The 56,000-nt window shown below is 72.1% G+C and carries 51 protein-coding genes, 1 pseudogene and 1 riboswitch (2 of these 53 cut by a window edge); of the genes and pseudogenes, 23 read left to right on the forward strand and 29 right to left on the reverse strand.

Translation table 11 applies throughout. The annotated features are described in order from the left end of the window. Positions 1-460 carry the 3' portion of an ABC transporter permease gene (locus AC5L30_RS07525; protein ID WP_494866189.1) on the forward strand. The gene continues 371 nt to the left of window position 1, outside the view, so 460 of the gene's 831 nt are visible here — the last part of the coding sequence; the start codon falls outside the window, past its left edge; the stop codon is at positions 458-460. 73 nt (positions 461-533) lie between these two features. Here AC5L30_RS07525 and AC5L30_RS07530 read toward each other — a convergent pair whose 3' ends face one another. From AC5L30_RS07530 to AC5L30_RS07540, 3 genes are read right to left on the reverse strand one after another with little or no spacing between them, the layout of a single operon-like run. After that, a complete protein-coding gene (locus tag AC5L30_RS07530) occupies positions 534-1,523 on the reverse strand; it encodes an ABC transporter permease (RefSeq protein ID WP_494866190.1) in 990 nt (329 codons plus the stop codon). Then, entirely contained in the window at positions 1,520-2,410 is an 891-nt protein-coding gene (locus AC5L30_RS07535; protein ID WP_494866548.1) for an ABC transporter ATP-binding protein, read from the reverse strand. Before AC5L30_RS07535 ends, AC5L30_RS07530 begins: the two co-directional genes overlap by 4 nt. A gap of 20 nt (positions 2,411-2,430) precedes the next feature. Then, entirely contained in the window at positions 2,431-2,838 is a 408-nt protein-coding gene (locus tag AC5L30_RS07540; RefSeq protein ID WP_112678633.1) for a GntR family transcriptional regulator, read from the reverse strand. A gap of 259 nt (positions 2,839-3,097) precedes the next feature. Here AC5L30_RS07540 and AC5L30_RS07545 point away from each other — a divergent pair, with 259 nt between their 5' ends. Continuing rightward, positions 3,098-4,366, forward strand: a complete 1,269-nt coding sequence (locus AC5L30_RS07545) for an Nramp family divalent metal transporter (RefSeq protein ID WP_494866191.1) — start codon at positions 3,098-3,100, stop codon at positions 4,364-4,366. Between the two features lie 55 nt (positions 4,367-4,421). Here the strand turns inward: AC5L30_RS07545 and AC5L30_RS07550 are convergent, their stop codons facing one another. The 5 genes from AC5L30_RS07550 to AC5L30_RS07570 all read right to left on the reverse strand — a co-directional run bounded on the left by AC5L30_RS07550 (position 4,422) and on the right by AC5L30_RS07570 (position 9,760). Next, entirely contained in the window at positions 4,422-5,174 is a 753-nt protein-coding gene (locus tag AC5L30_RS07550; RefSeq protein ID WP_494866192.1) for a hypothetical protein, read from the reverse strand. After that, positions 5,171-5,671 (reverse strand): SigE family RNA polymerase sigma factor, encoded by a 501-nt coding sequence (locus AC5L30_RS07555; RefSeq protein ID WP_494866193.1) that lies wholly within the window; start codon positions 5,669-5,671, stop codon positions 5,171-5,173. The genes AC5L30_RS07550 and AC5L30_RS07555 overlap by 4 nt, the downstream gene beginning before the upstream one ends. Positions 5,672-5,908: 237 nt before the next feature. Continuing rightward, positions 5,909-6,181, reverse strand: coding sequence for a hypothetical protein (locus AC5L30_RS07560; protein WP_494866194.1), 273 nt, complete (start codon positions 6,179-6,181; stop codon positions 5,909-5,911). A 180-nt stretch (positions 6,182-6,361) separates the two neighbouring features. Beyond that, entirely contained in the window at positions 6,362-8,662 is a 2,301-nt protein-coding gene (locus AC5L30_RS07565; protein ID WP_494866195.1) for a M64 family metallopeptidase, read from the reverse strand. A 138-nt stretch (positions 8,663-8,800) separates the two neighbouring features. Beyond that, positions 8,801-9,760, reverse strand: a complete 960-nt coding sequence (locus AC5L30_RS07570; RefSeq protein WP_494866196.1) for a hypothetical protein — start codon at positions 9,758-9,760, stop codon at positions 8,801-8,803. A 151-nt stretch (positions 9,761-9,911) separates the two neighbouring features. Between AC5L30_RS07570 and AC5L30_RS07575 the strand changes: the two genes are divergently transcribed. From AC5L30_RS07575 to AC5L30_RS07590, 4 genes are all read left to right on the forward strand, one after another. Beyond that, a complete protein-coding gene (locus AC5L30_RS07575) occupies positions 9,912-11,027 on the forward strand; it encodes a hypothetical protein (protein ID WP_494866197.1) in 1,116 nt (371 codons plus the stop codon). A 29-nt stretch (positions 11,028-11,056) separates the two neighbouring features. Continuing rightward, positions 11,057-12,106 (forward strand): NAD(P)H-dependent flavin oxidoreductase, encoded by a 1,050-nt coding sequence (locus AC5L30_RS07580; protein WP_494866198.1) that lies wholly within the window; start codon positions 11,057-11,059, stop codon positions 12,104-12,106. A 67-nt stretch (positions 12,107-12,173) separates the two neighbouring features. Further along, on the forward strand, positions 12,174-13,265 hold the full coding sequence (locus AC5L30_RS07585; protein WP_494866199.1) for an SRPBCC domain-containing protein: 1,092 nt from the start codon (positions 12,174-12,176) through the stop codon (positions 13,263-13,265). 13 nt (positions 13,266-13,278) lie between these two features. Continuing rightward, positions 13,279-13,914 carry a CG0192-related protein gene (locus AC5L30_RS07590; RefSeq protein WP_494866200.1) on the forward strand — a complete coding sequence of 212 codons (636 nt, stop codon included), beginning with the start codon at positions 13,279-13,281 and terminating at the stop codon, positions 13,912-13,914. Between the two features lie 48 nt (positions 13,915-13,962). Here the strand turns inward: AC5L30_RS07590 and AC5L30_RS07595 are convergent, their stop codons facing one another. Continuing rightward, positions 13,963-15,999 (reverse strand): glycosyl hydrolase family 28-related protein, encoded by a 2,037-nt coding sequence (locus AC5L30_RS07595; protein WP_494866201.1) that lies wholly within the window; start codon positions 15,997-15,999, stop codon positions 13,963-13,965. A gap of 219 nt (positions 16,000-16,218) precedes the next feature. On the opposite strand from AC5L30_RS07595, the gene AC5L30_RS07600 reads away from it, so the two are divergent. After that, positions 16,219-17,313 carry an NYN domain-containing protein gene (locus AC5L30_RS07600; protein WP_494866202.1) on the forward strand — a complete coding sequence of 365 codons (1,095 nt, stop codon included), beginning with the start codon at positions 16,219-16,221 and terminating at the stop codon, positions 17,311-17,313. A 275-nt stretch (positions 17,314-17,588) separates the two neighbouring features. Next, positions 17,589-17,810, forward strand: coding sequence for a hypothetical protein (locus tag AC5L30_RS07605; protein WP_030335934.1), 222 nt, complete (start codon positions 17,589-17,591; stop codon positions 17,808-17,810). A 313-nt stretch (positions 17,811-18,123) separates the two neighbouring features. Here AC5L30_RS07605 and AC5L30_RS07610 read toward each other — a convergent pair whose 3' ends face one another. The 4 genes from AC5L30_RS07610 to AC5L30_RS07625 all read right to left on the reverse strand — a co-directional run bounded on the left by AC5L30_RS07610 (position 18,124) and on the right by AC5L30_RS07625 (position 22,022). Continuing rightward, entirely contained in the window at positions 18,124-18,672 is a 549-nt protein-coding gene (locus AC5L30_RS07610) for a DUF1062 domain-containing protein (RefSeq protein ID WP_494866203.1), read from the reverse strand. Positions 18,673-18,911: 239 nt separating this feature from the next. Further along, entirely contained in the window at positions 18,912-19,973 is a 1,062-nt protein-coding gene (locus AC5L30_RS07615) for a Gfo/Idh/MocA family oxidoreductase (protein WP_494866204.1), read from the reverse strand. A gap of 103 nt (positions 19,974-20,076) precedes the next feature. Beyond that, complete coding sequence (locus tag AC5L30_RS07620; RefSeq protein ID WP_494866205.1) at positions 20,077-20,742, reverse strand: response regulator transcription factor; 666 nt, start codon at positions 20,740-20,742, stop codon at positions 20,077-20,079. Continuing rightward, complete coding sequence (locus AC5L30_RS07625) at positions 20,730-22,022, reverse strand: sensor histidine kinase (protein WP_494866206.1); 1,293 nt, start codon at positions 22,020-22,022, stop codon at positions 20,730-20,732. The genes AC5L30_RS07620 and AC5L30_RS07625 overlap by 13 nt, the downstream gene beginning before the upstream one ends. Before the next feature lie 192 nt (positions 22,023-22,214). Between AC5L30_RS07625 and AC5L30_RS07630 the strand changes: the two genes are divergently transcribed. Beyond that, on the forward strand, positions 22,215-22,982 hold the full coding sequence (locus tag AC5L30_RS07630) for a TetR/AcrR family transcriptional regulator (protein ID WP_494866207.1): 768 nt from the start codon (positions 22,215-22,217) through the stop codon (positions 22,980-22,982). A 29-nt stretch (positions 22,983-23,011) separates the two neighbouring features. Here AC5L30_RS07630 and AC5L30_RS07635 read toward each other — a convergent pair. Beyond that, a pseudogene (locus AC5L30_RS07635) lies at positions 23,012-23,599 on the reverse strand (MmyB family transcriptional regulator); the annotation flags it as partial. Between the two features lie 53 nt (positions 23,600-23,652). Between AC5L30_RS07635 and AC5L30_RS07640 the strand changes: the two are divergent. The 3 genes from AC5L30_RS07640 (at position 23,653) to AC5L30_RS07650 (ending at position 28,072) form a co-directional block, all read left to right on the forward strand. After that, positions 23,653-24,570 carry an SDR family NAD(P)-dependent oxidoreductase gene (locus AC5L30_RS07640; RefSeq protein ID WP_494866208.1) on the forward strand — a complete coding sequence of 306 codons (918 nt, stop codon included), beginning with the start codon at positions 23,653-23,655 and terminating at the stop codon, positions 24,568-24,570. A gap of 122 nt (positions 24,571-24,692) precedes the next feature. Beyond that, the gene (locus AC5L30_RS07645; protein ID WP_494866209.1) at positions 24,693-25,895 is read left to right on the forward strand and encodes a low temperature requirement protein A; all 1,203 of its coding nucleotides are present in this window, start codon (positions 24,693-24,695) and stop codon (positions 25,893-25,895) included. Between the two features lie 8 nt (positions 25,896-25,903). Beyond that, positions 25,904-28,072 (forward strand): hypothetical protein, encoded by a 2,169-nt coding sequence (locus tag AC5L30_RS07650; RefSeq protein WP_494866210.1) that lies wholly within the window; start codon positions 25,904-25,906, stop codon positions 28,070-28,072. A gap of 44 nt (positions 28,073-28,116) precedes the next feature. Here AC5L30_RS07650 and AC5L30_RS07655 read toward each other — a convergent pair whose 3' ends face one another. From AC5L30_RS07655 to AC5L30_RS07665, 3 genes are all read right to left on the reverse strand, one after another. Then, on the reverse strand, positions 28,117-28,515 hold the full coding sequence (locus AC5L30_RS07655) for a hypothetical protein (protein ID WP_494866211.1): 399 nt from the start codon (positions 28,513-28,515) through the stop codon (positions 28,117-28,119). Beyond that, on the reverse strand, positions 28,512-28,961 hold the full coding sequence (locus AC5L30_RS07660; RefSeq protein ID WP_494866212.1) for a hypothetical protein: 450 nt from the start codon (positions 28,959-28,961) through the stop codon (positions 28,512-28,514). Before AC5L30_RS07660 ends, AC5L30_RS07655 begins: the two co-directional genes overlap by 4 nt. A 369-nt stretch (positions 28,962-29,330) precedes the next feature. Next, positions 29,331-30,209, reverse strand: coding sequence for an alpha/beta fold hydrolase (locus AC5L30_RS07665; RefSeq protein ID WP_494866213.1), 879 nt, complete (start codon positions 30,207-30,209; stop codon positions 29,331-29,333). Positions 30,210-30,347: 138 nt separating this feature from the next. Here AC5L30_RS07665 and AC5L30_RS07670 point away from each other — a divergent pair, with 138 nt between their 5' ends. Beyond that, positions 30,348-33,698, forward strand: coding sequence for an ATP-binding protein (locus AC5L30_RS07670; RefSeq protein ID WP_494866214.1), 3,351 nt, complete (start codon positions 30,348-30,350; stop codon positions 33,696-33,698). Positions 33,699-33,809: 111 nt separating this feature from the next. Then, positions 33,810-35,387, forward strand: a complete 1,578-nt coding sequence (locus tag AC5L30_RS07675) for a Na+/H+ antiporter (RefSeq protein WP_494866215.1) — start codon at positions 33,810-33,812, stop codon at positions 35,385-35,387. Positions 35,388-35,415: 28 nt separating this feature from the next. Here the strand turns inward: AC5L30_RS07675 and AC5L30_RS07680 are convergent, their stop codons facing one another. The 4 genes from AC5L30_RS07680 to AC5L30_RS07695 all read right to left on the reverse strand — a co-directional run bounded on the left by AC5L30_RS07680 (position 35,416) and on the right by AC5L30_RS07695 (position 38,746). Beyond that, positions 35,416-36,162, reverse strand: a complete 747-nt coding sequence (locus AC5L30_RS07680) for an amino acid ABC transporter ATP-binding protein (RefSeq protein ID WP_494866216.1) — start codon at positions 36,160-36,162, stop codon at positions 35,416-35,418. Beyond that, complete coding sequence (locus AC5L30_RS07685) at positions 36,159-36,932, reverse strand: amino acid ABC transporter permease (protein WP_494866217.1); 774 nt, start codon at positions 36,930-36,932, stop codon at positions 36,159-36,161. Before AC5L30_RS07685 ends, AC5L30_RS07680 begins: the two co-directional genes overlap by 4 nt. 39 nt (positions 36,933-36,971) lie before the next feature. Next, entirely contained in the window at positions 36,972-37,880 is a 909-nt protein-coding gene (locus AC5L30_RS07690; protein WP_494866218.1) for an ABC transporter substrate-binding protein, read from the reverse strand. A 273-nt stretch (positions 37,881-38,153) separates the two neighbouring features. Then, positions 38,154-38,265, reverse strand: a riboswitch (SAM riboswitch). A 10-nt stretch (positions 38,266-38,275) separates the two neighbouring features. Next, on the reverse strand, positions 38,276-38,746 hold the full coding sequence (locus AC5L30_RS07695) for a hypothetical protein (RefSeq protein WP_494866219.1): 471 nt from the start codon (positions 38,744-38,746) through the stop codon (positions 38,276-38,278). 151 nt (positions 38,747-38,897) lie between these two features. On the opposite strand from AC5L30_RS07695, the gene corA reads away from it, so the two are divergent. After that, positions 38,898-40,028: a magnesium/cobalt transporter CorA gene (gene corA, locus AC5L30_RS07700; RefSeq protein WP_494866220.1), complete on the forward strand. Its 1,131-nt coding sequence runs from the start codon at positions 38,898-38,900 to the stop codon at positions 40,026-40,028. Positions 40,029-40,044: 16 nt separating this feature from the next. Here the strand turns inward: corA and AC5L30_RS07705 are convergent, their stop codons facing one another. Together AC5L30_RS07705 and AC5L30_RS07710 are read right to left on the reverse strand one after the other, a co-directional pair. Then, on the reverse strand, positions 40,045-40,230 hold the full coding sequence (locus tag AC5L30_RS07705; protein ID WP_091401337.1) for a hypothetical protein: 186 nt from the start codon (positions 40,228-40,230) through the stop codon (positions 40,045-40,047). Between the two features lie 191 nt (positions 40,231-40,421). After that, a complete protein-coding gene (locus tag AC5L30_RS07710) occupies positions 40,422-40,937 on the reverse strand; it encodes a 2'-5' RNA ligase family protein (protein ID WP_494866221.1) in 516 nt (171 codons plus the stop codon). A 79-nt stretch (positions 40,938-41,016) separates the two neighbouring features. Here AC5L30_RS07710 and AC5L30_RS07715 point away from each other — a divergent pair, with 79 nt between their 5' ends. The 3 genes from AC5L30_RS07715 (at position 41,017) to AC5L30_RS07725 (ending at position 44,069) form a co-directional block, all read left to right on the forward strand. Continuing rightward, the gene (locus tag AC5L30_RS07715) at positions 41,017-41,526 is read left to right on the forward strand and encodes a mycothiol transferase (protein WP_494866222.1); all 510 of its coding nucleotides are present in this window, start codon (positions 41,017-41,019) and stop codon (positions 41,524-41,526) included. Positions 41,527-41,607: 81 nt separating this feature from the next. After that, positions 41,608-42,015 (forward strand): SCP2 sterol-binding domain-containing protein, encoded by a 408-nt coding sequence (locus AC5L30_RS07720; protein ID WP_494866223.1) that lies wholly within the window; start codon positions 41,608-41,610, stop codon positions 42,013-42,015. Next, positions 42,012-44,069 (forward strand): amylo-alpha-1,6-glucosidase, encoded by a 2,058-nt coding sequence (locus AC5L30_RS07725; RefSeq protein ID WP_494866224.1) that lies wholly within the window; start codon positions 42,012-42,014, stop codon positions 44,067-44,069. The genes AC5L30_RS07720 and AC5L30_RS07725 overlap by 4 nt, the downstream gene beginning before the upstream one ends. Before the next feature lie 43 nt (positions 44,070-44,112). Here the strand turns inward: AC5L30_RS07725 and AC5L30_RS07730 are convergent, their stop codons facing one another. Then, on the reverse strand, positions 44,113-44,616 hold the full coding sequence (locus AC5L30_RS07730) for a DinB family protein (protein ID WP_494866225.1): 504 nt from the start codon (positions 44,614-44,616) through the stop codon (positions 44,113-44,115). A 133-nt stretch (positions 44,617-44,749) separates the two neighbouring features. On the opposite strand from AC5L30_RS07730, the gene AC5L30_RS07735 reads away from it, so the two are divergent. Then, a complete protein-coding gene (locus AC5L30_RS07735; RefSeq protein ID WP_494866226.1) occupies positions 44,750-45,655 on the forward strand; it encodes a DUF72 domain-containing protein in 906 nt (301 codons plus the stop codon). A 36-nt stretch (positions 45,656-45,691) separates the two neighbouring features. Here the strand turns inward: AC5L30_RS07735 and AC5L30_RS07740 are convergent, their stop codons facing one another. Together AC5L30_RS07740 and AC5L30_RS07745 are read right to left on the reverse strand one after the other, a co-directional pair. Beyond that, positions 45,692-46,063, reverse strand: coding sequence for a hypothetical protein (locus tag AC5L30_RS07740; protein ID WP_494866227.1), 372 nt, complete (start codon positions 46,061-46,063; stop codon positions 45,692-45,694). Between the two features lie 190 nt (positions 46,064-46,253). Beyond that, a complete protein-coding gene (locus AC5L30_RS07745) occupies positions 46,254-46,880 on the reverse strand; it encodes a hypothetical protein (RefSeq protein WP_494866228.1) in 627 nt (208 codons plus the stop codon). A 197-nt stretch (positions 46,881-47,077) separates the two neighbouring features. Between AC5L30_RS07745 and AC5L30_RS07750 the strand changes: the two genes are divergently transcribed. Continuing rightward, positions 47,078-47,248, forward strand: coding sequence for a hypothetical protein (locus AC5L30_RS07750; protein ID WP_494866229.1), 171 nt, complete (start codon positions 47,078-47,080; stop codon positions 47,246-47,248). Positions 47,249-47,281: 33 nt separating this feature from the next. Here AC5L30_RS07750 and AC5L30_RS07755 read toward each other — a convergent pair whose 3' ends face one another. From AC5L30_RS07755 to AC5L30_RS07765, 3 genes are all read right to left on the reverse strand, one after another. After that, a complete protein-coding gene (locus AC5L30_RS07755) occupies positions 47,282-48,145 on the reverse strand; it encodes an alpha/beta hydrolase family protein (RefSeq protein WP_494866230.1) in 864 nt (287 codons plus the stop codon). Between the two features lie 142 nt (positions 48,146-48,287). Beyond that, positions 48,288-49,544, reverse strand: a complete 1,257-nt coding sequence (locus AC5L30_RS07760) for an SGNH/GDSL hydrolase family protein (protein WP_494866231.1) — start codon at positions 49,542-49,544, stop codon at positions 48,288-48,290. A 199-nt stretch (positions 49,545-49,743) separates the two neighbouring features. Beyond that, complete coding sequence (locus AC5L30_RS07765; protein ID WP_494866232.1) at positions 49,744-50,439, reverse strand: hypothetical protein; 696 nt, start codon at positions 50,437-50,439, stop codon at positions 49,744-49,746. 278 nt (positions 50,440-50,717) lie between these two features. Between AC5L30_RS07765 and AC5L30_RS07770 the strand changes: the two genes are divergently transcribed. From AC5L30_RS07770 to AC5L30_RS07780, 3 genes are all read left to right on the forward strand, one after another. Next, positions 50,718-52,775: a DNA gyrase/topoisomerase IV subunit B gene (locus AC5L30_RS07770; protein ID WP_494866233.1), complete on the forward strand. Its 2,058-nt coding sequence runs from the start codon at positions 50,718-50,720 to the stop codon at positions 52,773-52,775. A 38-nt stretch (positions 52,776-52,813) separates the two neighbouring features. Then, positions 52,814-55,297, forward strand: coding sequence for a DNA gyrase/topoisomerase IV subunit A (locus AC5L30_RS07775; protein WP_494866234.1), 2,484 nt, complete (start codon positions 52,814-52,816; stop codon positions 55,295-55,297). 308 nt (positions 55,298-55,605) lie between these two features. Beyond that, a protein-coding gene (locus tag AC5L30_RS07780) for a TrmH family RNA methyltransferase (protein ID WP_112699877.1) crosses the window boundary here: on the forward strand, positions 55,606-56,000 show its 5' portion. Its footprint extends 124 nt past the window's final position; only the first 395 of its 519 coding nucleotides appear in the window; its start codon is at positions 55,606-55,608; the stop codon falls past the right edge of the window.

Raw genomic sequence — 56,000 nt, forward strand, 5'->3', positions numbered from 1 at the left:
GGCCGACATGCTGTTCGCGCTGGTCACTCTCGGGGTCCTGCTGCTGACCGGCCTCGCGATCGGTTGGCGGGCGCACGGTGGGGTCGGTGCCACGCTGGCGGCGGTGGGGTTGATCCTGCTGCTGCGCTTCGCCCTGATCTGGGTCGGGATCTTCCTCGGGCTGATCGCCCGTGGGCAGACGGCGGTGGTGGCCGTGCAGACTCTGGAGTTTCCGCTCGGTTTTCTCTCCAACGCGTTCGTCGCACCGTCCACCATGCCCGCCTGGCTCGGTGCGGTGGCCGCATGGAACCCCCTGTCGGCGACCGTTGGTGCCACCCGCGAACTGTTCGGCAACCCCGGTTGGGGTGGCGACTCCTGGGCAGCGCAGCACTACCCGTGGCTGGCGGTGGTCTGGCCGCTCGTACTGGTCGCGGTCTTCCTGCCGCTCTCGGTCGCCCGCTACCGGCGACTGGCCGGCTGAGCCTGAGCAGGCGAGAGTCCGCGCTGACGGGTGCTCGCCGAGGCCCGCGCCTCGACGAGCACCCGTCGCGCGCCTAGGCGATCCGGCGAACCCGTCGCACCGCTAGGTAGACCAGGAGCACGGCGAGGGCGACGAAGATGCCCGTCTCGATGCTCTGGAACAGCCAGAACCGGTCCGCTGGCTGGTACAGCTGCCAGTTGTACGCGCCCGGCTCAAGGCCCAATTCGGACCCGCAGACCTGACCGTCCGGCCCTTTGCCGCCCGGCGGGCACTGGATCCGGGTGTCCTCCGCGATCATCGTCCCGTCCGGGTTCCGGACACCCTGGGTGAGGATCCAGTCCCCGCGGCTGATCACCGGTGGCCCGTCCCCCTCGATCGGGAAGGTCTTGGTGCGGGCGGGCTGGTAGTGCGGTCGGGCCAGGATCTCCACCGCCGCTCGTACGCCGATGAACCCGGCGAGCGTGATGCCCATGGCGGGCAGCATCCGCTTCCACACCGTGCCGGCGAAGATGCCGAGCGCCACGGCGAAGAGGGTGTAGCCGATCGGAGCGATGCCCTGCACATCGAAGACGATCATGCCCAGCCGGCCTTCGTGAGCGGCCTGGGTCAGCGGCTCCACCCACCAGGACATGCCCAATCCGTAGCCGCTCGCGAGGAGCAGCACGGACGCGCCGACCAGCCCGAACTTCACCAGGGCCCACCGGTTCCGGCCGACACCCTGGGTCCAGACGAACCGGTGCGTGCCCTGCTCCACCTCGCGGGCTACCAGCGGGGCGCCCCAGAACAGGCCGACCAGCACCGGCAGGGTGATCAGCAGAACGGCCAGCAGGTTGAGGTTGCTGTACTGGCTGCTGAAGCGGTGGAAGCTCGCGTCACAGGTCTCAAGGGTCGTCTGCGCCACGTCGGCGCGGGCAAGCTGACTCACGCAGTCCGTCAGCCCGAGGTCGCTGAAGGTGCTCCGCATCGACAGGCCGATCGGCACCAGCAGGGCGGCCAGCGCCGCGAACGCCAGCAGGGTGAAGAGCGCCTGCTTGCGGTGTTGCCGCCAGGTCAGCCAGATCATGCTGCCACCCCCCACTCGCTGTGCTTGGTCTGCGTGGTGCCGTCGGCCAGGTAGGCCAGCACGACGTCCTCCAGGCTCACCTCGCGGACCGTCCAGGCCGCATCGGTGACCGGCCCGTCGGTGCGGACGAGCAACGTGGACTGCCGGTCGGTGTGGCTGGCCCGGACCACGGCGGCGACGCCCCCGATAGCGCCGCCGTCGTGGCGCGGCCCGACCAGTTGCCGGTGCTCGGCGACCAGGTCGTCGACCGCGCCGGTGAGCTGCACCTGGGAGGCGTTCAGCACGATCAGGTAGTCGCAGACCCGTTCCAGGTCGGCCAGCAGGTGCGAGGAGAGCAGGACCGTGGTGCCTGACTCCGCGACGCTGCCCATCAGCGACTGGAGGAACTCCCGGCGGGCCAGGGGGTCGAGGCTGGCGACCGGTTCGTCGAGCAGCAGCAGCCGCGGCTGCTTGGCCAGTGCCAGGGCAAGCGCGACCTGGGCCCGTTGACCGCCGGAGAGCTTGCCGACCGGCTTGTCCGGCGGTATGCCGAGCTGCGCCAGCCGGGTACGGGCCAACGCCGCGTCCCACCGCTTGTTCAGTTTGCCGCCGGCGAGCACCAGCTCGGACGCCGTGAAGTCCCGGTACAGCGGGGTGTCCTGGGCGACGAAGCCGATGTCGGCCAGGCCCTCCGTGTCGCCGTACGGGGATCGGCCGAACACCCGGACCGCGCCCGCGTCGGGCTTGAGCAGCCCGACGGCCAGGTGCAGCAGCGTGCTCTTGCCCGCGCCGTTCGGCCCGACCAGCGCGGCGATCCGTCCGGCCGGCAGGTGCAGCGAGCAGTCCCGCAACGCCCAGGTGCTGCCGTACCGCTTGCCGAGCCGGTCTGCTTCCAAGACCATGTCCATCCCGTGTCCTCTCGTTCCGCTCACGCGGGCTCCTTCTGTGGGGCGTCGTCGGCGAGGGTGGCGCGCAGCGTCGTCTCCACCAGGGCGATGACGTCCTCGGCCGTGAGGCCGGCGGCTTGCGCCCGGTGTAGCCAGGCGACCAGGTCGTCGCGCAGCTCGGCCTGATTGGGCAGGGAAGCGCTGGCCAGGGTGCGCTGGACGAACGTGCCCACCCCGGGTCGGCCGCCGACCAGACCCTCGATCTCCAGCTCCCGGTACGCCTTCAGCACCGTGTTCGGGTTGATCGCCAGGGATTGCGCGACGTCCCGAACCTTCGGCAACTGGTCGCCCGGTGTCAGCAGGCCAACCCGCAGCGCCTGTTTCACCTGCTGCACAAGCTGCATGTAGGTGTTCACCTTCGACCGGCTGTCCAGTACGAACTCGATCACTCCCGATGATCCTTCCTGTTGTCCTACGACAGTAGGACTAATAGACAGCTTCATCGGTGACCCACCGGCTGTCAAGTGCGGCGCGGCACGTTCTGTCCGAACGCGGCCCGTCCGGTCCGGCGCGCCGCGTTGCCGCGGGCCCGCCGCTGTCGGTGCGGCGGGCCGACCCTGGTGGCACCGGCAGGCCAGCGGTTGGCACCGACGGGTCAGCCCGAGGGGAAGGGACCGGCAGCGATCCGCGTGAACGGGGAGGTGTTCGATGGTCACCAACGAACTGACGACGTCGAGGGCGACTCCACTACAGGTCGCTCGCGCCCGGGGCCGGGTACGCGGGCGGTTGATCCTGCTCGGCCCGGCGTTCGTCGCCGCCGTGGCCTACGTCGACCCCGGCAACTTCGCCACCAACTCCGCCGCCGGTGCCCGCTACGGCTATCTGCTGGTCTGGGTCGTGGTGGTGGCCAACCTGATGGCGATGTTGGTGCAGACGCTGACCGCGAAGCTGGGTCTGGCCACCGGGCGCAGCCTGCCCGAGCTGTGCCGGGAACGCCTACCCCGCCCGGTGAACCGGGTGATGTGGGTGCAGGCCGAGTTGGTCGCCATGGCCACCGACCTGGCCGAGGTGATCGGTGGCGCGGTCGCCCTGTACCTGCTCTTCGGCATCCCCCTGCTGCCCGGCGGGATCATCATCGGCACAGCCGCGTTCGCCGTGCTCGCGCTGCGCTCGCGCGGGTACCGCGCCTTCGAGATCGCCATCGCCGTCCTGCTCGGGGTGATCGTGCTGGCCTTCGCCGCCAACCTGCTCGCCTCCGGCTCCGATCCCGGCTCGGCCATGGCCGGCATGGTGCCGCGCCTCCAGGGCACGGACAGTGTGCTGCTGGCCGCCGGCATCCTCGGCGCGACCGTCATGCCGCACGTCATCTACGTGCACTCCGCGCTCACCCGCGACCGCATTCCCGCAGCCGACGACACCGAGCGCCGAATCCTGTTCCGCGGCCAGCGCACCGACGTGCTGCTCGCCCTGAGCGCGGCCGGCGCGGTCAACCTCGCCATGCTGCTGATCGCCGCGGCCAGCTTCCGGGGCGGCGGCCCGGGCGGCGCGGACAGTCTGGAGGGGGTGCACGCCGGGCTCGGCCAGACCATCGGGACCGCCGCCGCGTTCGGGTTCGCCGTCGCGTTGCTGGTCTCGGGGCTCGCCTCCACGAGCGTCGGCACCTACGCCGGAGAGGTGATCATGCAGGGCTTCCTGCGGCGGCGGGTGCCGCTGCTGCTGCGTCGGCTGGTCACCCTGCTGCCCGCGCTGGCCGTGCTCGCCATCGGCCTCGACCCGACCCAGGCGCTCGTGTTGTCCCAGGTCATCCTCAGCTTCGGCATCCCGTTCGCGCTGATCCCGGTGGTCGCCTTCACCCGCCGACGCGACCTGATGGGCAACCTGGTCAACCACCCGCTCACCACCGCCGCCGCGTCCCTGGTGGCCGTGCTGGTGGTCGCGCTCAACACGTTCCTCCTCTGGCAGGTCGTCGCCGGCTGAGCCGGCTGGTCGGCGTCGCCGGCTGAGCCGGCCGGTCGGGGCCTCCACATGTTGGTTACTGAGGTAGGACGCCTGCGGCCACTGCCTTCAAGTCCGCAACTGGCACATTCCCGTTTCCTCCGACGACGATCACCACACCGTTTGGCGTTGTGATCACCACATTGTGGGCTGTGACCTCAGCACCCACGAATTTGGTGAGCTGGGCTCGGCCAGCCGGAACGTCGTAAGTATCGATCACCTCGGCACCCTTGATGGCCCATCCGGTCAGCCATTCGGTGACCTGGTCTCGATCAGCCTCAGCTGTCGTCCGTTCCGGACGTAGCACCGAGATGTCTAGCCAATTGCCACCATTGGGCAGCACATATGTACGCAGTGTCGTTGCGGCGGTCGGATGTTCCGACGCGGGCACGGAGCCGTCGTTGTGCAACTGGTCCTCGGACACTGCGTAAGTATCAGATCCGTTGCCTGGAACACCGACCCGGAGTCCGTCGGGCACGAAAGTGACACGGTAGCCATCGAGCGGTTCGTGGATCGGGTCCGCAGCTACGGTCGGCGAGGCGGCCGCGATCGAATCAGTGGTCGAGCTGGGAGGAGAGGCGAGATGGGCCGGTCCTGTCAGCGTGACTACGAATGCAGCGGCAACGGCTGTCGCGGCCACTGCGCCGCCTGCCGCTGCGGCACGTAGAACCCGGCGCCTGCGTATGCCTCGATGCACCCCGGTAATGAACGCGTCGGTGACTGGAAGGGAGAAGTCCCCCTTGTTCAGGATGGCTAGTTCGTCGGTGGGGTTCTCGGCCACCAGGATCACCCTTCTGCTTTCATGGTCGCACGGAGGCTGGACATGCCTCGGGAGAGTTGAGACCGCACGGTCGCTGGGGTGCACCCCAGCAGGCGGCCGATCTCGTCGTCCGTCAGATCAGCCACGTATCGCAGAGCGATCGCCGCCCGCTGCTTCGGCGGCAGGGTCGCGAGGATCTGCCGGACCGCAGCAATCGAGTCCACCGCGGCCAGTGCGATGTCCTCGCGTGGCGTTTCCGGGATCTTGTCAGTCAGCATCGGCCTGCGACGTCGTCGCTCGTTGAGGAAAAGATTGACCATGGTGCGCTGGGCATAACCGACGGGATTCCCGTCCGAGCGCAGCCTTGACCAGGCGAGTCCGACGCGAATGAGGGTTTCCTGGGCGAGGTCTTCCGCAGCGGTTCGGTCCAGCGTCAGGATGTGGCCTAGACGCAGGAGCCCGGGAGCGCTCTGTTGTACAAACGCCTCGAACCCGGAGCCGTCCGGTGGGAATGCTGACACCTTCACACTATGACTACACGGCAGGTCCCCAGAGATGTTGCATAGGCTCCTGAGTTCTCTCAGAACGAGGTGGCTGCCTGCGCCCGGACATCCTCACGGGCCTTATACCTGTGAGTCATTTTCATGACTCACAGGTATAAGGCGTTGGAGACCATGTCGGGCCGGGCCCGCGTGGGTGGCCGGCCGCGTGGTGGCGGTTGCCGCCTTTGCGGTGAGCCAGCCAGGCCAGCGGGGCGGGTGTGGTCAGGTGCGGCGCCCCTCGTCGCGGGCCGGGATCTCCTGACGCTGTTCGAGCGCGTCCGCCGGGTTGGCGTCGGCCGGCAGCGACGTCACCTCCTCGAGGGTGCCCGCCGGGAAGGCGCCCTGCTCGGCCAGGTCGGCCTCGGCCGCCTCCGGGTCCACGTCACCCGACACCCGGTCCGGCGGCCCGACGTCGAACGCGTCCTGTCGTTGCTCAAGGGCATCCGCCTCCGGCGGAGGAAATGTGCTGCCCTGTTCGTCCCGGTACGTGCTCATCGGAGCCTCCCACCCGGCGGGTGTCGACATGCCGCCGGGCCGCTGCCTACCCGCCACCGCCGTACTCAGGCCGCCAGGCTGGTCAAAGTCTGGGCGGTCTCCGGGAACGTGCCGCCTCCACAGCAGCCCCTTCCCGGTATCTGCGCGGATCTTGAGCGGTCTGGCGGCACGCCGTCGGCGTCATGCCCGGCGGCAGTGGCCCGCGGCCGGATTGTGCACCCGGGTGGGTGCCCCCAGGTCGACCGGGGCCGGGCCGCCCGAGCAGGCCAGCGCGCCCACCTGGCCGCCGGCGAGGATGGGCGCCGATGCGGTACCGGTCAGCGCCAGCGGCCCAGCCACCCGCGTCCCCACGACCGTGACGTGGTCGGTGGTGCCGGTCAGCACCACCGCGCCGCGTACCTCGGTGTTCAGCAACTCGACGGCGGTGGCGCCGGACGCCGCCAGGATTCCGGCGATCGAGGAGCCCTGGGCGACCAGGGCGGCGCCGGGCGTGACGGTGACCGGGCCGGTCACGGTGGCCGAGCGCAGGCAGGTGACACCGGCGGTGACGGTCAGCGGGCCGGCGTGTCGGCCGGTGACCACGGTGGTGCAGGCCGGTGGTGGCGGGATCAGGGTGGCCACGAACGCGCGAGCCGACCCGATGTTGCCGACCGCGTCGATGCCCCGGTACTCGATGGTGTGCCGGCCGTACCCGGGAGACCGCTCAGCGAACGGGGACACGGACAGGCCGCCGGTGCCGAGGTTGCCGTAGACCAGGCCGTCCACGTCGGTGCCGGTGGCGGTGAACAGGAACGGCGATCGGGCGTCGGTGGGCCAGCCGTAGTAGTTGTGCCACCCGTCGCCGTCGAGCCGGAACTCCGAGGTGACCTGGCCGCTGCCGTCGTCGGTGCCGGTCAGCCCCATGGTGAACGGGCCGTTGTACACGTACTCGGTGGGTCGGCCGGGCCGGGTGACGGTGAGCAGCGGCTCGGAGAGGGCGTACGCCACGTTGGGCCGTGTGGCGTCGACCGTCCAGGAACGCGTCACCGCCTTGTCGGTGCCCGGGTCGCTGACCCGGGCGGTCAGCCGGTGGGTGCCTCGCGACAGGCGCAGGGCACCCAGGTCCACGTCCCGGTCGGTGCCGGTGTCGGCCACCGGCCGGCCGTCGAGCGTCCAGCGCACCCGCGGCGCCCGATCGGTGGGCTGGTTGGTCCGCACGTACACCACGTCGTGCGCGCCGACCGGCCGGTCGGTCGCGGTGGCCGCGGTGATCGCGAGCGGCGACTCCACCACAGAGGTACGCACCGCGGTGTCCACGGTCCACGTGCGGGTCTGGGTCAGCGCGGGGGAGCGGCGGACCGCCGGGTCGCGGACGAACTCCGTCGGGTCGGTCACCGTGGCGGTCACCGTGTGCCGGCCGGGGGAGAGCCGCAGTTTCCGCAGGTCCAGATGGCGGGTGTTGCCGGTGCGCGGCACCGCCCGGCCGTCCACCGACCACGTGACGGTCAACGCGTGGCTCACCGGGTGCAGGGTGTCCACCCAGAGCAGTCGGTCCGCGCCAACCGTCTGCTCGGTGGCCGTGCCGCCCTGCACGATGCCGACCCGGGCGGCGATCCGTTCGGTCATCCGCTCCCGGCCGACCTGGTCGAAGTAGAAGCCCAGCGACTTCATCATCGAGTGTCGGCTCGGTCGCCACACCCCACGCTGGAGGTACAGGCCGCCCTCGTAGCGGCCGATCGTCCCGCCCGACTCGCTCGGCTCACCCAGCCAGCGCCACCACTTGGCCCGGGTGTCGCGCATCTGCCGTTCGGTCAGCACGGTGTGGTGCACCGAGTCCGGTTCCGGCCCGCTGTAGGTGTCGCCCGGCACCCCGCGGCCGTAGTAGTCGTACTCGTCCTGCAGGCCACCGAGCGAGTGCCCCAGCTCGTGCGGGCTGATCAACGCGGAGAGCGCGTTGCCGCCGGAGGCGGTGGCGTTGCTGCCGCCAGCCCCACCGTAGGTGCCGCTGTTGGCCAGCGCGATCAACTGCCGGTTGCCGGCGTTGCTGCCGACGGCCAGGTCGGCGTACGCGTTCGCGGCGGTGCCGTCGACGGTGAGCAGGCGTTGCACGCTCGCCGGGTTGCAACCACCCCAGAACCCCATGCCCAGCGCCGTGTCGCGTTGCGGCGCGGACAGGCCGGGATCGCAGTCCACCCCGGACTCGGCCGAGACGATCTCGACGGCGTAGACGTTGAAGTAGCTGCGGTAGGACTTGAACGGCTCGATCGTCCACAGGGTGTTGAGGTGCCGGTCCACGTGTGCTCGGAAGGTGGGCAGGTCGGCCTCGGTGTAACCGTCGCCCAGCAGCACCAGGTTGAACCGCGTCGCCGGATCACCGGTGACCTGGATCGGCACCACGGTGGCGCTGGCCACCGGGGCGGCCGGTGTGGCGGCGGCCGGTGAGGCGACCGTCAGCCCCGCCGTGACCAGCGCCGCGACGCACAACCCCGCTCTGATCCGCACCCTGCGCCCCTTCCCTGTGCCGGTCGGCTTGGCGGTGCCGGGCGTCGGGCCCGGCGGGGGCGCCCTCGTCCGGGTCTGCCGTGACCGTGGACATCTCGGACCGTACCGGTCTCCGCACCGACAGGTAACCCTCGACGGTCAGTCGGTCGTCTCCTCGGCTGTGGTGCCCCGGCGCGTTCCGGCGGCCAGCCCGAGCGCCAGCAGCACGCACACCGCGCCGACCAGGAAGAACAACGAGGCGGTCGGCTGGCCCAGCCACTCCCAGTACGGGTGCCAGGCGGGGTGCGGCTCGCCAAGGTGGTGCCACAGCAGGGACGGGACGCTGAACAGCACGGGCAGCCACCACAGCACCGTGGCCACACCGATCAGGCCGTGCACCGCGCCGCGGCGACGGCGTCCCGCGATGCGTCGGCTGACCCAGCCGAAGACCACCCAACCGGCCACCGCGCCCAGCACCGTGCCGAGCACCCCGGCGGGGACCACCAGGGGCGGCGGCGCGCGGTGCAGCTCGACCGAGAGGTAGCTGGCGTCGACGGCGGTCTGCGAGGAGATCGAGGCGTTCAGGACGGTGTCGCCCCGTCGGGCGGTCAGCGCGGTGTCGGTGATCGCCTGCGGGGTGGCGCACATCTTGTCCGCACAACTGACGCCGTCGGACACCTGTGGGTCGTACACCTGCCAGCCGGCACCGGTCAGGCGCTCCCGGGCCACCGTGACGATCTGCTCGGCGGGCACCGGCGGCGCGCCGAGGGCGACGGCGCCGGTGGCGCTCTCCTGATACTCGCCGCCGTCACCGAACAACAGGGTCTTGACGGTCCCCAGGCGCAGCGCGTGCCCGTAGACGACGAAGAGCGCCGGCGGGGTGTCGATCTCGTCGAGGTCGTGGCCGGGGAAGACCTCAGTCAGGATGGCGCCGGCCTCGGCCCGGTCGGGCTGCGGTCGAGACGTCTCCCAGGCGGCCCGGCTGGCCAACGCGCCGGTGAAGAGACCGCAGATGACCGCGGCGAGCGGCACCCAGGCGACGGCGGCGCCACCGGCCGGGCGGCCGAGGCGGCGCAGCAGACGCCGTCCGAACCGGTTGGCCGGCGCGGTGTCGCTCACGGACATGGCCACCCTCCAGCTTCAGAATCAGGCGGAGCGACAGTACATCGACCAGGGGTCCGGGCGCGTCCCCCGGATGACCGCCGCCGGTGGCCGGGATCGGCCAGGATGGGCGGGTGGCCGGTCACGGCCGCGACGAGGAGGGTGGGCGATGCGGGTACGCGGACGGTTGACCTGGGGGCGGCGTGCTCGGGCGGGGGCGGTGCTGACCGCGCTGCTGGCCGGCGTGCTGCCACCGGCCGTGGTGCTGGCGCCGGGTGCCGCCACGGCGGGCGCGACGGCGGGGACGCCCGTCTGCCAGGTGCGCGACGACCGGCTCCGCGAGATCTCCGGGATGGTCGCCACCGACGACGGGTACGTGGTGATCAACGACGGGGCCGACGACGAGGCCCGCCGCCGGATCTTCTTCCTCGACCAGCGCTGCGCGGTGGCGCGTACCGTCTCCTTCCCGTCCCGGCCCCGGGACACCGAGGACCTGGCCATCGGCCGGGACGGCACCGTCTGGGTCGCCGACATCGGCGACAACGACCGCTCCCGGCCGACGATCGGCGTGTGGCGGCTCGCGCCGGGGGCGGAGCAGCCGGTGCTGCACCGGATGAGCTACCCGGACCGTCCGCACGACGCCGAGGCGCTGCTGCTCGACGCGTCCGGCCGGCCGCTGGTCGTCACCAAGGGCGGCAGCGGCACCGTCTTCCTGTACGCGCCGACCACCGCGTTGCGGTCGGACGCGACGACGCCGCTGACCGCGCTCGGCCAGGTGACAGTGCCGTCGACCACGACCAGCAACCCGTTCTCGTTCCTGGGGCGCGGGGTGATCACCGGCGCGGCGAGCGCCCCGGACGGAGGACGGGTGGTGCTGCGCAGCTACGCCGACGCCTTCGAGTACGACGTGCCCGACGGCGACGTGGTCCGCGCGTTGACCACCGGCGCCCCGCGGATCACCCCGTTGCCGGACGAGCCCCAGGGCGAGTCGATCACCTACAGCCGCGACGGCCGGTCGTTGCTCACCGTCTCCGAGTCCGCCGGTCAACCAGCCGGCACCCGCCCGACGATCCTGCGCTACCCGGCCACCGCCACCACGGCCACCGCCGCGCCTTCCACGGAGTCCGCTGACCCGGTGTCGCCCACGGCGGTCCGACCGGCCGCCGGGGAGGTCGGTGGCGGCGTGGGTGGACGAACCTGGCCGCTGGCGGTCGGCGCGGGAACACTGCTGGCCCTGCTCGGGCTGGCCGGCGTGCTGCGGTGGAGGCACACCGTGCGTCGGTGAGCGGACCGGGCCTGCGGCAGGATGGGGGGATGTCCGTCCTGTCCACGTTGCGCCACCCGATCATCGCCGCCCCGATGGCTGGCGGCCCGTCCACGCCCACGCTGGTGGCCGCCGTGTCCGCCGCGGGTGGGCTGGGCTTCCTCGCCGCCGGAATGATCGACACCGGCCGGCTGGTCGCCGACGTCGCCGAGGTCCGCGCGGGCACCGATCGGCCGTTCGGCGTCAACCTCTTCCTGCCCGACCTCGGCGGCGTCGACGAGGCCGCCATCCAGGCGTACGCCCAACGGCTCGCCCCGCAGGCCGCGCAGCGCGGGGTGAGCCTGGGCGAGCCGGTGAACGGCGACGACGCGTACCCGGAGAAGCTGGCCGCGCTGCTCGCGGACCCGGTCCCGGTCGTGTCCTTCGTGTTCGGGCTGCCCGACCGGGCGGCGGTGACCGCCCTGCGCGAGCGGGGCACCGAGGTGTGGGCAACCGTCACCCGCCCGGAGGCCGCGACCGCCGCCGCCGAGCTGGGTGTGGACGCGGTGGTGGTGCAGGGCACCGAGGCCGGTGGGCATCGCGGCGGCCTGCCGGACGACGACGACTACGGGCTGCTGCCGCTGCTCCGGCTGACCGCCGCCCGTTGTGACCGGCCGTTGGTGGCCGCGGGTGGCCTCGTCGACGGTCCCGGGGTGGCCGCCGTGCTGGCCGCCGGCGCCGCCGCCGCGCAACTCGGCACCGCCTTCCTGCGCTGCCCGGAGGCGGGCAGCTCGCCGATGCACCGGGCGGCGGTGGCCAGCGCCACGCCGACCGCGTTGACCCGGTCGTACACCGGCAAGCGGGCCCGTGGGGTGGCCAACGACTTCCTGCGCCAGCACGACGCGGTGGCACCGCGCGGCTACCCCCAGGTGCTGCACCTGACGCGTCCACTGCTTGCCGCCGCCCGACGGGACGGGGACGCATCGGTGGCCAACCTGTGGGCCGGGCAGGCGCACCCGCTGGCCAAGGACCTGCCGGCGGCGCAGGTGGTCGCCGAGGTCAGTGCCGGCGCCCGGGCCGCGCTGGCCACAGTGGCCGAGCGGTCCAGCCGCTGGGGCTGACCAGGGCGCCGGCAACCGGCTCGGGCGGGCGGAACAGGGCCGACGGGCAACCCGTTAGAGTCTCGCCGTGATTGAGATCGGTGCGCAGGTCGAGCTGTCCCACCCGGCTGAGCGAGTCTGGCGCGCGCTGACCGATCGGGAGTTGCTCGGCCGCTGGTTCGCCGAGGCCGAGACGGTCGAGGGCGTACCGGACCGGATGTTGCTGCACACGGCCGGCCTGCCCGGCTTCGAGGCCAACGTCGAGGTCGAGGTGACGGAGCGGCAGGAACCGGACCTCCTCGTGCTGGCCTGCGACGAGGCCGGCCGGCTCAGCGAGCTGACCTGCACGGTCACGGCCACGAAGCAGGGTTGCCGGTTGGAGCTGCGGGAGGTCAGCACGCACGGCGCGTGGTCCGCCGAGCAGCACGAGCCGCGCGAGCAACAGCTCCGGCAGGCGCTGACCGTACGGCTGCCGGCCATCCTCGACTGGCTCGCCTTCCAGCAGGTCGACCTGCGCCGCGCCGACGGTGGGATGACCGCGGAACTGCCGCTGATCGGCGTCCGCGGCCGGGCCGGCCGCAACCCCCGTCGGCGTCGCACGCTGGTAGCCGTGGCCGCCGGGGCTGTGCTGGTGGCGGGGACGGCGGCATGGGTGACGTTGCCGCCCGACTCGAAGCCGGCCGCCGCGCCCGCACCGACAACCACCGTGTCGCCGACCGAGACGGCCGGCACGACCACCGTCGCGCCCACGGCAACCCCCTCGGCGCGCCCCTCGCGGGCCACCGCGTCGGCGACCACCCGCCCGAGCCGGACCCCGTCGGCGAAGCCCTCGCGGACGCCCACGTCGGCTGCGCCACCCCCGCCGCCGGCGCCCATGGTGGCCCGCTACGAGACCGACTCCAGCCGACTGTTCGGCTACACCGGCGAGATCGTGGTCGGCAACCCCAGCGGCGCGCCGGTGGCGGACTGGGCCGTGGTGGTCACCCTCGCCGAAGGCACCACCGTCGACGACGTCGACGGCGCGAACTGGCGACAGGACGGACGGGCGATCACCTTCACCGGATCCGCCGTGGCGGCCGGGGAATCCCAGACGATCAGCTTCGACGTCCGCGACAGCCGGCCGAAGGCCCGGGAACCGGAGAGCTGCACGATCGGCGGGCAACCCTGCGCGGGCCTCTGACTAGGCTGCCGTCATGGCACTGCTGCACAAGGCGACCCTGCGCCCCACGAAGCTGGACCTGCTGGCGAGCTGGCTGCCCGACCGACAGTGGTTCGGCGGGCCGGCCGGCGTCGAGCTGGTGAGCCGAGGCGGCTACCGCTTCGACGACCCGGCCGGCGAGGTCGGCATCGAGACGATGCTGGTCGGCGCCGCCGACGGGCCGGTCCACCATGTTCCGCTCACCTACCGTGCCGCGCCCCTGGAGGGGGCGGACGGCTGGCTGGTCGGCACCACCGAGCACTCGGTGCTCGGCTGGCGCTGGGTGTACGACGGCTGCGTCGACCCGGTGTACGCCGCCGCGCTCGCCCACGCGATCCTCACCGGCAGCGGCCAGGCGGAGCAGTACTTCGAGGTTGACGGCCGGCGGGAGGTGCGTGAGCCGACGGTGACGGTCGTCGTCGACGGCGCCGCCGACGCCCAGATGCCGGTGGTCGGCGCGGTGCGACGGGTGGTCGACGAGGACCGCACGCTCATCGACACCGACACCGTCGAGCTGGTCGTCGTGCGCCGGCCGGGGGTCGGGGCCGATCGGTTGGCCGGGGGCACGCTGAGCGGCCGGTGGGACGGTCAGTCGACGACCGTGCCGCTGGCGTACGCCAGGACGCGCTGATCTGGGTGTGCGGTGGGCGGCCCGACTCTCTCGGGCCGCCCACCGCTCTCACCACTGCGCCGGAGGCGGGGGCGGCGACACGGGTGGCCGGTCGTCGCAGGTGATGGTGTTGGGCAGCAGCCACGGCGCGAGCCACCCGCCGTCGTTACCGCCGAGGTCGGTCAGGGTGAACTCCGAACCGGCCGGGGTGAAGTGGAACGATCCGCAGTTGTTGACGCCGACCGCGCCCACGTTGCGGGCGTCCACGTTGGCGAACGAGGCGGACCCGGCCGCGCGGGCGCTGACCACCGAGGTGCCGGTGCCGTCCACCCGGACGTCCCGGAACCGCACGTCGGAGATCGAGTAGAGATCCTTCACCGGCCACTCACTGACCAGCATGATCGCGTTGTACGTGTTGTCCAGGTACGCGTCGCCGGTCACCTCGATGGGCGCCTCGATGCTGCGATCCAGCGCGAAGACCCAGATCGCGCCCAAGCCGATGTTCCAGTTCAGCTCGTACGTGCCGGCGCGGGCGGTGGTGTTGTTGGTGAACCGCAGGTGCCCGGTGAACGGCTCCGCGCCGAAGCGGGCCCCGGCGTGCAGGCCGCTGCCCTCGCGTACCGGGTCGGCGACCAGGTTGTGCGAGACGGTGGTGTCGGTGCCGCCGTAGATGGCGATGCCGTTGGCCAGGGTCGGTGACTGCACGGTGTTGTGGTCGAACGTGTTCCGCGCGTTGGCCGTCTTCTCCGACCACATCGCCAGGCCGTCGTCTCCGGTGTTGCGGACGAAGTTGTGCGACACGAGGGAGTCGGTCACGCCGGTGTGGAAGTTGAGCGCGTCGGCGATCTGGTCGACGATGGTGTTGTTGGTGACGCGGACGTTGCGCATCGGGCCGTCGAACCACAGGCCCGCCTTGGTGTGGTGCAGGTAGAGCCCGTCGATGGTGGAGTCGCTCATCGCCCCGCCGATCGCGTTGACCTGGTCGGTGTCGATGCGCTCCCGCACGTCGCCCTCGATGGCGAAGCCGGAGAGGTGCACGTTACGGCTGCCGCCGTCGGCGGCGTCCCGACCGTAGAACCCGACTCCGGTGTGCACCGAGCCGTCCGGCGCGGGGGTCGGCAGGGCGACCTCGCGGCCCTTGATGATGGTGTACCAGTTGCCGGCGCCCTCGATGGTCACGTCGTCGACGATGATGTGCCGGTTGACCTGGTAGGTGCCCGGTGGGATGTACACCTTGAGGTGGGCGCGCCGGGCGAAGGCGATGGCCCGGTCCAGCGCGTCGGCGGAGTCCCGCCGGCCGGTGGGGTCGGCGCCGAAGGCGAGCACGTTCGCCGCGAGCAGCCGGACGTGCGGCGGCGCGACCAACTCGGAGTCGAGCAGGTCGATGACGGTCCAGGCGGCGGCGCTACCGGGCGGCGCGGTGAGCCGGACCTTGTCGCCGGCCCGGTAGGTACGCCCGAGCAGCAGCCGCTGCTCGTCGTAGAAGTGGGTGGGCCGGAACGGCTTGTTGATGCTCGGGTACGGCGTGGTGGCCGACGGCACGCACTGGCACTCGGTGATCCACCAGTCCGGGTGCAGCAGCCCGGCCTGCGGGTCGTTGGTGAACGGGTACTGGTTGTAGAGCCACGAGTACTGCGAGGTCAGCGTCATGGTGCGCAGGTGCTTGCCGTTGACCGCGACCCGCAGCGGCGCGGTGATCCCACCACCCTGCGGCGCGTCCGGGATGCTGTACCGCACGGTGATCCCGTTCGCCGCGCTGGGCAGGACGAACTCCACGTACTCCCCGGGGGTGAGCCGGACCGCCCGGCGGCCGGAGGCCTCCGCGGGCAGTGTGTAGGCGGACCGATCCGGCCCGATGATCTCGCCGTTGGTGCGCGCGTTCTCCGCTTCCTGCTCGAGGAAGTCGACGTCCGCGCCCCGTCCGGCGACCAGCGCCGGATCGAGGGCGGCCCGGGTGACCACCGGCTGCGCGCCGGCGGACGCGGGTGGACTGGCGGCGGCCACGGTGGGCCCGGCGACCAGCACGGCGAGACCGGCCGCGAGCGCGACGGCGGTGCCGCCGGGCCGGCCGGGGCGTCCCCGCGCCGGCATGAGGCTGCGAAACATCGGTGACCCTCCTGGGTGGGTGGTGGTGGAGGTCCGCCCGGCGCTCCCCCGACGCCCGACATTGATCGTCATGATGCAGCACCAGACATGGCACTGCAAGACGCCTATCGAACAACGAAATTAGACGACTATCAGGCCGCAAGAAATGGACGGTCGTCGAGTTGAGGTGTCGCGCGTCGCCCGCCCCGACCAGCTCACGCCGGGCGTAGGCTGATCCGCGTGGATCAAGAAGACCGGATTGCCCTCTTCCTCGACTACGAGAACCTCGCGTTGGGCGCCCGCGACCATCGCGGTGGCGCGGCCTTCGACTTCCGGCCCATCGCCGACGCGCTGGCCGAACGGGGTCGGGTGGTGGTCCGCCGGGCGTACGCCGACTGGTCCTACTTCGACGAGGACCGCCGGATGCTCACCCGCTCCCACGTGGAGCTGATCGAGATCCCGCAGCGGATGGGCGCGTCCCGGAAGAACGCCGCGGACATCAAGATGGCCGTCGACGCGATCGAGTTGGCGTTCGAACGCGACTACATCTCCACCTTCGTCATCTGTAGCGGCGACAGCGACTTCACCCCGCTGGTGCACAAGCTGCGCGAGCTGAACAAGCGGGTCATCGGGGTCGGGGTCGAGGGGTCCACCTCGGGGCTGCTACCCCCGGCGTGCGACGAGTTCCTCTACTACGACCGGCTGGAGGGCGTGGACATCCCGCCGGCCCGGGGCCGACGCGCGCGTCCCGCCACCCGGCCGGCCGGCGCCGAGCAGCGCCCACCCGAGCCGGAGCGGGAGCACGAGCCGGAGGTGGATCGCCGGCCGGCGGGGGAGGAGCCCGGCCGGGACGTGGACGCTCTCGCCGTGCTCGTGGCCCAGTCGGTCGCCGGCTTGCAGGGCAGCGCCAACGGCGAGGTCACCGCCTCCCGACTCAAGCGCACCCTGCTGCGCAAGGACCCGACGTTCAGCGAGTCCGACTACGGCTTCCGCACCTTCGGCGAACTGCTGCGTCACCTCGCCGAGCGCAACGTGATCGAGTTGGGCGAGGGCCCGGCGAAGGGTGACCCCGAGGTCTCGTTGCCCGAGCACGGCGACCGCGAGGTGGCGTTCGGCCTGCTCCGGGGTGTCGTGGCGGATCTGGGCAGCGGCGGCAACCCGGTGGCGTTGTCCGGGTTGAAGAACCAGGTGCGTCGGGCGCGTCCGGACTTCAGCGAGAAGAAGCTCGGCTACCGCAGCTTCCTGCAGTTCTGCAAGGCCGCCGCCACCGCCGGCGTACTGGACCTGCGCTGGAGCCCCGAGGCCGACGACTACCTCCTGACCACCCAAACCTGACCGCCGCCCGCCCTCTCGTGTTGATCAAGAGGTTCGCGTCAGCGGGACCGCGATTCGTGACGCGAACCTCTTGATCAACGGAGGTCGGCGGCGGGAGTTGCGGGGTGGGGGCAGAGTGGGGGTTCCTGATTTGCAAGTCAGGAGCGGGAGAACCGCCCGTTATGGTTTCGAACCGCCAACGGTTGGGCCGAAATGCGCCGGGAATGTCGCCCTTGCCCCGGTCCGGGCATACCTGCGCCGTACCCTCGGCGCGGGAATTGCTATACGGTCGGCGAATGAAGGTGGAGGAACACTGGTGGAACGGAGACACGACCCCGCGCGGGCGCCGGGACGTGTACATCCGTACTGACGGGCAGGGTTGGGAGGTCCGCGCCCAGATCGGTGGGGCGTCGGGTCGTGAGCGGGTGCAGCAGTGCCCAAGCCGGGCCTCGGCGGCCATCCTCGCCGACGCCTGGCGCGGCACCCACCCATCCTGGCGCGAGCTGAAGCAGCGCTGATCCGGCACCGGGCCGGGTCGGCAACGCTCCCGGGCTCCAGCCCGGCGCGCCCGCCGACCGGCCCGGCGCTCGGTACGTTGGTCCGCCGAAAGCGCTCAGCGGTTCAGCCGCCGACGACGTCCAGCTCACCGGTCACCGCTTCTGACGCATGACGGAAGCAACGTCTGCCAGAAGCGCCAATGCCGGACAGTAGGCAAGGCCCACTCGACTTCCATGACATTGCGGTGTTGGAGGCGGTCCGACCCCGCGCTTTCACGAAACCGCTGCCAACAGGGCCTGCCCGGCGTCCTGCCGGACAGGCCCCGATGGCGGGTCAGCGCTTCAGCGTGAAGGTGAAGTCCCCGGAGAGCTTGCCGCTCAACCGGACCGCCGAAACGACCTTCCCCTCCGTGATCAGTCGGTCGACCTCGCCCCGCGACAGACCGCAACCGTCAGCGATCAGTCGCGTCGGCCGGACCGGGATCCGTGCCGCGTTGCGGACCGCGACGTCGATCACGTCGAGGTCCAGGTGAACCGATCCGCCGGTGTCGAGACGCCAGGCGTTGTCCCAGTCCAGGACGAATCGGTTTCGGTGCTGGACGACCGGGTCCTGAAGCAGTTCGGCGGTCAGGCCGGGGTCGTTGGCATGGAGCCGGTCCAGCAGTTCGGGTGGGATGGAGCGCACGGTCATTCGTTCCAGGACGGTGAGCTTCGCCGTCTCCCCGCACCCGGTGCAGAGCGTGAGAAGCCAGACGTCGAGGAGTTTGTGGTTGGCGTTGACGCGGAACTTGCCGCTCGCCCGAAGGCGGTGGGACGCGCACGCGGGGCAACGGCGGCGAACGATGGGCAGGCAGGTGGGCACGACGGCCCAATGATTGAGCACAGAGGTACACCGGTTTCAGTGAGAAGTCCGCAGCAAAAAGGAGCGCGGCGCAGCTGCGCGACGCGCGACAGATCAGCTCTCGGGAGGTCTCACAGGGTGTACAACGGCACGTCCTTGCCTAGACGACCTGGTTGCGCAGCACGGTAACGGCGCACGGCGGCGCCGCTCCACTGGTTTTCGCGTACGCGTCAGGAGCCCGGGTGGTGGGAGGTGCCGACCGGTCGGGTGTCAGGCCCCGCTCAGGCGGTCGGGACCGGCAGCACCACGCCCTCGGCCGCCGACCGGTGCGCCAGCTCGATCAACTCGACCGTGCGGACCGAGTCCCGTGGGTCCACCGGCATCGGTGCGCCGTCGCGCAGCGCAGCCGCCACCTGTGCGTAGAAGCTCTGGTACGCGCCGGGCTCGGTCGGCACCGGCCGCAGGTCACCGTCGACGCCGAGCAGGCCGTAGCGGTCCGGCGGGACCTCGCCCCAGCCCGGCTGGCCCGGTCGGCCGCCGTCGTGCAGCGCCGCCTCCTGCACGTCCAGCCCGTAGCTGGTGTAGCCGGCCCGGTCGCCCAGCACCCGCAGGCGCGGCCCGAGTTGAGCGGTCACCGCGCCCATCCACAGGTGTGAGTGGACCCCGTTGGCGTGGGTCAACGCCACGAAGGCGTCGTCGTCGACGGCCGCGCCGGCGCGGCGACGGTCCACCTCCGCGTAGACGCGGTCGACCCGGCCGAACAGCTGCACCGCCTGGTCGACGAGGTGGGCGCCGAGGTCGAAGAGAGCACCGCCGGCCTCCTCCGGACCGGCAAGCTCCCGCCAGCCCGGCTTGATCGTCGGACGGAACCGCTCGAACCGGGACTCGAAGCGCAGCACCTGCCCCAACTCGCCCTGCTCGACCAGGCGGCGGACGGTCAGGAAGTCGCCGTCCCAGCGGCGGTTCTGGAAGACCGTCAGCGGCACCCCACGCTCGGTCGCCTCGTCGATCAGCGTGCGGCCTTCCGCGGCGGTCGGGGAGAGGGGCTTGTCGACGACGACCGGGAGGCCGGCGGCGAGCGCCGCGCGCGCCATCGGCACGTGCTGCCGGTTCGGCGTCGCGACCACGACCAGGTCCAGGGCGTCCGGGGTACGCCACAGCTCGTCGGCGTCGTCGACCAGGCGGGCGTCCGGGAAGTGCTGTCGGGCCGTCTCGCGCCGCTGCGGATCGCGGGTCACGATGGCGTCGAGCCGCAGCCCGGGGGTCGCGGCGATCAGCGGCGCGTGAAACACCCGGCCCGCCAACCCGTACCCCAGCAGACCAACCCGCAGCGCCTTCGCCATGCCGTGCCCCTTGTCTCCCTGGTCCGCGCCCTGACCTGGCGTCGGTACCGCTGAGAAGAATCTACGCCGGGGGCGGTCGGGCCCGATCTCGGCCCGGCGCTGGTCAGCTCACCGGGTCGGCGCGCAGGTAGGTGAGGACCGCGAGCACCCGGCGGTTGGTGTCGTCGCTGGGTGGCAGGTCGAGCTTCAGCAGGATGTTGCCGACGTGCTTGCCGACCGCCGCCTCGCTGACGTGCAGCCGGCCGGCGATCGAGGCGTTGGACCGCCCCTCGGCGAGCAGCGCCAACACCTCGCGTTCCCGGGCCGACAGCGCGGCGAGCGGGTCGCGGGGGCGATGCAGAAGTTGCCGGACCACGTCCGGGTCGATGGCGGTGCCGCCGTCGGCGACCCGGCGCAGCGTGTCGACGAACTCGGTGACCTCGGCGACCCGGTCCTTGAGCAGATAGCCGACCCGTTGGCCGTCGCCGCTGTCCAGCAGTGCCGCCGCGTACCCGGTCTGCACGTACTGGCTGAGCACCACGACCGGGAGGTGGGGTCGCTCGGCGCGCAGCGCGACGGCCGCGCGCAGCCCGTCGTCGCGGCGACCCGGCGGCATCCGGATGTCGGTCAGCACCAGGTCCGGTTGGTGGTCGCGGGCCGCCGCCAGCAGTTCGGGCGCGGAGCCGACGGCCGCGCAGACCGTGAAGTCGAAGCGGGTCAGCAGCGCGACCAGACCCTCGCGCAGCAGCACCTCGTCCTCGGCGAGCACCACCCGGGTCACCGACGACATGGCAGCTCCACCCGGACCAGGGTAGGCCCGCCGGGCGGACTGGACAGCAGCAGCCGGCCGTCCACGGCGGCGACCCGGTCGGCGAGCCCGGTCAAACCGGTGCCCCGGGCCGGGTCGGCGCCGCCGTGGCCGTCGTCGGTCACCTCGACGACGAGGTCACCGCCGGCCCGGGTGAGGCGTACGTCGGCGCGCGTCGCCCGGGCGTGCCGGGCGACGTTGCCCAGCGCCTCGGAGACCACGAAGTAGGCGGTGGTCTCCACGATCTCCGGCAGCTCGTCGTGCAGGTCGGTGTGCACGGTGACCGGGATGGTGGTGGCATCGGCCAGCTCGCGTACGGCCCCGGCCAGGCCGAGGTCGGTGAGGCTCTGTGGGCGGATGCCGTGCACCAGCTGTCGCAGCATCACCATCAGGCCCCGGGCCTGGTCGTGCGCCACGGCGAGGGGTCGGGAGGCGGGGGAGTCCTCGGGTACGTCCAGCCGGGCCAGCCCCAGTTGCAGGGTGAGGCTGGTCAGCCGGGGCTGGGCGCCGTCGTGCAGGTCGCGCTCGATGCGGCGGCGTTCGGCCTCGTACGCGCCGACCAGCCGGGTGCGGGAGCGGGTGACCTCGCGCAGCGCCGCCGCGTCCACCGGATGGGCCAGCAGCCACCGGGCCACGGCCGCCTGGACGGCGGCGAGCAGACCGGTGACGTACCAGAGCACCGGGATCAGCAGCACCCCCACGATCGCGTACGGAACGGCTTCGCCGGTGCTGTCGATCGGCTGCCAGATCACCACCGGCTGGTTGGCGTCGCCGGCGAGCCAGGGGCTGGAGATCATCCCGAGGTCGAGCAGCACCAGCACCAGGAGCACCCAGTACGCGACCGGCGCGAACCCGCCCAGCCAGAACAGGTACGCCACCTCCCGCCAGGTCGCGGCGCTGCGGTAGCGGGCGACCAGGCCCGGCCACGGCGACGAGGCCAGCGGGCGACCGTCGACGAGCCCGACCCGCCACCGCTCGACGACGGCCACCGGGAAGCTCACGATCGGGGCCAACGCCAGCAGGATGAGGCTGCCGGTCGCCAGGAACAGCATCAGCGCGATGCCCGGCGGTCGGCCGTGCTGGCGGAGCCCGTTGACGGCGGCCAGCAGGGGTGCGCCGATGACGAGCAGCCCGACGCCGAGCACGCCGGCGAGCGGCACGGTGGTCACCAGGTAGGCCAGCGCCCGCCAGGGCCACGCGGAGAGCAGCCAGCGGCGGCGGCGCAGCGCCTCGGCCAGGTGCGAAGGGTGTTCCGTGGTCATGCAGCAGACGCTAATCGGGAGCGACCCGGTGCCCCAGCCGTCCAGATCCACTCTTCGGGGTATGCCCAGCACTACCAGCCGACCGGGTGCGGGGTCCGGAAACCCACCCCGCCGCGGCCACCCTGGCCGGGGCAGACGGGCGCGGGCGCGCGGACGTACGGCGTACGGAGGCGTTGTTAGGATGGCCGCACCATGGCGAGTGAGCGCAAGGCGACCGCGGACCCGGCCCGCAGCCTGGCCCTTCTCTGGCGCACCCGGGAGCCGACCAGCCGCAGCGCCGGTCCGGCGCTGAGCGTCGACCGGATCGTCCGGGCCGCGATCGACATCGCCGACGCCGAGGGGCTCGACGCGCTGACCATGCGCCGGGTCGGTGAGGCGCTGGGTGTCGGCACCATGTCGGTCTACACCTACGTGCCGGGCAAGGCCGAACTCGTCGCCGTCATGGTCGACACCGCGTACGGCGAGATGCCGCGCCCCGCCGTCGAGGGCGACTGGCGTACCCGGCTGGAGCGGATCGCCCGCGACAATCTGGCGCTCTACCAGCGGCATCCCTGGATGCTGCGGGCCGAGACGACCCGACCGGTGCTGGGCCCGAACCTGATCGCCAAGTACGACTACGAGCTCAGCCCGATCGTCGACATCGGGCTCACCGACGTCGAGGTCGACGCGGTGCTCACCCTCGTGCTGGGTCACGTGAAGAGCGCCGCGCGGGCCGCCTCCGAGATTGTCGACCTGGAGCGCGAGACGGGCATGACCGACGGGCAGTGGTGGCAGTCGCACGCGCCCTGGCTGGAGACGTTCATGACGGCCGGCGCCTACCCGACCGCCTCCCGGGTCGGCACCGCGGCCGGCCAGCAGCACGGCGCCGCGTACGGCCCGGAGTACGCGTTCGAGTTCGGTCTGCAACGCGTCCTCGACGGAATCTCGGTGGTGGTCGCCGAGCGGGCGGCCAACCGGTAGCGTGCGCGCAGGCCCGCCACCGCGTTGGCGGCGACCGCCGTCAGAGCCGGGTAGAGCGCCGGCACGCTCGGATCCAGGAAGACCGCGCGCAGCAGGTTCACCCCGGCGGTGAAGATCGGCGCCAGCGCGGTCGCGATGGGGTTGGCGAAGAGCACGTCCAGGTGTCGACCGTGCACGAAGGCGGGCGTCTCGGCCCACGAGCCGACCAACTGCCGGATGCCCACCGGCACCCGCTCCGATGGTCGCGCCGCACGGCGGGCCGGCACCGGCCGGGCCAGGCCGTGCAGGTGTGCCGCGGCGTCCGCGTCCAGCATCAGCGTGCGGGCCAGAGCCTCGACCACCTGCGTCGACGGATGCCGGTCACGCCCCTGCTCCAACCGCAGGTAGTAGTCGGCGCTGATACCGGCGAGCAGGGCCGCCTCCTCACGCCGCAGGCCGGGCACCCGCCGGCGGCCGTGCGCGGGCAACCCGACGTCACCCGGCCCGATCAGCTCGCGCCGGGCACGCAGGTATTCGCCGAGCGGGCCGGCCGTGCTCACCCGCCCATCGTAGGAGCCGCCACCGGCCGCCCAGCCTGGTCCTACCACTACCAGGAAAAACAGGGAACCGGCTAGCACCTGCCACCGGGGTGACAGTGTCGGGGTAAGCGTGATCGAGAAACGGGACAGCAATGATCGAGCGCATCACCACCCCCTTCGGTTTCGCCTCGACCGCCGACGAGGTCATCGCCGGGGTCGACCTGACCGGCAAGCGGGCAATCATCACCGGTGGCGCCGCCGGTATCGGCGTCGAGACGGCCCGTTCGCTCGCCGCCGCCGGCGCCGAGGTCGTGCTCGGGGTCCGCCGGGTCGCGGCGGGTGAGCAGGCCGCCGCCGACATCGCGGCCAGCATCGGCGCGGAACGGGTCACCGTCCGCGCGCTGGACCTGGCCGACCAGACCTCGGTACGCCAGTTCGTCGCCGACTGGGACCAGCCGCTGCACATCCTGGTCAACAACGCGGGAATCATGGCGCTGCCCGAGCTGGAGCGCACCGTCGAGGGCTGGGAGATGCAGTTCGCCACCAACTTCATGGGGCACTTCGCGTTGACCGTCGGCCTGCACGACGCCCTCGCCGCGGCCGGCGGTGCCCGGGTGGTGTCGGTCAGCTCCAGCGGCAACCTCTTCTCCCCGGTGATCTTCGACGACCTGCACTTCGCCTTCCGGCCGTACGACCCGCTGCTGGCCTACGGGCAGTCCAAGAGCGCCGAGGCGCTGCTCGCCGTGGAGGCCACCCGCCGCTGGGCGGGCGAGGGCATCCACGCCAACGCGCTCAACCCGGGCGCCATCGCCACCGGCCTACAGAAGCACACCGGCGGCCTGCGTACGCCCAAGGAACGGCAGAAGACCCCGCAGCAGGGCGCGGCGACCTCGGTGCTGCTCGCGGCGTCACCGTTGCTGGACGGCGTCGGTGGTCGCTACTTCGAGGACTGCGCCGAGGCCCCGATCGTCACCGAGCGGCCGGCAGACTACAGCGGCGTGGCCGCGTACGCGGTCGACCCGGGCAACGCCGAGCGGCTCTGGACCGTGGCGTCCGACCTGATCTCCTAGCGCGGGCGTCACCACCGGCCGCTGACGACGACGGCCCGGCTCGGCGGAACCGACCCGGGCCCGGCAGTCCGGGTGGTACGACTGGGGCGGCGGTGGCAGCTGCGGGCCGGGGAAGGATGGCGATGGCGGGCAGGCTTCCGGGACGGCTGCTGCTCCGGCGGGAGAACCCGGGCAAGGCGTCGTTCCTGGAGCTCTTCTTCGACTTGGCGTTCATCTTCGCGCTGACCCGGTTGTCCCGGGCGCTGCTCGACGACCCCAGCCTCAACGGCGGCTTCGAGGTGCTGCTGATGTTGGCGGCGCTCTGGTGGGTGTGGTTCGTGACCGCCTGGTCGGCGGACTGGTTCGACCCCCGGGCCCCGCTGATCGTCACCCTGCTGCTCTGGACGATGTTCGGCGGCCTGCTGATGGCCGCGGCCGTACCCACCGCGTTCGACGACAACGCCATGGTGTTCGCCGTCGCCTACGTGGCCATCCACCTGGGTCGGGCGACCATCCTGATCCCCGCCCTGCGGGGGCACCCGCTACAGGTGCGCAGCCTGCGGGTGGCGGTCTGGTTCGCGATCTCCGGCGTGCTTTGGGTGGTCGGGGCGGCCGTTGCCCCGGCCCGGGAGGCGCTCTGGGCGGTGGCACTCGTGCTGGAGTACTCCCTGGCCCGGCTGCGCTGGCCGTTCCCGCGGCTCGGACGCAGTACCTGGCCGGAACTCCAGGTGAACGGAAGACACCTCTCCGAGCGGTACCAACAGATCTTCATCATCGCCCTGGGCGAGCTGATCCTGATCGCCGGCGTCACCTACAGCGGGTCCGGCCTGGACCGGGACAGCACGGTGGCCTTCGCCCTGGCGTTCGTGACCGCAGTGGCCCTCGCCCGGCTCTATCTGGTGCCCGCCGGCGGGCGGCTGGGCGCCAGAATCGAGGCGGAGGGCCCGCCCGGTAGCAAGTTGACGCTGCTGGCGGGCTACCTGCACCTCGTCATGATCGCCGGTGTGCTGGCCACCTCGGTGGCCATGGAGATGACGATCGACCATCCGGAAGAACACGACACGGGGCAGATGACCGTGGGCGTCATCGGCCCCGCGCTGTTCCTGACCGCCCGGATCCTGCTCGCGGCGGTGGTCGACGGCAGCTGGCCCTGGGCGCGCCTGGTCGGTGTGCCGGCCATCATCGTGTGCGGGCTGGCCACCGTGCGGTCTCCGCAACTGGTCAACAGCGCCGTCGTCGCCGGGGTGCTGCTGCTGATCGTCCTGTTCGACGCGATGCCGGGACTGCGGCGGTTCATCCGCCAGTCCGGGGAGAGCGACGTACCCGACCAGCGGCGAGACGGATAGCTCCGCCGATGCCTGAGGGAAGACCTCAACACAGCGACCAACCGCGACGACGCGACGTGGTGGAGTTGCGGGTGCACGGCGTGTCCGGGCGGGACCCGACGGTCATCCTCGACCAGCCACAGGTCCGGCAGGTCGCCGGCGACGGCAGCGGGGGTTTCCACCGCGCCGCCCGGTCGGACGGCGTCGGCCCGGACGGGCTGACGCTGGAGGCGTACCGCTGGGGTGACCTACCCTCGGGCACCGTCGGCCGGACCCTCGCCATGGTTTTCCTGCTGCCGTTCATGCTCAGCAACGTGGCCGTGTGGATGCGCCCCACCGGCCGCCGCCGCGCCGCCGCGGTCAGCGTGCTGTGTCGGCTCATCGCGCTCAACCTCACCGTGCTGTACGTGGTGTCCATCGCTGGGGTCGCCCTCGACCTGCTCGCCTGGCGATGTCTCGGCGCGGCCCGCTGCCGCGCGCCCTTCGACACGATGGGCGGGCTCGACGGCCGGCACGTCGGGCAGCGGCTGGCCGCGCTGGCGCTCCTGCCGATCGTCGCCATAGCGGTCCTGCGCCTACTCGGGGCCCGTCGGTCCGGCCCGGCCGACAATCCACTGTGGGCCATGGAGCCGCTGGTGCACCGGCTGCGCGCGATCCACCTCGCCGCCGCGCTCGCCGCACTCAATGTCGTGCTGCTCACGGCCCGTCGCGCCGGCGGCGCGACGTTCTCCACGACGCTGCTGCTGGCGCTCAACGCGGCGGTGTTGCTGGCCTGCGTCGGTCTGCTCGCCGCCCCGGGGATGATCGACCGGGCGGCGACCGTGCGAAGGGCCACCTGGACCGCCCGAACGGCGGGGGTGCTGGCGGCCGGCCTGAGCGTGGCGACCCTCGTCATCGTGGCGGGCGACCGGCGTGACTGGTCGCCGACGACCGGGCTTCCCGGCTACGGCGGGATCGCGGGTGCGGCGCTGTTCGGCCAGATGGTGCTGCTGGTGCTGCTCAGCGCGGTGGTGCTGTGGCAGCGCCCTCGGGTGGGTGGCCGGTCCGCGCTGCCGGGTGGCCTGGGCGCGGCGGTCCTCGCCGCCCTCGCGGTCGGCCTGGCCGGCGCGCTCTCCGCCGGCCTCGTCTACCAGGCGGGGGAGTTGCTCGGTGGCTACCGCGCTGACGGTGGCCCGCCGTCGCCGTATCGCTGGACGCTGCTGGCCTTCTTCCTGCACGTGGTCGCGGCGGTACTGCTGTGCGGCGCGATGACCCTCGTGTCCCTGCGGCGCCGACGGAGTGCGGCGGCGGCGATCACCAGCCGCGACTTCCCGGTCGTGCCGCCGGAGGCGGTCGGTCGGTTGCGGCTGACGACGAAGACCGTTGCCCGGGCCCGGTTCACCGAGTGGTGGGGTCTGCTGGCTGCCACGTACGCGGCGCTCGCGGTGGTCGGACTGATCACGAGCCTGCTGGGGCGTACCGGGCGCGAACCGGAGGAGTTGGCGCGGCAGTGGTTAGGGCTGCCGGCCGGAGCCGTCCAGATGGGGCTCAGCGGGGGCACCTACCTGCTCGCCGCGTTGCTGTTCACGCTGTTGGCCGGTGGTGTCTTCGCCTATCGGACCGCGTGGTTTCGCCGGCACGTCGGCATCCTGTGGGACCTGGGCACCTTCTGGCCCCGCGCCGCGCACCCGTTCGCACCACCGAGCTACGCCGACCGGGCGGTGCCCGAGTTGGCCGACCGGATCAGTCAGCTGACCGAGCGACACGACGGGGTGTTGCTCTGCGGGCACAGCCACGGATCCGCGCTGCTGGCCCTCGCGGTGCTGCGACTGCCCCCGCGGGTGCGTCAACGGGTGGCGCTGCTCACCTACGGGTCACCGCTGGACCGCCTGTACGCCCGGCTCTTTCCGGCCTACCTCAACGAGGAGGTGCTGCGTGAGGTGGGGGAGCGGGTCGAGTGGCGGTGGCTCAACCTCTGGCGGGACACCGACCCGGTCGGCGGCTGGGTCTTCGCCGCACATCGGCCCGGCGATCCATCCCCGGACCCGACCGATCCGGCGGGCCGGGTCGACCGGCGGCTGCGGGACCCCACGGACCTGCTGTCGCCACCGGGGGAGCGATCCGCGCCGCCGCTACGGGCGCATCATCCGGGCGAGACCGACCCCGAGTTCCGGGCGGCGGTGCGTGACCTCACCGAACGCCTCCGCGGTGCTGGCTGAGCCTTGCCGGCCGCGGGGTGGGCAGCGCTGGGACACGCCGCCGGTCAACGATCCATCTCGGGAATCCGGTCGGACTCCGCCACCGTCGCGCGGACCTTCCGCAACGTCGCGTCAGGGGCCCGGATGGCGGCACGCCAGCGATCCAGCGTCCGAGTGAGCACTCGGACCACGAACTGCAACTGGTTGACCTGCTCGCGGAGCGTGCCCAGCTCGGACCGGGCGCTCAGCGCCTCGACCTCCAACTGGGTGATCCGGGTCTGTAACGGCTGCACGAGGGTGAGGGCGGCCTCGGTGAGCGTGTCGGCGGCATCGGCCTTGAACTTGCCCCGCTGCACCACGACGGTGGCGATCGCGGCAAGGCCGGTGCCTCCGCCGAGGATGCCGAGCACGCTGAGCGTCACCTGCACCCAGGGCGGTGCGGCTGGCGCGGGTGCGGTAATCACGTGACACCTGCCTGGAGCTGTTCGTACGGGACAATTTCGCAGGCTCGGGCCAGGCGACGCAGATCGATGGCGATCTGCGCGGCACGCCAGAGCGATCCGACCGTCACCGCTATCACGAACGACGTCGCGACGATGGAATTCGGGCCCGACATGACCAGCAGGGCTACCGCGTACATGCCGGTGATCGTGCCGAGCACCAGCACCGACGCGAGCTCGATGCCGAGCCCGGTGGAGAGCCGGCCGGGCCACAGGATGCCCAGTAGCCCACCCACGCCCACCGCGATCAGACCCAACTCCCAGGCGACCTGGATGGGCGCCGGCATGGACGTCTGAACGGACGTCGGCCGGACGTTGAGGGTCATCATCAGAATGCCGCAGAGAGCTGCCGCGGCCAGGACAGCGATCTCGTACGGTTGGTGGCGGGATCGGATACGCAGGTTTCCCACGGCAACTCCTTGGTCGAGGACCGGCGTCCGGCAGCGGCCGGTGGGCGAGTGCCGTTCGGTGGGTCGCGACTGTCGAGCTGCGGTCCGTGCGGCGAAGCCCAGGGGTGCGTTGCCTGTGGACGGTCGTTGGGCGAGAGGAGGGAGCGACTCGACGTCGTTGGCTGCCGATATCTGCCTGTGTATCACCGATGACCGGTTGGCGTCCACCTGGTGTAACGCGCATTCCCGCAGGTCAAAGCCCATTACTGACTGGTTTTCGGGCTGTGGGGCGGGGTGGAGCGCGGCGGCCCGGCCGCCGCGTCATCCGGTGACAAGGTGTGTCGGATATCTTGCCGAAGGTGACAGCGGGGTGGCCGGGCCGCCGATGGATCAACGGGCGAGCAGGGCGCGCACCGCCCGGAGCACCTCGGCCGGCGCCTCCTCGGCCATGAAGTGCCCGCAGCTGACCGTCTGGTGGTCCAGGTTCGGTGCCCAGGCCCGCCACACCGCCGCCGCGTCGTAGCCCAGCGCCGCACCCCAGTCCTGCTGGAGCACCGTCACCGGCATCCGCAGCTGGTTGCCGGCCGCCCGGTCAGCGGAATCGTGGGCCACGTCGATCCCGGCTGATGCCCGATAGTCGGCGACGATCGAGGGGATCGCCTCGCGGGACGCGCGCAGGTACGCGGCCCTCACCGTTGCCGGCAGGGCCTCCGGATCACGGGTCCAGACGTCCAGGAAGTGACCGAAGAAGGCGTCCGGGCTGCCGGCGATCAGCTCTTCCGGCAGGCCGGGCGGCTGCGCCATCAGGTACAGGTGAAACGCGACCGCGGCGCTGGTGCCGTGCAGCACATCCCACATGTCCAGGGTGGGTAGCACGTCGAGCAGGGCCAGGTGACTGATCGCCGCCGGGTGATCGAGGCCGGCGCGGAACGCGACCAGGGCACCCCGGTCGTGCCCGGCCAACGCGAACCGGTCGTGACCGAGCGCGCCGGCCAGCGCCACGATGTCGGCGGCCATGGTGCGCTTGGCGTACCCGGTGCCGTCGGTGTCGAGGGGCTTGTCGCTGTCGCCGTAGCCGCGCAGGTCGGGGCAGATGACCGTGTGGTCGGCGGCCAGGTCGGCCGCGACGTGCCGCCACATGAGGTGGGTCTGCGGAAAGCCGTGCAACAGCACGATCGCCGGCCCGGAACCGCCCACGGCGGCGTTGAGCGTCACACCGTCGGCGACGGTGACGCGTCGGTAGTCGAATCCGTTGATCCTGGGGTCCACGGGGAACCTTCCTGGTGAGCAGTGCCGGCGCGGGCGGTGGCCCGTCGCCGTCGTACCTCGTCGAGCCTGCCCGGCGGTGATCAGCAGCCGGTCAGCGTCGGATCAGTGCCGGCCGGGCCACCCGCCTAGGGTGGGGCCATGACCAGGCAGCTGACGGCGCCCGTCGCGGTGACCTTCGGCGTACTCGGGCCGGTGACCGCCGCGACCGAGCGCGGCCCGGTCTCCCTGCGGGGTCACCGGCAGCGCCTGGTGCTGGGCCGGCTGTTGGTCGCCCACGGTCGGGTGGTGCCGGTGGACCGTCTCGTCGACGACCTGTGGGAGGTTGCACCGGACGGCGCGGTGGGCGCGATCCGGACCTTCGTCGCCGACCTGCGCCGGGCCCTGGAGCCCGACCGGCCACCCCGGCAACCGCCCCGCATCCTGGTCACCGAGCCGCCCGGGTACGTGCTGAAGGCCGCCCCCGATGCGGTGGACGCCGGGCAGTTCGAGGCGGCCGTCGGGGAGGCGGCCCGGCTGCTGGCGGCCGGACGTCCCGCGCCCGCCCTGGCCGCACTGGACGCGGCGCTCGGGCTCTGGCGCGGGCCCGCGTACGCCGACTGCGCCAACGAGCCCTGGGCGGTCGCGGAGATCAACCGGCTGAACGAGCTGCGGATGCTCGCCGTCGAGCGACGGGCCGAGGCGCTCCTGGCGGTGGGCCGGCCGGACGAGGCGGCAGCCGACCTACCGGCACACCTGGCCAGCTATCCGTTGCGCGAGGACGCCTGGCGGCTGCTCGCGGTGGCCCGGTACCGCGCCGGCCGGCAGGGTGACGCGCTGGCCGCGCTGCGGGAGGCCCGCCACGTCCTGGTGACCGAGTTGGGCGTGGACCCGGGGCCCGAGCTGCGCCGGCTGGAGGCCGACATCCTGGCCCAGGCGCCGCACCTCACCCCGCCGCTCGTCCGGGCCGCCACCCCCGGCGTCGGGAAACTCGGTCACCCCGTCGAGGCGGGGCAGCGCCCATTCGTCGGCCGCGACGCGGAGCTGGAGCGGCTGTGGCACGCCGCCGAGGCCGCCGCCCGACGCCACCAGCCCACCCTCGCCCTGCTCAGCGGCGACCCGGGCGCCGGCAAGACGGCGCTGGCCGAGGCCCTGACCCGGCGACTCGCCGCCGAGGGTTGGACCACGGCGTGGGGACGCAGCCCGGAGTACGAGGGCGCCCCGCCGGCGTGGCCGTGGACCCAGATCACCGACGAGCTCGCCGGACCGGCTGCCCCCGTCGTGGCCGCCGACCCGAAAGACGACTCGGAAGACGGCTCGGCCGACGGTTCGGCCGACCCCGCCACGACGCGGTTCCGTCGGCACCGCGCGGTGGCGTCGCTGATCTCGGCGGTCGCCGACCGGGGGCCGGTCCTCCTGGTCCTCGACGACCTGCACCGCGCCGACGGTGACACCCTGGACCTGTTGACCGCGCTGCTCACCGGCCCGCAGCCGGCCAGCGGGCCGGTGCTGATCCTCGGCACCTACCGGGCGACCGAGATCAGCCCGGAGCTGACCGCCACCCTGGCCCGCGCCGCCGGTCTGGAGCCGGTCCGGGAATACCTTGCCGGCCTGCCCGCGTCGGCGACCGGTGAGCTGGCCGGCGCCATCGTCGGGGCGGAACTGGACCCGGCCACCGCCCGGTCGATCCACCAGCGCAGCGGTGGCAACCCGTTCTTCGTCCGCGAACTGGCCCAGCTGTACGCGGGTGCGGGGGAGGCGGGGTTGGCCGCCGTGCCGCCCGGGGTACGCGACGTGATCCGGCACCGGTTGGCGCAGCTGCCCGCCGCGACCCGTACCGTGCTGCGGCAGGCGGCCGTGCTCGGGCGGGACCTCGACCCGGACGTGCTGGGCGCGTTGGCCGGTGACCCGACGGCAGCCCTGGACGCCGTGGACCGCGCCCTGGCCGCCGGGTTCCTCACCGAGCGGGAGTCCGACGGGCGGCTGCGCTTCACCCACATCCTGGTCCGCGACACGCTCTACGCCGACCTGTCCGCGCCGCGCCGCGCCACCTGGCACGCGTCCGTCGCCGAGGTGCTGCGGCAGCGGGAACCCGTCGAGCCGGCGGCCCTCGCGTACCACCTGCTGCGCGCCGGTGGGCCGGTCGCCGCCGCCCAGGCATCGACGTACGCCCGGGTGGCCGCCGAGCGGGCCGAACGGGGCGGCAACCCCCACGAGGCGGCCCGGCTGTGGGGCCAGGCGATCGACGCGTACGACCGCGCCGGTGGGGACGAGCCGCGCGGGCGGGTGACCGCGCTGCTCGGCCTGGGACGGGCGCTGGCCGTGACCGGCCGGTTGGCCGAGGCGCGGCGACGGCGCGCCGAGGCGATCACCGCCGCCGAGTCCACCGGCGACCCGCTGCTGATCCAGGAGGCCGTAGCTGGCTTCGACGTGCCCGCCAGCTGGACGCGCAACGACGACGAACTGCTCTCCGGGCACATCGTCCGAGCCGCCAAACACGCCCTGACCGCGCTCGGCCCGATCGGCTCGGCGCAGCGCAGCCGGCTGCTGAGCACCCTCGCGCTGGAGCTGCGCGGCAGCACCACCGACCGTGGCCGCCGCGCCGCCGACGAGGCCGAGACGATCGCCCGCGGGATCGGCGATCCCGGTCTGCTGGCCTTCGCGCTCAACGCCCGCTTCATGCACGCCTTCCACCGCGTCGGTCTGGCCGACGCGCGCGCCCGGATCGGCATCGAACTGGTCGACCTGGCCGTGCGGCACCACCTGGTGACCTTCGAGGTGCTCGGCCACCTCGTCCTGGTCCAGGCCAACTGCGCGCTCGCCGACCGGCCCGGCGCCGACGCGCACGCGCGCGCCGCCGACCGCCTCGCCGAAACCTACGAGCTGCCGTTGGTCGGCGTCTTCACCCGGTGGTACGCAGCACTGCGGCTGGCACTCGACGGCGACTCGGCCGCCGCGGCGCGGGCGTACCGCGCGGCTGCCGACCGGGTGAGCGCCGACGGCATGCCGGGGCTGACCCAGGGGCTGCTGCCACTCGCCCTGCTCGGCCTGTGGCTAGCCGACACCATCGGCGCCGACCGGCCGACCACCGGGCCCGGCGCTGCCGACCGGCTGATCACCGGGCTCGGCGTGGACGACTGGGCGGACCTGGACTGGGGTCCGCACGAGCCGTGGGTCCGACCGTTGCTGCTGCTCGCCGCCGACGACCGGGACGCCGCCGCGGCCGCCCTGCGGGCTCTTCCCGAGGGACCGCACGACCTGCTGCGCGAGGTGCGACTCTGCCTCGTTGGTCGGGCGGCGTGCGCCCTCGACGACCGGGCCACGATGACCCGGGTGCACGCCGAACTATTGCCGGCCGCCGACGAGCTGGCCGCGGGCAGTGGGGTGCTCACCGTCGGTCCGGTGGCCGGGCACCTCGCCGACCTGGCCGCCGCGCTGGGCCGGGACGAGGAGGCGGCCGAACACCGTCGTACGGCCCGGGCGGTGACCGCCCGCGCCCGCGCCACCGGCTGACCTCACCCACGGCCACGGCGACTTGCCGGTTTCCGCTGGAACCCACCGGCGGGTGCGGTCAGATGGAACCACCGGCGCGTCCACCGTCGGCCGTGGTCCGAGGGGGTACGCGTGGAGGCGCTCATCCTGATCGTGGCGCTCGGCGGCACCGTCCTCGTCGGCACCACCCTCGGCGGTCGGTACCGGGTCGCCCCGCCGGTCCTGCTCATCGCGTTGGGTGTACTGCTCGGGCTCACGCCGCCGCTGTCCGAGGTCACCCTGGAACCCGACCTGGTCCTGCTGATCTTCCTGCCGGCGATCCTGTACCGGGAGAGCCTCACCATCAGCCTGCGGGAGATCCGGGCCAACCTGCCGGTGATCGGGTTGCTCGCCGTGGTGCTGGTGGTGCTCACCATGGTCACGGTGTCGTTCGCCGCGCAGGCGTTCGGGGTGAACCCCGCCGCCGCCTGGGTGCTCGGCGCGGTCCTGGCGCCGACCGACGCCGCCGCGGTCACCGGCCTGGCCAAGCGGCTGCCCCGGAAGCTGCTCACCACCCTGCACGCGGAAAGCCTGATCAACGACGGAACCGCGCTGGTGGTCTTCGCGGTGACGGTGGGTCTGCTCAGCCACAGCGCCGAGCCGGGCGTGCTGGGCATCGGCGAGGAGTTCGTCGGCGCCAGCGTCGGCGGTGTCCTCGCCGGTCTGCTGGTGGGGACCGCCGTGGTGCTGATCCGCAAGCGGCTCGACGACCCACTTCGTGAGGGCGCGCTCAGTGTGCTGACCCCGTTCGCCGCGTTCCTGCTCGCCGACCTGGTGCACGCGAGCGGTGTGCTGGCGGTGGTGGTCGCCGGCCTGATGCTGTCCTACGCCGGCCCACGGGTGATCCGCGCCCGGTCCCGGGTGCTGGCGTACGCGTTCTGGGACCTGACCACGTTCCTGATCAACGGTGGATTGTTCGTCCTGCTCGGCACGCAGATTCCCCGCGCGGTGCGCGGCATCACCAGCACCTCGCCGCAGCGGGCTCTGCTGATCGTGCTGGTGGTCACCCTGGTCGTCGTGGTCACCCGGCTGCTCTTCATCTACCTCACCGCGCAGTCAGCGCGGCTGCGGCGCCGCCGGATGGTGGACGACGACGGCCGAGGTCCCTCCGGCTGGCGGGTTGGCACCGTCGCCGGCTGGTCCGGTTTCCGGGGCGCGGTGTCGCTCGCCGCCGCCCTGGCCGTCCCGACGGTGATGGTCGATGGTCGACCGGTGGTGGAACGCGATTTGATCATTTTCGTCACCGCGTTGGTGATTGTGCTGATCATGCTCTTGCAGGGCACCACCCTGCCGTTGGTCGTGCGCTGGGCCGGGCTGAGCGGCGACCCGGAACGCGTCGACGAGGCCCGGAACGCCCGGCGGCGGGCCACCGAGGTGGGCCTGGCCGCTCTTCCCCGGGTCGCCGCCGAGATCGGCGCCCAGGAGGAAGCGGTGCGTCGGTTGGAGGCCGAGTACCAGCGGCATCTGGAGGACCTCGACGAGAGCGGTGCGGACACCGCCGAGGAGCGCCGGCTGGAACGCCGACTGCGCCTCGGCGTCCTGGCCCACAAGAGGCGGGAGGTCACCCGACTGCGCGACAACCGGGAGATCGACGACCTGGTGCTCCAGGAGCTTCAGGCCGCGCTGGACAACGAGGAGATCCGGCTGCTGGGGCGCGGGCCCAACGAGTGATCTGCGGCGGCCGTCCGACCGGCGCGGCTCAGAGCACCTGGTCGAGGAACTGGCGAAGCCGTGGATGCGCGGCCCGCTCGAAGATCGCCTCGGGTGGGCCGGCCTCCAGCACCACGCCCCGGTCCATGAACGCGACGGTGTCGGCGACCTGCCGGGCGAAGCCCATCTCGTGGGTCACCACCACCATGGTCATCCCGGCGGCGGACAGGTCGGCCATCACCCCGAGGACGCCCTTGACCAGCTCCGGGTCGAGCGCCGAGGTCGCCTCGTCGAAGAGCATCACCTCGGGCCGCAGCGCCAGCGCGCGGGCGATCGCCACTCGCTGCTGCTGACCACCGGAGAGCTGCGCCGGCCGGGAGTTCGCCTTGCCGGCCAGCCCCACCAGCTCCAACTGGGCCCGGGCGACCGCGTCCGCCTCGTCCGCACCGAGCTTGCGCAACCGGCGCAGCGCCAGCGTGACGTTGCGCAGCACGCTCATGTGCGGGAAGAGGTTGAACTGCTGGAACACCATGCCCACCCGCTGCCGCAGCGCGTCCGGGTCGTCGTCCAGCACGCTGCGCCCGCCCAGCAGCACGTCGCCCCGGTCCGGTTCGATCAGACGGTTGATGGTGCGCAGCAGGGTGGATTTGCCCGACCCGGACGGGCCGATGACGCAGGCCGTCGCCCCACGCGGCACCGAGAGGTCGACGCCGCGCAGCACCCGGTTCGGTCCGAAGGCGAGGTGCACGTCGCGTACGTCGAGGCTGACCGAGGTCGTGGTGGTGGTGGTGGTCATCGCCGATCTCCTTGCGTGGCGGCGTACGACGCGGTGTCGTCGTCCTCCTCGGTGGACGCGGGGGCCGGCCGACCGTCGCGCAGCCGCCGGTCGATCCAGTTGACGACGTGCGTCAGCGGGACGGTCAACGCCAGGTAGCAGAGCCCTGCCAGCAGCAGCGCCGACTCGTTGCCGGTGGTGGCCGCGTAGTCCTGCCCGATCCGGAACAGCTCCCGCTGGCTGGCCACCAGGCCGAGGAAGTAGACCAGGCTGGAGTCCTTGATCAGCGCGATGAGCTGGTTCACCCAGGCCGGCAGCACCCGCCGGATGCCCTGCGGGATGATCACCAACCGCATCGCGTCGGCCCAGGAGAAGCCGAGCGCCCGGGCGCCCTCCAACTGGGCGGCCTCCACCGACTGGATGCCCGAGCGGAAGATCTCCCCGATGTACGCGGCGGCGATGAGCGACAGCGCCAGGATGCCCAACGGGTACGGATCCGGCCCCCAGACCTGCATGCCCAGCGGGGCCAGCCCGACGCCGATCAGCAGGATCGTCGCGGCGGCCGGCAGCCCCCGGAACACGTCGGTGTAGACCCGCGCCGGCCAGCGCAACCAGCGGCTGCGGGAGATCCCGGCGACGGCCAGCAGCAGGCCCAGCACCGAGCCGAGCAGGGCGGCGGAGACCGCCAGGATCAGGGTGTTGGGCAACCCGACGGTCAGCATCTCGGGCAGCGCCTCGCGCATCGAGTCCCAGTCGAAGAAGGTTTCCCACAGGGTGCTCAACGGATCCATTGGTCGCTCCTCCTACCGCCCCGCTCGCTCGTCACCGGCTCAGGACGCGGCCGACGCGGACGCCGACGGGCCCGTCGGCGCAGCCGACACCGACGGCGTGGCCGACGTGGACGGGGCCGTCACCGTGCCGCTGCCCGGGGTGAAGTCCGCCGGGATCGGCCGGCCCGGGTAGTACTGCGCCTGCAAACGACTCCAGGTGCCATCGGCGATGACCTCGTCGAGGCCCTTGTTCAGCGCCTCGCGCAGCTTGTCGCTCCCCTTGGCCACGGCGTACGCCGTCGGTGCCGGGCTGAGCTGCTTGGCCGCCACGGTGATCTTGCCGTTGCTGTCGGTGGCCGACTTCTCGCCGATCTCCGCCGGGGCGATCCAGGCGTCGGCGGTGCCCGCCTTGAGCTGGTTGATCGCGCCGTTGTAGTCCGGCACCCGAACCGGGTTGAGCTGCTTGCCGGTGGCGTAGTCGTCCTGGACGGTGCCCTGCACCACCACGACCCGCTTGCCGGCCAGCTGGTCGAAGCTGGTGATCGGCGAGCCGGCCGGGACGTCCAGACCGAAGTAGCCGAAGTCGTAGCCGTTGCCGAAGTCGACTGTCTTCTTCCGGGCCTCGGTGATGGTGATCGAGGAGCTGCCCACGTCGAACTTGCGGTTGTTGACCTGGCTGAGCAGCGCGGAGAAGTCGGTGCCGACGAACTCGACGGTGAGGCCGAGCTTGCCGGCCACAGCGGTCAGCAGGTCGTTGTCGAAGCCGGTGAACTTGCCGTCCTTGAGGTACACGTTCGGCGGGGCGTCGGTCAGCGTGCCGGCGCGCAGCACGCCCGGCTGGGCCAGGCCGTACGGGTTGGCGGTGGCGTCGGACGAGCTGTCGTCGCCGCAGGCGGTGAGGGCGGTGGCGGCCAGGATCGTGGCCGCGCCCAGGGCGGCGGCGCGGGTCAGGGCAGGAAGGAATCGCACGGGTGTCTCCGAAGGGTGGTGTCTCGGCGCGCACGGGCGTGCGCCACCGACGGCGCGCCCGATGGGCGTACCGGTGGGGAGGAGTTCGGGAAGGGGGGTGCTAGAGCGTGATGCCGCGACGACAGGCGGCGCTGCACATTCGCATCATGTCCACGTGCCGTCGCCGGGTCAGTGCGGGCGAGGGTCGACCGGTGCGGGAGTCCGCGACGTCGGTCGGTGGGGCGGTGCTGAGGATGCGCATGGTTCTCCCGGGTCTGTGCTGACCTGGGTGCCAGGCCACGCTTGCACCGACGTCGTGCCGGTGCCTGGTCTTCACCCGGGGCACCCCACCGCGGAGGAGGGTTGCCGGCCAGCGAGCCGGGGCTTCGCGCTGGCGCTCATGACCTGGCCCGAGGCTAGCAGCACCAACGGGTGGGCCGTCCAGTCGTTATGACCACGCTCACCGTGCGCGACGGCTTGCGCAGGATCTCCCGGGTCACCGAGGCGATGGCGCCCTGTCCGAACGCCAGGTAGCGCAGGAAGTTGCGAACCGGGCCGCCCTCGGACCACTCGAAGTAGATGTGCGGACGCCGACGGCTGCGGTCCCGGATCTCCAGCAGCTGGGCGGCGAGCGCGGTGGGCACCGACGAGCTGGCCAGGCTGAGCACCGGGAAACGGCCGTCGACCACGCCGCCGCGGACCAGTAGTTCGGTTTCGAAGTCGGACGGGTCGGTGACCTTGACCTCGACGAAGATGACGTCGCTGTCGTCGGGGAAGTCGTTGTCCGCCATGGTCTGGGCCAGCTTGGCGCGGTACTCCGCCTCGTCACGTCGGTCGGGTTCGTGCGCGATGAGGCGGATCCGCCGTCCAGCCCGTTCGTCGATCATCCGGGCCGCGGCGGGGAGTATCCGCCCGATGGGCCGCCACCGTCCGTCGGTGCGCGGAACCCAACCGACGCCACGGCGGGTTTCGGGCCCAGGACAGGGGGGAAGCAGCGCCCCGGGCTGGAGGGGACGGCACCGGGGGAGGGGACAGGGCATGGTCGGCGGCCGTCGCTTCCGCCCGGGTGGCGGCTTCGGCCGCCAGCTCGACGAGTACGAGACGAGGGTCGGTGCGGCTCCGTCCGCGGAGTCGCCCGCAGCGTCCCACGGTGGCCTGGTGGACAGCGCGGTCTACATCCAAGGGCACCGGTTCGCCTCGCCGTCCGGCCTCGCCGAGACGTACCGCTGCCTCCAGGAGCAGGACGACGCGATGGCCTGGATCGGGTTGTACCGGCCCGACATCGGCCAGATCACCTCGTTGGCCCGGGAGTTTCGGCTGCACGACCTGGCGGTCGAGGACGCCATCAACGCCCACCAGCGGCCCAAGCTGGAGCGGTACGCGCACACCCTGTTCGTGGTGCTGCGCGCCGCCCGCTATGACGACCTCCGGGAGGAGGTCGAGTTCTCCGAGCTGCACCTGTTCATCGGGCCGGGCTTCGTGGTCACCGTCCGACACGGTGAGGCACCGGACCTGGCCGCGGTGCGGCGGCGGATGGAGACCGAGGCGCAGATGCTCGCCCGGGGCCCGGAAGCCGTCCTGTACGCGATCCTCGACCAGGTCGTCGACGGGTACGCGCCGGTGGTGGCCGGACTGGAGAACGACATCGACGAGATCGAGACCCAGGTGTTCGGCGGCGACCCGAACGCCAGCCGGCGCATCTACGGCCTCAGCCGCGAGGTCATCCAGTTCCAGCGGGCCGCCCGCCCCCTGCTCAGCGTCCTCGACGCGCTGGCCGACGGCGCCGGTGCCGCCAGTGCGGACGAGGAGTTGCGCCGCTACCTGCGCGACGTGACCGACCACCTGACCCAGGTGGTGGAGCGGGTGGACGGTTTCCGGCACCTGTTGCAGAACATCCTCACCGTCAACGCCACCCTCGTCTCGCAGCAGCAGAACGAGGAAATGCGCAGCCTCACCGCGGCCAGCTACAGCCAGAACGAGGAGCTGAAGAAGGTCTCCTCCTGGGCGGCGATCCTATTCGCTCCCACGCTCATCGGCACCGTGTACGGCATGAACTTCGTCCACATGCCGGAGCTGAACTGGCGCTTCGGCTACCTCTTCGCGCTGCTGTTGATGCTGCTGGTCTGCGGCACCCTCTACGTGATCTTCAAGCGGCGCGGCTGGCTCTGAGTCGCGCGGCCGGGAGTCACTCGATGCCGCGCAGGATGTGCCGTTCGTCCTCGACGTCGTCGTCGCCGGCACCGATCCGGCCGAGCAGTACGGCGGCCGCCCAGATCGTCAGTGGGGTGGCCGCCCCGGTCATCCCGCCGCCGGTCCGGTCGTCCCGGGTCTGGCTCCGCTCCGTGCGCGGTGGCCTGCGCTGAGCCTGCATGGGCCCTGCCTCTCCTCGTCGAAGCCGCCGTGGGCGGCGCGGGGTGACCCCGCGCCGCCGGGCGAACCGCTGCGAGCAGCCCACCACCGGTACGACAGCCACTCGAACCTTCCCACGCCCGGGCGCATCCGCACCGCTTGTTTTCGGGTTTCCGACTGTGACCCGCCAAACCGGACATTACGGATCGACGGTCAGGGCAGCGGGTGGGCGATGCCGCGCGCGTGGTCGGTGAGCGCCGCGCCGACCACGGTCGCGGCCAGCGGCAACACCTCCAGGCAGCGGCGCACCGCGGCGGCCATCAGGGTGTTCGGCACCCGCATGGAGAGCGTGCAGTGCGGCACCCAGCGCCCCGGCTGGTAGTGCTCGGCGAGGGGGATGCCGGCGGCGGCGAGCCGGTCGTGCACCAGCCGGTGGTGCGCCAGCAACTCCGGGGTGGGCGCCGGGCCGAGCCAGAGCACCCGACCGACGAACTGGCCGGCGTGCTGGAAGTCGAGCCGCAGCGGGGCGGCCACCACCGTCCCCTGTAACGCCTCGGCGACCTGCTCCGGGTCGAAGCGGGGCGAAACCGCGAGCGAGACGTGCGGACGGTGGCGCTGCTCCAGCAGCGAGCGCATGCTCTGCACGCCCTCGGCCTCCAGCGCGTCCCAGAGCACCCGGATCCGGCGGGTGGCGTCCGGGTCCAGGTACAACTCCACCGCGGCGACCATTTGATCACCGTAGCGGCCGAGGTTTGCGCCCCCGGATCCGGCGGTACCTGGTCGGAAACCGACCAGGAAGGCGCACCCCGTGGACGTGAGTGACCTGCTGACCGAGGCGTACGACCGGCTGCCCGACCTCGTCCGTGCGGCGGTCGACGGCCTCAGCCCCGAGCAACTGCGCCAACAGCCTGGGCCGGGCGCCAACTCGATCGGCTGGCTGGTCTGGCACCTCACCCGGGTGCAGGACCACCATGTCGCCGACCTTCTCGACGCCGAGCAGATCTGGGTGCGCGGCGACTGGGCGGGTCGGTTCGGGCTCGCCGCCGACCCCGACGACACCGGCTACGGGCACTCGCCCGCTCAGGTCGCGGCGGTGCGGCCGGAGAGCGCGCAGGCGTTGGTCGACTACTACGAGGCGGTCGCGACGCGTACCGGAAGCTTCCTCGCCGGCCTGCGCCCCGCGGACCTGGACCGCGTGGTCGACGAGGCGTGGGACCCGCCGGTCACCCTCGGCGTCCGGTTGGTCAGTGTCGCCGAGGACGACCTGCAACACGTGGGCCAGGCCGCCTACGTGCGCGGCCTGATCGAGGCCGGCTGACCCGTCCTCTCACCCCTTCCGGGTGAACCGGGCTCACCCTGGTGCGGGTGATCCTGCGGGAAACCGTGGGGAGGGGACCGAATGGGCGCGACGGCAGAGCAGTACCTGCGACAGCTGGACACCGGTCGGCGGCCCGACCTGCCGGAAACCACCGCGGGGACGCTGCGGCTGGATGTCCGCGACGACGGCAGCACCGATCACTGGTATCTGACCATCGCCGACCAACACGTCCGGGTGGCCCGCTCGGCCGACGACGCCGAACTGGTGGTGCGGGCCGACCGGGAGGTCTTCGACCGGATGGCCCGCGGCGAGCTGCATCCGGGCGCGGGCCTGCTGCGTAACGAGCTGACCGTGCAGGGCAACATGCGACTGCTGATGCTGCTGCGGCGAATCTTCTCCGGGCCGGACGGCGCCCGCCACCCGCACGAGCTGGGCCGGGTCGCGCTGGTGGACCGGGCTGCGACGACGGTTCGGGGTGAGCGGTCGTGAAGCAGGAGATGGTGCACGTCATCGCGGGCAACCTCTTCGCGACCAGCGACGCCCAGGGCGACATCGAGGCCGATCCGCAGGCCCCGTCCGGACTCTTCGCGTACGACACCCGGTTTCTGTCCCACTGGGTGCTCAGGATCGACGGTGAACGGATCAACGCGCTCTCCCGCGACGACCTCTCCTACTTCGAGACCCGGTTCTTCCTGGTCCCCGGTGCGGCGAGCCACTACATCGACGCCGACGTGTCGATCATCAGGCACCGCTCGGTGCACGACTGCTTCCACGAGAACATCACCGTGCTCAATCACTCGTCGCAGCCCGCCGAATTCACCGTCCGGGTGGAGATGGCCAGCGACTTCACCGACATCGTCGAGGTCGGGCAGCTGCGGCAGCGGCCCGTCGAGGTCACCGCCGACTCGACGAACCAGCAACTCGTGCTGCGCTACCAGCGGGACCGGTTCGTCCGCAAGACCACAGTGCGCAGCACCGTCCCCGCCGAGGTGGACGAGCAGGGGATGACGTTCCGGATCCGGATCGCGCCCGACGGGAAGTGGGAGACCGACCTGCACGTGAGCGTGACCATGGGCGGCGAGGACGGCCGGGATCTCCGCGCCGACCTGCAGTCGCACCAGCAAATTGTGCGGACGGGGATGCAGGAGGACCTGGCGCAGTGGTTGGACCGGGCGCCGCAGCTGGTGGCCGAACGCAAGGGCCTGGAAGAGCTCTACCAGGGCAGCCTCGCGGACCTGGCGGCCCTGCGCTACAGGCCGCTGTCGTACCGCGAGCGGGTGCCGATCGGTGGTCTGCCCTGGGCGATGGGGTTGTTCGGACGGGACGCCATCATCACCTGCCTGCAGACGATGGCGTTCACCCCCGAGCTGGCACCCGCGACGCTGCGGATGCTGGCGCTCATGCAGGGCGGCCAGCTCGACGACGCGTTGGACGAGGAGCCCGGCAAGATCCTGGCCCACCTCCGCTACGGCGAGACGGGGGCGTTCAGCGACCGGGCCAGCGCGCTGTACTACGGCGCGGCGGACACCACCCCGCTCTTCGTCGTCCTGCTCGACGAGCACGAGCGCTGGTCCGGTGACGCGGACCTGGTCCGCGAGCTGCGCCACCCGGCCCGGATGGCGCTGGACTGGATCGACGAGTACGGCGACCTGACCGGCGACGGCTACGTGCGCTACCAGCGCCGCAACGAGCGCGACGGCACGATCAACCAGTGCTGGAAGGACTCCCCGGACGCCATCGTCGACGCCCACGGTCAGCAACCCGCCTTCCCCCGAGCCACCTGCGAGTTGCAGGGCTACGCGTACGACGCGAAGCGGCGTGGCGCCCGGCTGGCCCGGGAGTTCTGGGGCGACCCCGCGTACGCCGACCGGTTGGAACGGGAGGCGGCAGCGCTGAAGGAGCGCTTCAACCGGGACTTCTGGCTGCCCCACCGGGAGTACTACGCGTTCGCGCTCGACCCGTACGGCGAACCGGTCGATGCGCTGACCTCCAACATCGGGCATCTGCTCTGGAGCGGGATCGTCGCGGACGACCGCGCGGAAGCGGTCGCCGAGCACCTGGTCGGGCCGCGACTGTTCAGCGGTTGGGGGGTACGCACGTTCGCCGAGGGGCAACGCACGTACAACCCGGTGGGCACCCACCTGGGCGCGGTGTGGCCGTCGGACAACACGCTGATCGCCGCCGGGTTGCGTCGCTACCGCCTCGACACGCAGGCGGCCCGGATCGCGGCCGGTATCTTCGACATGGCACAGACGCTCGGTGGCGCGGCGCCGGAGATGATCGCCGGCTACGAGCGCAGCCTGACGACCTTCCCCGTCCAGCTGGCGACGAGCTGCCGCCCGCAGGCGTGGTCGTCGGGAGCGCTGCTGATGCTGCTCGGCACCATGCTGGGCCTGCGACCCACCGGCGACAACCTGCTGGTGAACCCGGCGGTGCCGGAGGGCTTCGGTCGGCTGGAACTGCTGGACATCCCGGGCCGTTGGGGTCACTCCGACGCCTACGCGAGAGACCGGACCACCGAACGCCGGCAACGCCTGCGGTGAGGCCCTGGAGCGGCGCTCAGCCCGGCGACGGTGGGCACCGCGGTCAGCCCATGGTCTTGGCGCCGTCGATCGACTCCCGCAGGATGTCGGCGTGCCCGGCGTGTTGGGCCGTCTCGGCGATCAGGTGCAGCAGCACCCGGCGGACGGACCAACTCGCCCCCGGCTCGAACCAGGGCGCCAGCGGCAGCGGGTGCGCCGCGTCCAGGTCGAGGGTGGTGATCAACTCGTCGGTCTGGTCAGCCACCTCCTGGAAGCGCTCGACCAGCCCGGCGAGGGTCTCGCCCGGTGCCATCTGGAACTGGCCGACCCAGTCGACCTCCTCGCGACCCATCGCCTCCGCGCCGCTGACGGCGAAGAGCATCCACCGGTGCTCGACGCCGGCCACGTGCTTGATGAGGCCGCCGAGGCAGAGGCCGCTGACGGTGGGGCGGGTGGCCGCCTGCTCGTCGGTGAGCCCGTCGACGGTGTGCAGCAGGAAACCGCGGTGCCTGCGCAGCGTCTGCAGGAGATCGGTGCGCTCACCGGTGAGTTGCTCGGTGCTGGTCATGCCGCCACCCTTCATTGATGTCCACCCTGTGCCACCGTAGGGCCAGGCACCGACACTTTCCGGGACGACACTGGGTCGACGGAAGACCCGCCAGCGGTTGCCGATCCGCGCCGCTGGCGGTCCACTGAATGACATGGGTGTGATTAAGGTGGGCACGTCGTCCTGGGCGGACCAGTCCCTGCTGCGCTCCGGGTGGTACCCACGCTCGGCCAGCACGCCGGCCCGCCGGCTGGGCTTCTACGCCAGCCAGTTCCCGTTGGTCGAGGTGGACACGTCCTACTACGCCATCCCGGTGCCGGAGACGACCCACGGCTGGGTGGACGCCACACCGGACGACTTCACCTTCGACGTCAAGGCGTTCAGCCTCTTCACCGGTCACCCGACACCGGTCGCCGTCCTGCCCCGGGACCTGCGTCCGGCCGCCGGCCCGAGCCGGATCCGCCGCCGTGACCTGCCGGAGCGGACGTACGACGAGCTGTGGGCCCGGTTCCGTGCGGCCCTCGACCCGATCGCGGCGGCCGGCAAACTCGGGGTGGTGATGTTGCAGTTCCCCCCGTGGCTGGTGCGCAGCCCCGCAGCCGAACGCCGGATCGTCGAGCTGGCCCAGCGCTGCCGGCCGTGGCGGGTCGGTGTGGAGCTGCGGCACAGCTCCTGGTTCGACGACCCCGCCATGGCGGACACTCTGGACCTGCTACGCGCCCACGACCTGTCCCTGGTCTGTGTGGACATGCCACAGGGGCATCCGTCGTCGGTGCCGCCGCTGCTGACCATGACGGCGGAGCCGGCGATCGTCCGGTTCCACGGTCACAGCGACGCCTGGGGCGAGGGCGACAAGCAGGAGAAGTTCCGGTACGCGTACGCCGAGGACGAGCTCCGGCACTGGGCCGGGCTGCTGGCCGAGTTCGCCGACCTCCCCGACGAGCTGCACGTGCTGTTCAACAACTGCTGCGCCGGGCAGGCCCAGCGCGACGCCACCCGGCTGGCGCAGCTGCTCGCCGAGACGATGGTCGCCGACCAGGCCGTCCCGGCGACCGGCTGACCGCCGCACGGGCCACCGGGCCGGGTGCCAGTCCGCTCAGGACCGTCGGCCCCGGCTGCGCAGGGCGTCCTGGGTCGACTCGCCGATGTCGGCGTCGTCGGGGAAGCTCCGGCCGCTGGGGGCGGGATCGGGTGGGGCACCCGGTCCAGCCATCGTCGTACGGGTCGGCTCGACCGAGCCGAAGCCGTGTCGTCCCGCCGGGTCGGACCGGCCCGCCGGGGCACCCGCGCGCCGCTCGCCGCGCCGTTCCTCGGGCACCGCGGTCTCCTCGCTGCCCTCGTCCATCGGTGAGTCGTCGCCCGTGCCCCAGGGCGCGTCGGCGTCGAAGCCGTCGCCGGTGCCCCACGGCTTGGTCGCCTCCGGCTCCAGCCGGTCGTTGTCACCGCTGCGTCCCTTGTGCGCCGTCATGGCCACCCCGCTCGTCGGTCCGCCGCCACGGCGGACGATGTGCCGTCCTCGGGCCGGGACTGCCCGCCCGGGCGCGGCGCACGACATGTCGCCGGCACGCCGCTGCGCGCGCCGCCGTCGCTCCGGTGCGCGCAGGGCCGGCCAGCGCCCCGCCGTCGAGGTGGCGGCGGGACGCCGGTCGGCCCGACGTTCAGCGTCCGGCCATCGCCATCGGCCGCTTGCCGTTGCTCATTCCCAGCTTGATCATGCTCTTCGAGGCGCCCTTCATCCCACCGGCGCGACCGAGCATGCCCCGGAACACCTGGCCGGGCTTCTGCTGCTCACCCATGTACGCGGTGACCACGACCAGGGTCCCGGTCAGCGCCGGAATGGCCCACTGGAGCAGCTTCATCTGTCGCTGCGACGAGGCCACGCTGGCCGGGGTCTGGTGGTTCGGCTCGGTGGCGCCACTCACCGACGGGCCGCCGGCCTTCTCCAGCCGCATGCCGAGCAAGCGGCTGTAGCCGGTGACCGCCAGCGCGCCGATGGTCAACGCGGTCTTGATGGTGCTGGCCCGGGCGACGCCGGACTGGGCCGCCACCCGTGGGCTCTCGGTCACCAGCTCGCCGACGGCGCCGGCCAGGTGGGCGCCGATCGCGGCCGCGTTGACCGGGGTCCACTTGGACCATCCGGCCGAGGCGACCGGAAGCCGCTGGGTCGAGTCGCTGATTTTGGCCGCTGCGCCGTTGACGCCGAAGGCACCCATGAGGGAGCCGCCAAACCAGGCCGCCAGGCCCAGATCGTGCATCGAGCGCAGTGCCGTGTGCCGTTCGGACATGTGATCCCCTTCCGCCGTGTCGGGCGCTGCGGCTTACCCGCCGGTCGGGTGGCTAACCCCGCCCCGGGCGGGCCGATCCGCGCCGTGGCGGGTAGCTACGGGACATTCGTGGCGTCGGAGGGTCGGCCCCGCCTGGACAGGAGTCGTTCGCCCGGTGGTGGGTAGATCCCGAGCGACGCCGACGAGAGGGGAACGCGATGTCGCAGCCGGACGAGAGCCGGGAGAAGACTCCCAAAACAGACGCGGTGCTCATGCACCCCGACAACGACCCACACCGCACCACCGCCGAGGTCGCGCCCCGGAAGGAACACGCCGAGATTCAGGTGGAGCGGGACGGCGAACTGGTGCCACTGGACCAGGACGAGTGAGCCGACCGTCGCCCGAGGACCGGCCGGTACGCCTCAGCGGGGCGGCAGGTCGCCGGCGAAACCGGCGATCCGCCGCGCCAGCGGGGCACTCGCCCGGACCCAGGTGAAGTGGTCCAACGCCGCCCCGGCCTGCGCCACTGTGTACCGCTCCCGGGTCACCGGCGCGGCACCGAGCTTCGCGCAGAGGTGGTCCACTGTCTCGTGCGGGGTGTACTGGTCGTCGTCCACGCTGACGGCCAGCACCGGGGTCCGCACCGCGTGGACCGAAGCCTCGGTGTCCGTACCGTTGAGGCGGGGGAACCGGCCGGTCCGCGCGGTGTACGCCCAGTCGCGGATCACGCCGCGGGCCTGTCGACCGCCGAACCCCCAGCCCGGCCAGACCCCGAGCAGCGCCGCCGTGGCGGCGATGCCCTGGGTGTAGGGCAGCACGCCGAGGCCGCGCCGGCCCGGGTAGTTCCGCCAGTACGGGATGCCGACCGCGATCAGCGCCAACCCGTCCACCTCGTCGCCGCCGTGCAGGGCGAGGTGCAGCAGCGCCGCCTGCCCACCCAGCGAGTGTCCGAGGAGCAGTCGGGTGCGTCCGTCCAGTCGTGGCTTGAGGGTGGCCAGGACGACGCCGACGTCGTTGGCCAGTTCGGCGTAACCGTGCCGGTCGGTCCGACTCGGCGGGGGCGTGCTCGCGCCGGTGCCGCGCAGGTCGGCCACGACCACGGCCAGCCCGGCGGCGCGCAGCGCCGCGGCGAACGGCCGGTAGTACCGGGCCCGGACCCCCATCGCGGGCCAGATCACGACCACCGGTGCGTCCGTCACCCCGGCCGGCTCCGGATAGACCTGCACACCCAGTCGGCCACCGTCGACGTCGACGAACTCCTGCGCGTACTCCGGATCCCCGTTCACCGGCCCAGCCTACGGCCTGACGTTACCGGCGGGTAGCAGCAGGTCGCCGGGTCGACGACTGCGGTCGGCGGATGCGCCGCGCGCCCGGCGGACGCGACGGAGGGCCCCGCCGGGTGGCGGAGCCCTCCGAAGGAGGCTGCGGTCAGGAGACCGAGATCGCCCCGTTGCTGGCGCGGACGCAGGCCACCGAACGGGCGCTGGTGGAGGCCGCGCCGCTCAGGCACTGGCCGAGCACCTGGTGCCCGGTGGCGTTGGGGTGCCACGACTCCTGGCAGGTCTGGAAGTAGGTGACGCAGGTGTTGGCGATTCGCTGGATGGCGATCTTGTCCTTGCCGGCGAGGCTGGTGACGAAGGTGCCGGTCGCGCCGTCCTGAAGCCGGATCGGGGTGGCCAGCGCGCCGCTCGGGCTGCTGGTCTGCTCGCAGAGCCGGGCGCCGTTGAATGCATGCTGCACGTTCAGGTACACCAGGTCGTCGGCCGGGAACTCGGCGGCCAGAGTGTCCCGGGTGGACTTCACGATGCCGCCCAGACCCTGGGAGAAGCGGTGCCCCGGAGCCAGGCTGGCCCGGTGGATCGGGCAGCCGCCGGCGTACCGCTCGGCACCCAGGTCCCGGAACTTGTCCCGGGTGTCGTCGCGGCTGTCCTCCTCGTGGAACTGCTGGTTCAGGTCTAGCGGCAGCGGGTTCGTGTAGTCCTGGAACACCACCCGGTGCTGCCCGTCCGCGTCCACCTGGTCGAGGGTGGTCAGGATCTGGCGTACGGCCGCGGTGGTCTCCGCGGTCGCGGCGCTGAGCTGCGCGGCGGTGGCCAGGTCGGCGTCGCTGCACGGCTTCTGCTCCACCGGACCGTTCAGGTACGCCCAGAACTCCCACCAGCCGGTCCAGGCGTCGGCGATGAACCGGTTGGCGCACTTCTCCGCGACGCTGCCGAAGGTGAACGAGCTGTTGTTGGAGCCGAGGCCGATCAGCACCAGGTCGATGTCCTGGGTCTGCGCGACGGCGCGCAGCTGGCTCAGCTGCGAGGCCACCGTGCGGCCGTTGGTCCGCGCCTGGGAGGCGTTGGCGATGTCGTGCGGCTGGCCACCGGAGCAGGCCAGGTTGAACCGGTTCTGGATGCCCGGCAGGTTGGCCTGGTTGAGCGAGGCGTTCGCCGAACGGTGGCAGAAGAACGCGTTGTTGTTCGCCGCCGCCCAACCGGGGAAGCCCTGGCTGACGCCGTTGGCGTCGACCACTGGGGTGTACGCCCCGGCGCCCTCACCACTGATGAAGCTGTCCCCGAGCGCCACCGCGGCGGTGGGCAACGCGGCGGACGCGGGTGCGGGCAGCGCGACGGCGGTCGACAACGCGGCCATGGCGATCGTCAGTCCCACGGCTAGCGCGGTACGCCGGATTCTGGGCATGGGGCCCCCATCCATCGAAAGATGAAAGATTCTCTGAGAGCGCGATCAGATCACCCCTGTGCGACGGGCGTCAATGGCCCGTAACAGATTCGTTCGACGAAAGACATGTGCGCGTAGGCATGACGCCCTACCGCGTCCACGTTGGACCCGCACTCCGGGTTGTCGACCGCGCTGACCCGCGCCCGCCGGGCGCGGGGAGTCAGCGACCGGTCGGGCCGCCGCGGTTCAGCGCGGCCGCGCCGGCGGCGTTCAGACCGACACCCCAGATCAGGAGTACGCACAGCCACTGCACCCACCGCAGCGCGCTCATCTCACCCGAGAGCAGGTGGCGCACGCTGCCCAACGGGGTGAGCCACGGCTGCGCCGGACGCAGGGCGTCCACGGCGCCCAGCAGCGCGAACAGCCCCAGCGGGAGGATGATCGTGGCCAGGAACGCCACCACCACCGAGCGCAGCAGCAGGCCCAACCCGGTGCCCACCAGGCCGGCGACGATCTGCACCAGCACACTGCCCACCGCGACCGTTCCGGCGAACCGCCACGGCTCGTCGGCGACGTCGGCCGGAGTGAGGGCCAGCGTCACGGCGCAGGTCAGCACACCGACCACGCCGATGACGACCGCCGGCAGCCCCACCGCGAGCACCGTGGGCAGGACCGGCAGGCGGGCGGGCGCCCGGCGCAGGTCGCGTACCAGCAGGATGCCGAAGAGTGGGGTCGCGACCGACATCAGGCTCTGCACCGTGCCCGAGAGTCCGGCGAAGGTCCGGTCGGCGGGAGCCGCCGCCGCGACCAGCGCCACGGCGGCCAGCAGCCCCACCACCAGGGTGCCCACCAGCAGCCACCACCGCGCCGGCGTGCCGAGGGAGCGCCGCAGGGCGTTGCCGATCGTCTCGTCCACCTCGACCGCCTCCTGATCTCCTCGACCCGGACCGGCGTGCGACCCCGCGCTCAACCGGCCGCGATCACGCGTCAGCGTACCGGTGGCGGTCTCTCTGCGTGGTCCCGTGATCACCCGCCGGCTGTTCGTTGGCTCACGTCCAGAGGGCTGCGCGCGGCGGGTCGCGCGGGGCCTCCGGTGGTTGTCCTAGCCTCGGGCTAGGCTCGCTGCGGCGCGCCACGCCGGCTGATGTCGCCGGTGACCGGCAGCACACCGCCGAGACCGGGGAGTACGACCAGTTGACCGCAGAGCCTGACACCCTGTACGGGGCCGATGACCTCACCCACCTTGAGGGGCTGGACGCTGTCCGCAAGCGGCCCGGCATGTACATCGGTTCCACCGACAGCCGTGGCGTGGGTCACCTCGTCAACGAGATCCTCGACAACTCCACCGACGAGGGTGTCGCCGGGCACGCCACCCACGTCGAGGTGATCCTGCACGCCGACGGCTCGGTGCAGGTCGACGACGACGGCCGGGGCATCCCCACCGACGTGCACGCCAAGTCCGGCATCTCCGGCGTCGAGCTGGTGCTGACCCGGCTGCACGCGGGCGGCAAGTTCGGTGGCTCCGGCTACAAGACCTCCGGCGGTCTGCACGGCGTCGGCGCGTCAGCGGTCAACGCGCTGTCCCGCCGCTTCGACGTGACCGTCCGCCGAGCTGGCAAGATCCACGCGATGTCGTTCCGGCACGGCGTCCCGGGCATCTTCGACGGCGACGGGCCGGACGCCCCCTTCACCGCCGGCCCCGGGCTCCAGGTGACCGGCGCCATGAAGCGCGGCCAGCGCACCGGCACCTCGATCCGCTGGTGGCACGACGCCCGCTACTTCGAGACCGGCGCGGCGCTCGACGTCGACGCCGTCCGGATGAAGCTGCGCAACACCGCGTTCCTGGTCCCCGGCGTGACCTACCTGCTGCGCGACCTGACCGGCGAGACGCCCGCCGAGGAGCGGTTCCACTACCCCAACGGGCTCAGCGACATGGTGGAGTTCCTCGCCCCGGCCGGCGACCGGCCGGTCTCCGGCACCCTGCTGGTAAACGGCGAGGGCACCTACCGGGAGAACGCCGCCGACGCCAACGGCGTCATGCAGTCCAACGTGCAGCGGCGCGCCGAGGTCGAGGTGGCGTTCCGGTGGGGCACCGGTTACGAGCGCACCGTCGAGTGCTTCACCAACACCATCCGCAACGCGCACGGCGGCACCCACCGCAAGGGCTTCGAACGGGCCCTGGTCCGCGCGCTCGCCGACGCGATCCGCAACACCCGCGGTCTGCTCAAGGCCAAGGAGGAGCCGCCCACCCTGGACGACGTCCTGGAGGGCATGACCGCGGTGGTGCACGTGCGGATTCCCGAGCCGCAGTTCACCTCGCAGACCAAGGACGAGCTCTCCACCACCGGCATCACCAAGGTTCTCCAGTCGCTGGTCGACGCGCACATCAAGGCATGGCTGGAGGACCGGCGCACCAAGGCCGAGGCGCGCACCGTCCTACAGAAGATCGTCGACGCCGCCCGGGTGCGACTCACCCAGAAGCAACAGAAGGACGCCGCCCGGCGCAAGACCGCCCTGGAGGGCGCGTCCATGCCGCCGAAGCTGGTCGACTGCCGGGCCACCGGCATCGACCGCAGTGAGCTGTTCATCGTCGAGGGTGACAGCGCCCTGGGGACGAGCCGGATGGCCCGTTCCTCGGAATACCAGGCGCTGCTGCCGATCCGCGGCAAGATCCTCAACGTGCAGAAGGCCAACCTCCAGCAGGTTCTGGACAATGCCGAGTGCGCGGCCATCGTGCAGGTCCTCGGCGCCGGCTCGGGGCGCACCTTCGACCTCTCCGCACTGCGCTACGGCCGCGTGCTGATCATGGCCGACGCCGACGTGGACGGCGCCCACATCCGTACGCTGCTGATCACCCTGTTCGCCCGGTACATGCGGCCGCTTATCGAGGCCGGGCGGCTCTACGCCGCGATGCCGCCCCTGCACAAGATCACCACCAGGGGGCGCAACCCGCAGACCGTCTACACCTACACCCAGGCCGAGATGGAGGGGACGGTCCGCAAGCTGGAGAAGGCCGGCAAGCAGATCGTCACGCCCATCCCACGCTTCAAGGGTCTCGGTGAGATGGACGCCGACGAGCTGTGGGACACCACGATGAACCCGGCCACTCGCGCCGTCCGCCGAATCACCCTCGACGACGTCGACGCCGCCGAACGCATCCTCGAACTGCTGATGGGCGAGAAGGTCGAGCCGCGTCGCAACTGGCTCATCGACTCCGCCGACCGCGTCGACCGCGATGCGATCGACGCATGAGCGCCCGTTCCGTTCCAGTTCCCGTGGAGAGCTGAGTCATGGCACGCCGTAAGGAAAACAAGGTCGACCTCTCCTCGTTCGACCAGGCCGGCGCGCGGGTCTTCGACAACCCGCTGGTCACCGAGGTCTCCGACTCCTACCTGGAGTACGCGTTCTCGGTCATCCACTCCCGCGCCCTGCCCGACGCCCGCGACGGCCTCAAGCCCGTGCACCGGCGCATACTCTGGTCGATGTACGAGCAGGGCTACCGCCCCGACCGTGGGCACGTGAAGTCCGCCCGAATTGTCGGGGATACGATGGGAAAGTACCATCCGCACGGCGACACGGCGATCTACGACGCCATGGTCCGCCTCGCCCAGGACTTCTCCCTCAACGTGCCTCTCATCGATGGGCACGGAAATTTTGGGTCCCCAGACGATGGACCGGCAGCATCGAGATACACCGAAGCGCGGATGTCCCGCGAGGCCATGCTGCTCGTCGGTGAGCTGGGCGAGGACACCGTCGACGTCGAGCCCAACTACGACGGGTCGCTGACCCAGCCGACCGTGCTGCCGGCGGCCTTCCCCAACCTGCTGGTCAACGGCGCGTCCGGGATCGCGGTCGGGATGGCCACCAACATGATCCCGCACAACCTGGCGGAGGTCGTCTCCGCGGCCCGCTGGTTGATCAACCACCCGGACGCCACTCTGGACAAACTCATGGAGTTCGTCCCCGGCCCCGATCTGCCCAGCGGTGGGGTGCTGCTCGGCCTGGACGAGGTGCGCCGGGCGTACGAGACCGGCCGTGGCGTCGTGCGGATGCGCGGCAAGGTGGAGATCGGCCCCATCGAGGGCAGCCGGGGCCGGCAGGCGATCACCGTGGTCGAGCTGCCCTACGGCGTCGGCGCGGAGAAGGTGATCGCCGCGATCACCAACGAGGTCACCAAGACCAAGCGGCTGACCGGCATCGCCGACGTCAAGGACCTCACCGACCGGGAGAGCGGCACCCGACTCGTTGTCGAGTGCAAGGTCGGGGTCAACCCGCAGGCACTGCTCGCCGACCTCTACCGGCTGACCCCGCTGGAGCAGTCGTTCGGCGTCAACAACCTGGTCCTGGTCGACGGGCAGCCGCGCACGCTGGGGCTCAAGGCGCTGCTGGAGGTCTTCCTGGCCCACCGGTACGAGGTGGTCACCCGGCGCACCTCGTACCGTCGGCGCAAGCGTCAGGAGCGGCTGCACCTGGTCGACGGTCTGCTGATCGCGCTGCTGGACATCGACGAGGTGGTCCGGCTGATCCGGGGCAGCGACGACGCCCAGGCCGCGAAGGACGGGCTGATGAGCCGGTTCGGCCTCTCCGACATCCAGGCCACGTACATCCTGGACACTCCGTTGCGCCGGCTGACCAAGTTCGACCGGATCGAGCTGGAGGCCGAGCAGGAGCGGCTGCGCTCCGAGATCGCCGAGCTGAGCAAGATTCTCGACGACGAACGGGTGCTCAGGAAGGTCGTCTCCGACGAGCTGGCGGCCGTGGTCAAGCAGTTCGGCACCGAACGTCGTACGACGCTGGTCGACGGTGACCTCAAGGAGGTGCTGGCCGCGTCCGCGCCGGCTGGCCCGCTGGAGGTCGCCGACGATCCGTGCCAGGTGATCCTCTCCGCGACCGGGCTGGTCGCCCGGACCGCGGCCGAGTCGGAGGAGAGCTCCGAGGGGCGCCGACGCAACGGCCGGGTCAAGCACGACACGGTACGCGCCATCGCGCACTCCACCGCCCGTGGTCGGGTGCTGCTGTTGACCAGCGCCGGTCGGGCGTTCAAGGTCGACGTCCTGCCGCTGCCGGTGCTGCCCGAGCAGGCGGGCACGGTGTCACTGCGTGGGGGTATGTCCGCGGCCGAGCTGGTGCCGTTGGCGGCGGGGGAGACCGTCGTCGGGCTGGCCCCGCTGGGCGGGCAGGCGGAGGGCTCACCGGGGTTGGCGTTGGGCACCCGGCAGGGCGCGGTGAAGATCTGCGCGCCGGAGTGGCCGGTACGCTCCGACGAGTTCGAGGTGATCGGTCTGCGCGATGGTGACGAGGTGGTCGGGGCGACCTGGCTGACCGACGGCACCGAGACGCTGACCTTCGTCACCTCCGAGGCGTCGCTGTTGCGCTTCCCCGCCGGGCTGGTCCGACCGCAGGGCCTCAAGGGCGGCGGTATGGCCGGCATCAACCTGCCGGCCGGGGCGCGCGTGGCGTTCTTCGGCGCGGTGCGCACGGACGACCCGGGGCATGGCGAGCCGATGGTGGTCACCTCCACCGGCGCGACGGTCAAGGTGACGCCGTTCAAGGCGTACCCGGCGAAGGGCCGGGCGACCGGCGGCGTGCGCGCGCACCGCTTCCTCAAGGGTGAGACGGACGTGGCCGTTGCCTGGGTGGGTCCGCGACCGGTCGGCGCGACCGCCACCGGCGACCCGGTGGAGCTGCCCGCGGCGGATCCTCGCCGCGACGGCAGCGGCTTCGCGGTGATGCTCGGCCCAACGGTGGTAGGCCACCTGATCGAACGCGACTAACCCCACCCATCCGCCTCACCGCGCCGTCCCCCGGTCACGCCCGCCGCGTGCCCGGGGGTGTGCGCCGCGCGTGCCCCGCGCGGCCGGCCCCAAGATCCGCACAACTTCGGGGACGTTGCTGCTTCTGGTTTGCCGCAGGCAGCACTTTCCTGATGTTGTGCGGACCTTGTCGCTCGAGCCGCCGCATGGAGTGGGTTCTCCGCAAGCGCGGTATGGTGGGGCCCTCTGTTGTCGGTGAGGGTCCGGGTGCGCCGCTAAGCACCCTCGAACATGATTGCTCCTTTGTCCGGCGGAGTCGCCGGCGCGGCATGAGTGCCGCCATCCGGGTCCGGCCGCGGCGTGAGCTACGCGCCGCCCGCCGGCCCCGGCCACATCGCTGCTGGGGTCACCTGATCGCCGCGCCACTCTGGCCGCTGCACGGCGCGAACCTGGGCACCCTGTTACGTACGTGTGACGCGGTCGGTGCCTGCCTCGCCGTGCCGCCGTTCCGCTGGGTGGACGAGGCCGTGGCCCGGGGCAACACGCTGCGCCGGCCAGGCTGCGTCCACCGGGTCGGCAGCCCGCTGCGTTGGCTGGCCGCCGAACGGGCCGCCGGCACCCGGGTCCTCGGGGTGGAACTGGCCGACGAGGCCGTCCGGCTCGGTGATCTGCCCGCCGCTCGGGGTCGCACCGTGGTGCTGTTGGGCCACGAGGCGACCGGCAT

The organism is Micromonospora sp. BQ32 (assembly GCF_059358895.1).

Excerpts from the sequence above, each read along its gene's own strand:
- AC5L30_RS07605 (WP_030335934.1), top strand. The coding sequence starts at position 17,589 with ATGAAGGTGGAGGAACACTGGTGGAACGGAGACACGACCCCGCGCGGG.
- AC5L30_RS07775 (WP_494866234.1), top strand. The coding sequence starts at position 52,814 with ATGGCACGCCGTAAGGAAAACAAGGTCGACCTCTCCTCGTTCGACCAG.
- AC5L30_RS07750 (WP_494866229.1), top strand. The coding sequence starts at position 47,078 with ATGTCGCAGCCGGACGAGAGCCGGGAGAAGACTCCCAAAACAGACGCG.
- AC5L30_RS07645 (WP_494866209.1), top strand. The coding sequence starts at position 24,693 with ATGGCGGGCAGGCTTCCGGGACGGCTGCTGCTCCGGCGGGAGAACCCG.
- AC5L30_RS07730 (WP_494866225.1), bottom strand. The coding sequence starts at position 44,616 with ATGACCAGCACCGAGCAACTCACCGGTGAGCGCACCGATCTCCTGCAG.
- AC5L30_RS07575 (WP_494866197.1), top strand. The coding sequence starts at position 9,912 with ATGCGGGTACGCGGACGGTTGACCTGGGGGCGGCGTGCTCGGGCGGGG.
- AC5L30_RS07640 (WP_494866208.1), top strand. The coding sequence starts at position 23,653 with ATGATCGAGCGCATCACCACCCCCTTCGGTTTCGCCTCGACCGCCGAC.
- AC5L30_RS07710 (WP_494866221.1), bottom strand. The coding sequence starts at position 40,937 with ATGGTCGCCGCGGTGGAGTTGTACCTGGACCCGGACGCCACCCGCCGG.
- AC5L30_RS07590 (WP_494866200.1), top strand. The coding sequence starts at position 13,279 with ATGGCACTGCTGCACAAGGCGACCCTGCGCCCCACGAAGCTGGACCTG.
- AC5L30_RS07695 (WP_494866219.1), bottom strand. The coding sequence starts at position 38,746 with ATGATCGACGAACGGGCTGGACGGCGGATCCGCCTCATCGCGCACGAA.
- AC5L30_RS07760 (WP_494866231.1), bottom strand. The coding sequence starts at position 49,544 with ATGCCCAGAATCCGGCGTACCGCGCTAGCCGTGGGACTGACGATCGCC.
- AC5L30_RS07560 (WP_494866194.1), bottom strand. The coding sequence starts at position 6,181 with ATGAGCACGTACCGGGACGAACAGGGCAGCACATTTCCTCCGCCGGAG.
- AC5L30_RS07685 (WP_494866217.1), bottom strand. The coding sequence starts at position 36,932 with ATGGATCCGTTGAGCACCCTGTGGGAAACCTTCTTCGACTGGGACTCG.
- AC5L30_RS07595 (WP_494866201.1), bottom strand. The coding sequence starts at position 15,999 with ATGTTTCGCAGCCTCATGCCGGCGCGGGGACGCCCCGGCCGGCCCGGC.
- AC5L30_RS07745 (WP_494866228.1), bottom strand. The coding sequence starts at position 46,880 with ATGTCCGAACGGCACACGGCACTGCGCTCGATGCACGATCTGGGCCTG.
- AC5L30_RS07535 (WP_494866548.1), bottom strand. The coding sequence starts at position 2,410 with ATGGACATGGTCTTGGAAGCAGACCGGCTCGGCAAGCGGTACGGCAGC.
- AC5L30_RS07670 (WP_494866214.1), top strand. The coding sequence starts at position 30,348 with ATGACCAGGCAGCTGACGGCGCCCGTCGCGGTGACCTTCGGCGTACTC.
- corA (WP_494866220.1), top strand. The coding sequence starts at position 38,898 with ATGGTCGGCGGCCGTCGCTTCCGCCCGGGTGGCGGCTTCGGCCGCCAG.
- AC5L30_RS07720 (WP_494866223.1), top strand. The coding sequence starts at position 41,608 with ATGGGCGCGACGGCAGAGCAGTACCTGCGACAGCTGGACACCGGTCGG.
- AC5L30_RS07630 (WP_494866207.1), top strand. The coding sequence starts at position 22,215 with ATGGCGAGTGAGCGCAAGGCGACCGCGGACCCGGCCCGCAGCCTGGCC.
- AC5L30_RS07705 (WP_091401337.1), bottom strand. The coding sequence starts at position 40,230 with ATGCAGGCTCAGCGCAGGCCACCGCGCACGGAGCGGAGCCAGACCCGG.
- AC5L30_RS07545 (WP_494866191.1), top strand. The coding sequence starts at position 3,098 with ATGGTCACCAACGAACTGACGACGTCGAGGGCGACTCCACTACAGGTC.
- AC5L30_RS07620 (WP_494866205.1), bottom strand. The coding sequence starts at position 20,742 with ATGTCGTCGGTGACCCGGGTGGTGCTCGCCGAGGACGAGGTGCTGCTG.
- AC5L30_RS07650 (WP_494866210.1), top strand. The coding sequence starts at position 25,904 with ATGCCTGAGGGAAGACCTCAACACAGCGACCAACCGCGACGACGCGAC.
- AC5L30_RS07615 (WP_494866204.1), bottom strand. The coding sequence starts at position 19,973 with ATGGCGAAGGCGCTGCGGGTTGGTCTGCTGGGGTACGGGTTGGCGGGC.
- AC5L30_RS07735 (WP_494866226.1), top strand. The coding sequence starts at position 44,750 with ATGGGTGTGATTAAGGTGGGCACGTCGTCCTGGGCGGACCAGTCCCTG.
- AC5L30_RS07740 (WP_494866227.1), bottom strand. The coding sequence starts at position 46,063 with ATGACGGCGCACAAGGGACGCAGCGGTGACAACGACCGGCTGGAGCCG.
- AC5L30_RS07680 (WP_494866216.1), bottom strand. The coding sequence starts at position 36,162 with ATGACCACCACCACCACCACGACCTCGGTCAGCCTCGACGTACGCGAC.
- AC5L30_RS07530 (WP_494866190.1), bottom strand. The coding sequence starts at position 1,523 with ATGATCTGGCTGACCTGGCGGCAACACCGCAAGCAGGCGCTCTTCACC.
- AC5L30_RS07625 (WP_494866206.1), bottom strand. The coding sequence starts at position 22,022 with ATGACCACGGAACACCCTTCGCACCTGGCCGAGGCGCTGCGCCGCCGC.
- AC5L30_RS07580 (WP_494866198.1), top strand. The coding sequence starts at position 11,057 with ATGTCCGTCCTGTCCACGTTGCGCCACCCGATCATCGCCGCCCCGATG.